Here is a 57,671-nt window from a genome sequence, read left to right on the forward strand (position 1 = left end):
TCTACGGCTACAGCATTTTGTGCGCCGGGCATTTGCGAAACTGCGCCAGTGTCAGCGCTGTCCAAACGTCTTTCCAAACGCTCCTGCCGCCAGTCTGTGCGCTCGATTTCTTTTTGATCAAGCTTGAACACCGAAGCCGGTTCTGACTTAGCCACGCTCTGCTCTGTTTCTTTTCCCGCTTCTGTCGTTGCCGCAGCAGCTTGTACAGCATCGCCGTTGGACATATCGATAAAGCAGAGCGGAGGGAAAAGTACGCACCACCAGTTTTGCCCTTTTGCCTCGCCGATCTGCACGCGGAGCGCTTCGTAGTTGCCAGCGGGATAGACGTACGAGCCGTACAGCTTCGTCGGAAACGGAACCTGACCGAAATCGACTACCGCTTTATAGGAAAAGCCGCGTTCACGAATCGTTTTGTCCACTACTTCCTGAAGGACAGGCAACTGGGATGCCACCATGTCCTGTGCTTGCTCAAACGATTTGATATCTTCCGCCCACGTGTTCATTTGCGCAATCAGCGCATCGCGCACTTCCCGCTTCAGCCACTGGTCAGCAACCGAGTCGCTGTTGGCAATAATGCGCAGACGAATCGATTCTTGAGGGATCGGACCATTATCCAGAACATTGGCCGACGTAAGCTGTCCCTCCCAGCACATCATCAACATGAACAGGCTAAATGCGATCAACAACATCCGTTTCATTTTAACCGTCTCCCTCTCGACTGATTCTTCCAAACCTTTTCTCTGTATAGCCTCAGTATGGACAGGGAGTCCCGGTTTCAAACGGTCGAATCACAAACATTCATACAATTTTAGCAAAACGGCGAGAGGAGCTTGCCGTTACCGCCTGACACCGATAACAACCCGCTCGATTCCCGCCAAATCCGGCACGATCCGCACCTCATCTATTACCCCTGATTCCCGCATCAAGGCAGCCACATCTTTTGCCTGATAAATCCCTACCTCGAAGGCGACAACCGCTTTGTCCTGAAGCAGTTCAGGCAGCGCCTCGCACAGTCGGCGATAGCAATCCAATCCGTCATCGCCCCCGTCCAGCGCCAAACGCGGCTCATGCAAGCGGACTTCTTCGTCCAGCTCGTCCACATCCCGACTCGGTATATACGGCGGATTGGAGACGAGGATGTCCACCTTTTCGCCAGCTGCCAGAAGCGGTTGCACCAAATCCCCTTGCAAAAAGCGCACGGCAGCTCCCAGGCGTTCCGCGTTTTCTGTAGCAACTGCGGTAGCATCAGGGGATAAATCTACTGTCGTCACTTGCCAATCCGGCTTTTCCAGCGCGAGCGTGATGCAGATGGCGCCACTGCCTGTCCCGATATCGGCAACAGTCAAACCCTCTTGCTCTGACCAAACAGTTGTGGCGGCCGCCAACACTTGCTCGACGAGTATCTCCGTCTCGGGACGAGGGATAAGAACGCCAGGACGAACGGCAAAAGAGCGCCCGTAAAACTCTTGCTCACCAAACATGTACTGCAATGGCTCATGCGCACTTCTGCGCTGGCACAACTCATCCAGCTGCGCAAGCGTCTCTTTGGCAATCGGCTCCATCATCGAAATCAAATACTTCGTGCGATCCCAGCCCAAACAGTGGCGAATCATCAGTTCCGCTTCGAATACAGGGTCTTTTGCCCCTTTTTCCCGCAAAAAGGAAGAAGCCCGTGTCAGGGCTTCTCGAATCGTCGTGACATCAGACCAATCAAGCTGAGTGTGCATGGCTCTTCAAAAGCTCCGTTTGTTCATGCAAAATCAGGTTGTCGATCACTTCATCCAGTTCGCCTTCCAGCACCGATTCCAAACGGTGCAAAGTCAGACCGATGCGGTGGTCGGTCACGCGGCTTTGTGGATAGTTGTACGTGCGGATGCGCTCGCTGCGATCCCCGGTTCCCACCAGGCTTTTGCGCGTAGCGTCAGCTTCCGCATTTTGTTGCTGCATATAAAAGTCGTACAAGCGCGCGCGCAAAACGCGAAGCGCCTTGTCTTTATTGGAGTGCTGCGATTTTTCATCCTGACAGGAAACCATGATCCCCGTCGGAATGTGCGTAACGCGAACAGCCGATTTGGTCGTGTTGACGCTCTGGCCGCCAGCGCCGCTGGAGCAGAACGTATCGATGCGGATGTCTTTTTCGTGTACTTCCACTTCCACATCTTCCGCCTCAGGCAATACCAGTACAGTAGCGGTAGAAGTGTGAATACGTCCGCCGGATTCTGTCGCCGGAATGCGTTGCACGCGGTGTGCGCCGCTTTCGAACTTCATTTTGCTGTATGCGCCGCGACCGGACAGCGAAAAGACGATTTCCTTGTAGCCGCCGATGTCTGTCGGGCTTGCTTCCAGCACTTCGATTTTAAAGCCGTGACGTTCAGCAAAGCGTGTGTACATGCGGAACAAAACAGCCGCAAACAGAGCTGCCTCATCGCCGCCTGCTGCGCCGCGCACTTCCACGATCACGTTTTTCTCGTCATTTGGATCTTTTGGCAGCAGGAGAATTTTCAGGCGTTCTTCCAGCTGTTCCTTGCGGGCAGACAATTCGCTGATTTCAAGCTTGACCATTTCGCGCATTTCATCGTCCAGCTTTTCTTCCAGCATGGCTTTGGCATCATCCATTTGACTCACAACTGATTTATATTCACGGTAGGTCGTCACTGTCTCTTCCAACGAAGACTGTTCCTTGGACAGTTCACGCAAGCGTTTTGTATCGCTGATGACGTCGGGGTCACATAGGAGATTCGTTACCTCTTCAAAACGCTCTTCAACTGCGGATAAGCGTGTAAACATTGTACTTCACCCCATCGCAAAGAATACTAAAAATCGATTATAACAGATAAATTATAGGAGGAAAGCGAAAATAAGTCAAAGCGCATTATTTGGCTGGAAATTTCTGCTTTTTGCGATGCAAAACAGGCCCGGCGATGCCGAGCCTTGCCATACCAGTTCCAGTCACACGATCAACGGTGAAAGCCCTCATTGGAGGTGACGTGGAAGTCATAGCGCGGGATTTTTTGCTGCAAAAGCGCAATAACTTGCTGCTCCACCGATCGCGCCTGACTCGCCGTAATGTTATGCACAAGGTCAAGAGTAACATATGCATTGCCGCCATTCAGTGTGATACGGGCGTTCTCGACGCCTTTTACCGACTTCGCCATCATTTCCATGTTGTTCATGTCGATTTGCGTATTGCGCACGTTGGACTGGCCGATGATCAAGTTCGGGTTTTGATTGCGCCCCATCAAAGTGTCACGATCGGCGGCAGGCGGCGCAGGATGGTGCAAAACTTCCCCGCTCCGCTCCCCTTTGATCGAAGCAGGGTACTGACCGTCCATCGCTTGCGTGTTGGAACCTTTTTCTTGAGTAGTATTGCGGCCGCCGCACCCGACAGTCAAGGCAGAAGAGAGGACGAGAATGCCCAGCACTGTCAGTGAGCTTTTCCCAAAAGACGTGATTCGCACGAAAAAGCCACCTCCTGTTTTGCTTAGTCTGCGCAGTGCCTTTTCGGCTCATGCACAGCGAAAAACAAGGGTGGCTTTTCCTGTTCGGCTTCTAGCGAGCTGCCGGAGGGTTGTAATAATGCTTGCGACAGACGCTGCTGTACGTGTCGTTGCCAGCGATCTCAATCGTCTCTCCGGAGTATACAGGTTGTCCATTTTTGAATTTGAGGATATGCGTCGCTTTTTTGTTGCAGTAAACGCACACCGTTTTGATCTCTTCCACCTTGTCCGCTTCACACAACAACGCGGCACTTCCCGGGAAAAGCTCGTTCTTGAAGTTTTTCAGCAAGCCGTAGACGATAACGGGGATTCCGAGCTGATCGACAATCGCCACCAGCTGGTCCACATGATGGCGGCTGATGAACTGCGCCTCGTCTACCAGTACACAGTGCGGTTTTACCGTTTCGGCCGCGACAATCTCATACAAATTGGTTTCCTCGCCAATCGGAATCGCTTCTCTGCTGATCCCTACCCGCGATGCCACTTTCCCCACGCCGTACCGATCATCGACCGCTGGCGTGAACACCACTACTTTTTTGCCGGATTGCTCGTAGTTGTGAGCGACCGTCAGCAACTGAATAGATTTGGAGGCATTCATTGCCCCGTAACGAAAATATAATTGTGCCACGTCTCTATCTCCCTTTTGCCTAGAACTGATTCATTTTCGCGTCCTGGCGTAGCTGTCTTTCGCCTCTTGAAACAACGACATCGCCAGCTTCCGTCTGCTCGCATGATCGACGCAAGGAACAGGATAATCTAGGCCGAGCCTGCATCCCGCCTGCTCCTGCACATGCTCAGGCATCTCCCAAGGCTTATGGATATATTGTAGAGGGACTTCGCTTAGAACGGGAAGATATTTTTTGACAAAAGTCCCGTCCGGATCGAATTTCTCGCCTTGCGCAACCGGATTGAAAATGCGAAAGTACGGCTGCGGGTCCGTCCCGGTAGAAGCGCTCCATTGCCAGCCGCCGATATTGGCCGCCTCGTCGAAGTCGACAAGCTGCTTCGCAAAATAGCGCATCCCCCACCGCCAATCCACCAGCAAATCCTTGGTCAAAAAAGAAGCCGCAATCATGCGCAGCCGATTGTGCATCCAGCCTGTTTCGTTCAGTTGCTTCATCGCTGCATCGACGATCGGATAGCCCGTCTCCCCGTTGCACCAAGCCGAAAACAGCGCTTCGTCATTTTCCCAGGCGACCGCTTCAAACTGCGGCAAATACGCGTGATCGGTCGTGTGCGGGTGATGATACAGCACTTGCTGATAAAACTCTCTCCAGACAAGCTCCGTGACAAACGCTTCCACGGAGGCGACCTCTTCTCCCCTGGCTTCCTCCATGGCCTCCAGCGCCTGGTGATACACCGTCCGAATCGACAACGTGCCTGTGTTCAAGGCAAAAGACAAGTGCGAAGTCGCATCCAGTCCGGGGAAATCGCGCCGTTCTTTATATCGATGCACAGCTTCGTGCATAAATTGCTGCAATCGCTCGCGAGCTGTCCGCTCTCCAAACAGAGCCGTCGCCCATTCACTGCCAACGGGACGTTTGCGCCCAAAAGCTTCGACCAAAGGAGCCGATTCCCCTGGCAAATCGGCCAGTCCCTCATACATTCGCCATGATGTCGGCTGCGGAAAAGGGCGGTCTTTCGGAAGGGTGAGCCACACCCGTTTATAAGGGGTAAACACCGCATACGGCGTCCGCTGCCTGGTTAAAATGTCGCCTGGCTCATGCATGAGCAAATCTTTGCAAGCATGAACGCGCATGCCTTGCCGCTCCAAAGCTTCCGTTACATTCGCATCGCGTTTTCGCGCTTCGGGAGTGTATGCGCGATTGTAAAAGACTTTGTCTGCCCCCGTCTCGCGAGCGACCTGACAAAGCACGTCAGCCGGATTCCCCCGGCGAATCAGGAGCCTCCCGCCAGCTTCTTGCAAGCTGCCCGCCAGGTTGTCCACAGCCGATAAAAACGCATGCGATCGCTTGTCTGCAACCGCGTCAGGCTGGCAAAAGGCATCGTCCATAATGAACAACGGGACAACCGGTTCGCCCGTAAGCGCTGCCGTATGTAAAGCCGCGTGGTCGTGCAAACGCAGATCGCGCCGAAACCAGATGATGGCTGTCATCGATTGCCCCCCTTGCTTTCCGCGATAATTTTGTTCCAGAAAAAGACAAAACCAGGCAGATTGCTCTACCTGGTTGCTCCAATCCCGTCTGATTAGGACAGATTGTATTTGCGTTTGAAACGGTCTACACGGCCGCCAGCATCCACGAATTTTTGTTTTCCAGTGAAGAAAGGATGGCAGTTGGAGCAGATCTCCACTTTCAACGCTTGTTTCACGGAACCGGATTCAAATTCGTTACCGCATGCACATGTAACAGTTACTACGTTGTACTTAGGATGAATACCTTGTTTCATCTCACTACACCTCTTTCCGCCCTGAATCGTTTGCCGAAACAGAGTTATATAAACACATAAAAGATAGTAGCATGCTGTCAGCTGAAATGCAACAGGTTGACCGATCAGGCCATGTTTTTCCTGCGGCGCAGTTCTGCCGGCGGAATGTGCGTAAACGATCCGATTACGACATCCGGCAGTTCTTCCTGATAAATCTCAATCGCCTGCTTCATTCCGAAGACTTCGCCCCGCGCTTTTGGAATCATCGCCAGGTAGCTTTCCGGATCGATGTTCAGGTTGCGCATTTGAATCAGCTTGATTCCCGTCCGGCGAATGAAGTTGATCATCGCTTCCATCTCTTCTTCGCGGTCGAACACGCCCGGGAAGCACAAGTAGTTGATCGAGGTGTACACGCCCTTGGAAGCAGCGTATTCGGCCGATCGGGCTACATTTTCCAGCGTGTAGTTGCGCGGACGATAGTAAGCGTTGTAATGCTCGTCAATCGCACTGATAATGCTGACACGCATCAAGTCCAGTCCGGCGTCCACAATCCCTTTGATGTGATCGGTCAAGCCCGCATTGGTATTGATGTTGATGAAGCCCATGTCTGTCGTCTCCCGCACACGACGCATGGCTGGCACGATAATTCCTGCCATGGTGGACGGCTCGCCCTCGCAGCCTTGACCGAAGCTGATGATGCTTTCCGGTGTTTGCAGGTGGTGCAGCATCACTTCGACCAGCTCGTCCTCTGTCGGCTTGAAGTTCATCCGTGTCTGTGGAGACGGGAAGCCGCTGTCGTCAGGTTGCTCGGAAATACAGCCGTAGCAACCCGCATTACAGGTGTAGGAGACAGGCAGACTGCCTTCCCAGCGGTTGAAAAAGTTATTGGAGGCGGTCAAGCACTCGTACTCCAGCGCACAGTGAGACAGGTGATTCAAAATCCTGTTTTGCGGAAACAGCTCCAACGTCTTTTCCACACGCTGTCTCAGCTCATCCATCGGGAAATTGAGCGGGTCCCATTTGTAAATATCGTCACTCGCTCTGCCTGCCACCCAAAAACGATTGTCTTTCCACACCACTGCCGAATAGCCGAACAGCGGCAGCTTGCTCTCCCGGTTTGTTTTCACATAGCCAGGCAGCAAAAGACGGGTAATTCCTTGTGGAACAAGCGCTCCAACCGCTGTACAGCCGTCGAGCTTGATCATTTCGCCCGTATCGGGGTCCATCCCGATCGGCACCGTATCTGGCAAACTGACCAACGTCGCTCCTTCCGGCAGCGGAATCAGTTCTTCTTCCAGAATTTCTGTCAATATATCGCCGTTGCGCGCCACCGAGAACAATCCCGGGTGGTCGTAAACATTGCCGTTTTCATCTGCGTATACTAAATACATGGGAAAATCGCCTCGCTTCTTTGCTTTGCCCATTGTAACGCATTGAAAAAGCAATGTAAATTGTGAAGGGTTACCTGCCGAGATACGGGAGCGGGTTGATCGGCACATCGTCCTGTCTGACTTCAAAGTGCAGGTGATACCCGGTCGAATCGCCCGTCTGACCCATGTAGCCGAGGACGTCGCCCGCTTCTACGCTTTGGCCGGACGTGACCAAAATCGTGCGCATATGGGCGTAAAAAGTTTGCAAACCGTCTCCGTGGTCCAGTACGACCATCCGCCCGTACCCGGATCGATTGGCGCCCGCCTCGACCACCTTCCCTGCTTTCGCTGCCAAAATCGGCGTTTTGGCCTCCTGCTCGTTCCACAAATCCACACCTTTGTGCACCTTGCCCCAGCGTGTTCCGAAGCCGCTTGTAATCGTCGCTCCCTCTACAGGCCAATCCATTCGGCCGCGAATCCGCGCTACTACTTGCCTGCTTGCCGCCTGGGTGGTGTTCCGCTTTTGCTGCAGCTCTTCTGCCTGCATCGGCGGTCCTCCAGCAACAGGAATGTACACAACCTGTCCCACATACAGGTTGTCCGACAGCCATTTTAACAGCGGATTGCGATCCAGCAACAATTCCTTGCTGACTCCATACCTTCTTGCTATGTAATCGATCGTCTCTCCTTGCTTCACCATATGGGTCACTTCATCTTTGGCAATAACCAGCTTCATCCCGACCGAAAGCAGACCCGGATTGCTGATTTGATTCGTCTCTACCAGCTTTTTCAGCGTAAGGCCATACCGCTCGGCAATTCCAGACAGAGTGTCTCCTTCGCGGACAGAGTACACCATCGCATTGCTTTTAGCCGAAGGCGCTTGCTTGGTCAAACCTGCGTAAGGATTGAACGCTTGAAACAGCGCTTGCTCCACGACAACCTTTTTCGCTTCAACCTGGCTCTCAATGGGCGCAGGAACATGCACATACTCCACAGATTCTCTCCTCCTTTTTCCTCCAACTCTCTTACGGTATGCAAAACAGGCAAAAAAAATGACGGCGAGTCATGAACTCACCGTCGTGCCAGCAGCTTTTCCCCGTCCTTGTTGCTTCGTTTCCAGGGTCTGCAAAAATTCTTCGTTTGTTTTCGTGTCCGCAAGCTTCTTGATGAACGAGTCGACAAATTCGTTCGTTTCGTTCATGTTCTTGCGGATCATCCACAGCTTATCCAGCTCTTCTTTGGTCAGCAGCAGTTCCTCGCGACGCGTTCCCGAACGGCGAATGTCGATCGCCGGGAAAATGCGGCGTTCAGCCAGCTTGCGATCCAGATGAAGCTCCATGTTGCCCGTTCCTTTGAACTCCTCATAGATCACATCGTCCATGCGCGAGCCTGTCTCGACCAAAGCTGTAGCCAAAATCGTCAGGCTGCCGCCCTCTTCGATATTGCGTGCCGAACCGAAAAAGCGCTTGGGACGGTGGAACGCAGCCGGATCGATACCGCCGGACAATGTACGGCCGCTTGGCGGAATCACCAAGTTGTAGGCGCGTGCGAGCCGGGTAATGGAATCCAGCAGGATCACAACATCTTTTTTGTGTTCGACCAAACGTTTTGCCCGCTCCAGCACAAGCTCTGCCACTTTGATGTGATTTTCCGGCAGCTCGTCAAAAGTCGAAGCTACCACTTCTCCCTTGACGGAACGCTGCATATCGGTTACCTCTTCCGGACGCTCGTCGATGAGCAAAACAAACAGATGAATATCCGGCCGGCTTTCCGTGATACTGTTGGCAATCTCTTTCAGCAGCATGGTTTTACCCGCTTTCGGCGGGGCGACGATCAATCCACGCTGTCCGAGTCCAACAGGGGCAAGAAGATCCATCAGGCGGGTGGAAACTCGCTCGGGCGCAGTTTCCAGCACTAGCTTGGTTTGAGGATACAGCGGTGTTAAAGCGGGGAAATGCAGACGCTCCGAAGCAGTCTCAGGGTCTTCTCCGTTCACTGCCTCTACTTGCAACAACCCAAAGTAACGCTCGTTTTCTTTTGGCGGCCTCGCCTTGCCCGACACCACATCCCCCATGCGCAGATCAAAACGGCGAATCTGCGACTGGGAGATGTAGATGTCTTCCGAGCTTGGGAGATAGTTGATCGGACGGAGGAAGCCGTAGCCCTCCGGCAAGATTTCCAGCACGCCCTCCATAAACATCAGGCCATCCCGCTCTGCCCGTGCCCGAAGTATCGCGAAGATCAATTCCTTCTTCTTCAGTTGGGAGTAATACGGGATGTGGTACTCTTTGGCCAGTTTATAGAGATCGGTCAGTTTCTTCTCTTCTAGTTCAGAAAGTAACATACATCCACCACTCTTTATTTACTCTTGAAAGTTCATCTGTCTAAACTCGTTTCTTACAAGCCGAGCGAAGGCTTGCGTTCCAGGCGGTGGTTCCCTTCGATGAAGCGTACCGTTCCCGTTTTTGCACGCATAACAACAGAATGCGTCGTGGCACGGGTTCCTTGAAAACGAACCCCTTTCAGCAATTCGCCATCTGTTACGCCAGTTGCTGCAAAAATGGCGTCGTCACCCTTGACCAAATCATCCATGAATAATACTTGGTGCGGGTTGGTCAGCCCCATTTTGACACAACGTTGAATTTCTTCTTCGCTTTGCGGCAGCAGCTTGCCCTGGATTTCTCCTCCGAGGCATTTCAAGGCAACCGCAGCCAGCACGCCCTCTGGCGCTCCGCCAGAACCGAACAAAATGTCTACACCCGTATCAGGGAATGCCGTATTGATCGCCGCAGCCACATCGCCGTCCGAAATGAGGCGGATACGCGCGCCAGCCTCGCGAATTTCGTGAATGATGCGGGAATGGCGGTCACGGTCGAGGACAATCGCGACCAGGTCGCTGATATCTTTGCCTTGTGCCGCGGCTACTGCTTTCAGGTTGTCGCGGATCGGAGCGTTGATGTCTACTTTCCCGACCGCTTTTGGCCCTACTGCCATTTTCTCCATATACATGTCAGGAGCATGCAGCAAATTTCCGCGATCGGCAATGGCAATGACAGAAATCGCGCCCCATGTCCCTTTTGCGAGAATATTGGTTCCTTCCAACGGGTCGACAGCCACATCTACCGCTGGCGCTACTCCTTGACCGAGGCGCTCGCCGATATAAAGCATCGGAGCTTCGTCCATTTCGCCTTCCCCGATTACAACTACGCCATCCATCGGAACTTTTTCAAATTCCTTGCGCATGGCAGTCGTTGCCGCATCGTCAGCCTCATCTTTTCGTCCTAACCCCATCCAACTGGCGGAAGCCAAAGCAGCCGCTTCGGTTACACGCACCAGTTCCAGTGTCAAACTGCGCTCCATTCTGGAAGACTCCTCTCCTGATGATTGGTTAACGTTGTGGGCTTTCCGTGTGCTGCAAGCCTACCCGAATCACGTCGGCACCGAGCGTTTGCAGCTTGCCCACCAAATTTTCATAACCACGGTCGATATGCTCAAGACCTTCCAGCTCGGTCGTGCCGCTCGTTGCCAACCCGGCGATAAACAGCGCCGCTCCTGCCCGCAGATCAGAAGCCACGACTTTCGCTCCGTTCAGCTTGCTGCCGCCTTCGATCACAGCCGAGCGTCCTTCTACCTTCAGTGTCGCCCCCATGCGCCGCAATTCATCCACATGGCGAAAACGCGAGCTGTAAATATTGTCTGTGACGATGCTCGATCCTTTGGCAAGAGTCAGAAGCGTCGTGATCGGCTGCTGCAAGTCTGTAGGAAAACCCGGATACGGACTTGTCTTCACATCGATAGAACGGTAAGAATCCCGGCCCATCACCTGAATGCAATCGTCCATTTCCATCACTTGTGCGCCAATCTCACGCAACTTGGCGGTCAGCGACTCCAGATGCTTCGGAATCACGTTTTCCACCAGCACGTTGCCATTCGTAGCCGCTGCCGCGATCATGTACGTACCGGCTTCAATCCGGTCCGGAATAATCGTATGACGGCAACCCCGCAGACGCTCCACGCCCTGGACGCGTATGACGTCCGTACCCGCGCCTTTGATGTTTGCTCCCATATTGTTGAGCAGAGTCGCCACATCGACGATCTCCGGCTCACGGGCAGCGTTTTCAATAATGGTCACGCCATCTGCCTTGGAGGCAGCAAGCATGATGTTGATCGTAGCTCCTACGCTGACGAGATCAAGGTATATTCTCGCACCTTGCAGACGACCGCGCTTGGCCCGGATGGTCATCACGCCGTTTTTGTTCTCGACCTCGGCGCCCATCGCTTCAAAGCCTTTGATATGCAAATCGACAGGTCTTGGCCCCAAATCGCATCCGCCAGGCAATCCTACCTGTGCCTCTCCGAATTTGGCAAGCAAGGCTCCCCACAAATAGTAAGAGGCGCGCAGCTTTTTGATTCTGCCGTTAGGCATGAGCATCAGCTTCATCAAGCGCCCGTCGATTTCCATCCAGTCTTCTTCGAACAGCACGTCAGCTCCCATTTCCCGCAGGAGCTCGTGATAGATATCTACATCCTGAATACGGGGCAGATTTTCAATAACAACAGGTCCATCCGCCAACAATGCGGCAGGAATCAGTGCGACTGCGCTGTTTTTTGCTCCGCTGATGGTCACCGTTCCCGCTAGCGGTTTTCCACCATTGATGATCAGCTTATCCATGCATCGCTCTCCTCAGGTGTAATCGGGAAAGAAGCACCTTCCCCAATGAGAAAGGTGCTTGAACTTTCGGTACGTGTCCTTATTTTTGCATGCTTGCCCAGTCAGCGAGGAACTTCTCCAAACCGCTGTCTGTCAATGGGTGAGCAATCAGTTGCTTGAATACTTTTGCCGGAATGGTAGCGAAGTGCGAACCACGGCGAGCGGCTTCTGTCACATGAACAGGGTGACGAACAGATGCTGCGATGATTTCCGTATCGATGCCATGCACAGAGAAAATCTCTGCGATGTCTTCGATCAGCTGCATGCCGTCTTGACCGATATCGTCCAGACGTCCCAGGAACGGAGACACGAAGCTTGCACCAGCGCGAGCAGCAAGCAGCGCTTGGTTAGCGGAAAACACCAGCGTTACGTTCGTTCTGATCTTGCGCTTGGCAAAATACTTGGTTGCCTTCAGACCTTCAGCCGTCATCGGCAGCTTGATCACGATGTTTTTGGAGAGAGAAGCCAGCTTTTCGCCTTCTTCAATCATCCCTTTGGCATCGGTGCTGATGACTTCCGCACTGATCGGTCCATCTACGATATCGATGATCTCTTTGAGGGTTTCGACAAAGTCACGGCCTTCTTTTGCAACAAGAGAAGGGTTCGTCGTTACTCCAGCCAAAACGCCCCATTCGTGAATCTCGCGAATTTCATCTACATTTGCCGTATCAATCAAAAAACGCATGATTATCCTCCTAGTTACGCGCGGTTGCTACTTCCGAACAGGCGCATTTTTCCTTTTACGACTTCCTTGATCGCATCGCGAGCAGGACCCAGGTATTTGCGCGGATCGATTTCGTTAGGTTTCGCAGCCAACGCTTTGCGAACCGTTTCGGTGCATGCGACTTGGCTTTCTGTATTTACGTTGATTTTTCCTACGCCCAGTCTGATCGATTCCACAATCGCATCGTCTGGTACGCCGGAACCACCGTGCAGCACGATTGGCGCTCCGATGTTGCTTGCTACTTTTTCGATAATGTCGTAGCGAATTTTTGGCACGCCTTTGTACATGCCGTGAGCTGTTCCCACTGCAATGGCTACGTAGTCTACTTTTGTTTCTTCCCAGAAGCGGATCGCTTCTTCCGGATTCGCCAGAGTAGCGTCTTCCTCGTCAACAGACAGGTCGTCCTCTACCCCGCCGATGGTACCGAGTTCACCTTCTACAGAAACGCCTACAGCGTGAGCAGCCTCAACAACCTGTTTGGTCAAGCGAAGGTTATCTTCAAACGAATGGTGGGAACCATCGAACATAACCGAAGAAAATCCTGCGCGAATGCACTTCATGACAATGTCAAAGTTGCTGCCGTGATCCAGGTGCAGCGCAACAGGTACTCCTGCGCGTTCTGCCGCCACTTTTGCAATGGCTACCGTGTAATCAAGACCCATGTATTTAAGCGCTCCCTCGGAAACACCAAAAATCACAGGCGATTTTTCTTCCATCGCAGCTTCCGTAATCGCTTGAGTAAACTCGAGATTGTTCAGGTTAAATTGTCCGACGGCGTATTTATGCAATTTGACGTCTTCGGTAAAAGCGGTCATAGGTACCAGTGGCATTTGGGAAATCCTCCTCTGCTAACTTCAATCACGTGGCTTATTATATCACAGACAGGCGTATGTTAACAGGTACGCTTGTCCCCACGAAGACTTGTCCAAAGCACTAGCAGGCAAGCTGCTGCTGAACAGCCATTCGCAATTCGTCGATATCAAACGGTTTGGTGAAATGGGTAAGCGCTCCCAGTTGCGTCGCTTCCTTGATCATGTCCAGTTCGCCATAAGCGGTCATCATGATTACCTTGATTTCCTGATTGATCTTCTTGATATGCTTCAAAATCTCAATCCCGTCCATGCCTGGAATCTTCATGTCGAGAATGACCAGATCAGGCGATTCTTTTTCCACAATCTCCAGGGCCATCTTCCCGTTTGCAGCCTGGAATGTTTTGTATCCCTCTTTGCCCAGTACCTCGTACAACAAAATGCGAATCCCATACTGGTCATCGACAACCAGTACCTTTTTATCATGTTTGTCGAACACGGTTACTCCCCCCTGACGAATCCATTTCCTTAATTAATTATGGTTTCGCCTAAAATCAGGAAACTCCTGCCCGTTTTGCGCTTCGTCTATTGAAAATTTCCCGCAGTGTCCATTTCGAGTATAATTAGGAATACCATTTTTGCACTACGCAAGGAGCCGAAAAACAAGATGGATGCGCTCTGGTTGATTTGCCTGTTAACGTTTGTTATCCATACGACAGAGACACTTTCCTACGCCATTCGCTTCGCAGGCGTACAAACAGGGAGAATCGCGGTCGCCCTGTCGCTTGTCGGCATTACGCTGCTTCTCTCCCGCACCTCCAACCTGATCCAAGGTCCGTTCACTGGCGGATTGATGGATCAGGCTGCCATGCTGCACACCGATCCGAGCTGGCAGCTGCATTTGATTATCGTCGCCTCCTCGGTAGGGACGCTGGCAGCCATCGTGCTGTTTCCTACGTTTGTCCAAATTTCCAAGCGGGTGATTTCCCATCTGGAATTGGCCGGCTCGATCCCGCAAATGCTGCGCACAGCCGTCACGGTAGACAGCATCCGCCGCGTCCGGCACCACGTGCGAATCCCGAGTTGGCAAGGCATCTCCCGCTTTCGCATCAAAGGCATCCCCAAACGCCTTTTGCTGCTCAACTGCCTGGGGACAGCCATCTATACCAGCAGCGTGCTCTCCGTGCTGTATGCAACCCTTTTGACGCCTGACTACAAAGCAACCGTACTGATGTCTTCCGGCATGATCAACGGCTTTGCGACGATCTTCATGACCATTCTGGTCGACCCGCAGGTTGCCCTTTTGACCGAGAAGGCTATGCAGGGAAAAGCGACGCAGGAGTCCATTCGCGACATGTATTTGTGGCTGATGATTTCCCGCTTTTTCGGAACCGTTCTGGCGCAGCTTCTGCTTGTTCCCGCCGCTTATTGGGTAGCCTGGCTATCGCCGCTCTTTCATTGAAAACAGAAAAGACGCGCCGACGATTGATTTCGCCGGGGCGTCTTTTTTATGCAAACATTTATCGATTCAGGTTCAGGGAAGCTTTGACGAAGTCGCGGAACAATGGCTGCGGACGGTTCGGACGGGAAGTGAACTCCGGATGGAACTGGGTAGCCACATACCAAGGATGGTCTGGAACTTCCACGATTTCCACCAGGCGGCCATCCGGCGACGTACCTGCAAAGCGCAGGCCCAATTGAGCCAGTTGCTCGCGATATTCGTTGTTGACTTCATAACGGTGACGGTGGCGCTCATACACCAGTGTGCTGCCGTAAGCAGCTTCAGTCAGCGTGCCTTCTTCCACTTTGGAAGGTCCGATGCCAAGACGCATGGTTCCGCCTTTGTCCTCGATTTCCTTTTGTTCTGGCAAAAGGTCGATAACTGGATAAGCTGTTTCCGGGTTGATCTCGGAGCTGTTGGCACCATCCATGCCTGCCACGTGACGGGCAAACTCGATAACCGCGATTTGCATACCGAGGCAAATTCCGAGGAACGGCACCTTGTTTTCGCGAGCGTAACGGGTAGCGATGATTTTTCCTTCGATGCCGCGATCGCCGAAGCCGCCTGGCACCAGCACGCCGTTCACATCGCCCAGCATCTCGGCTACGTTTTCAGGCGTAACTTCTTCTGCGTGCACCCATTTGATTTCCACTTTGGAATCATTCGCATAACCGCCGTGGTACAGCGCTTCTGCTACAGACAAATAAGCGTCGTGCAGCTCTACGTATTTCCCGACGATCGCAATAGTGGTGGTCTTGGACAAGTTTTTGATTTTGCCAACCAGCGATTTCCACTCCGTCATGTCTGCTTCCTGGCAAGCCAGACCGAGATGGCGGCACACGTAGTCATCCAGACCTTGGGCTTGCAGTTGCAGCGGAACATCGTACAGTGTCTCGGCGTCTACGCACTCCACAACCGCATTTTTGTCGATGTCACAGAACAGCGCCAGCTTGTCCTTCATTTCTTGTGTCATAGGCTGTTCGGTACGAGTTACGATAACGGTTGGCTGGATGCCCAGGCTGCGCAATTCCTTCACGCTGTGTTGGGTTGGCTTTGTTTTCATTTCGCCAGCGGCCTTGATGTAAGGAACAAGAGTCACGTGAATGTACATGACGTTTTCACGGCCAATGTCGCTCTTGATTTGACGAATCGCTTCCAGGAACGGCAAGCTCTCGATATCCCCTACAGTTCCACCGATCTCGGTAATGACCACATCGGCTCCTGTTTCACGGCCAGCGCGGAAAATGCGGTCTTTGATCTCGTTGGTGATGTGCGGAATCACTTGAACTGTTCCACCCAGATAGTCTCCACGACGTTCTTTGGCGATGACGGTTGAGTAGATTTTTCCAGTCGTTACGTTGGAGTTCGCGCTCAGGTTGATGTCGATAAAGCGCTCATAGTGTCCCAGGTCCAGGTCGGTTTCCGCTCCATCATCCGTTACGAACACTTCACCATGTTGATACGGGCTCATTGTCCCTGGGTCAACGTTGATGTACGGATCGCACTTCTGGATCGTTACCTTCAAGCCCCTATTTTTCAGGAGTCGGCCCAGAGAAGCCGCTGTAATTCCTTTTCCCAACGAGGATACGACCCCGCCTGTCACAAAAATATACTTCGTCATCGTTAACGTCCCCTCTTTCCCTAACCCTTTAGTAGTAGTAAAAAACGTATGAAGACGGCTCCCAAAAAAAGAAAAACAAAAGCGAGTCCTATCCCTTCATGCAATGGGGTAGGGGCACTTTTGTTTTATAGTTTCCCTTATTTAATCCTTCTTCATGTGAAGCCCAAGGAGTATTTTATCTGTCCCTCAAGCGGAAGTCAAGGACTTATCACTTATCCTCTTCATCTTCCAACTCTTCGTCAGCTTCCTCTTCTTCAAGCTCCTCGTCGAACAGCTCGTCTTCCTCTTCTTCGAGCTCCTCTTCGTCGATTTCAGCATCGATCTCTTCATCCTCGATCTCTGCATCCTCATCAACAAATTCTTCTTCGTCTTCGAAAATGACAACATCGTCGTCTTCGTAATCCTCAACCACTTCGTCTTCGGTGTCGTAATCGTCGAAGTCGTCCTCGAGGATAATTTTTTTCTTTTTGGTTCCGCCGCCTTCTTGCGTCTCTTCAACTGTGTCAGTCGGGTACCAGCGCTTCAATCCCCACACGTTGTCGCCAAGGCATACAAAACGGCCGTCAATGTTAATTTCTGTGTATACTTGCGCGATGATTGCCATGAGTTGTTCGTTTGTCATGTTACGAACGGTAACCAGTTCATCCATCAGCTCGCGGAAGTTGTAAGTGCGGTTGGTTTCACGCAAAATTTCATACGCAATATCAACCAACGCCATCTCGCTCAGTTTCTCGGGATCAATATGAGCAAACAATTGACTCACCCAGGGCACGTCCTTTCCATTAGAAAACTATTGGGTTCAATACCGACCTCGCCCTTTTCTGGTGGACGCAGGCTTTGCATAGGCAATACATAAATGAAGTCCATTTCCTTTTTCGCATGTCGTTCAACATACGAAGGCTAACATACAGTATTCCTTATTTTAGCCGAAAATGCAAGGCTTTCAAACAAGGTGTAACCATTTTCATGTAAGATCAAATAGATAAAGAAAGGAGTGAAGCGAATGGAATGGGCACAGGAGTTTCTTTCATGTACGACAGACAAGTTTTTCGATGTGAAAAAACTCGGGGAAAAGACGATCGAACAGCTCTCCCTGGAGCAGCTTCAGCAAGCACCTTCCAGCGAGTCCAACAGCATTGCAATCATCGTCAAACATCTGTCAGGCAACATGGTAGCCAGATGGACCGATCTGTTCGGAAGCGATGGCGAAAAACCCGGCCGCAATCGCGACCAGGAATTTGAAGGCGGCTTCGCTACGAAAGAGGACCTGATCGCCTGTTGGGAGACAGGCTGGCAAGTTCTGTTTGCCGCTCTGGCCGCGCTTTCGCATGACGACCTGATGAAAACAGTCACGATCCGAAACGAGCCTCACTCCGTCATGAAAGCCATCCAGCGTCAGCTCTCTCACTACTCCTACCACGTCGGACAAATCGTTTACCTCGGGAAACAGTTGCAAAACGAGCATTGGGTGAGTTTGAGTATTCCCCGCGGGAGATCGGTTGAGTATAACCAAGAAGTTTTTCGGCGGCATTCTAGTGAGGGGTAGAGCTGTTGCGATAATTTTATAACAGTCCCCTCAAGATTCGCTAAAACAATGAAGCATTCCATGCATTAAGCTCAACTATATCGCTAAACCAAAACGAACCTTGGAAAAGATTCTAGAGGTTCGTTTTGCACATTTATAGACGCTTCGTCACCGCCGATATCAAGAGACGACCCTTATGATTAGTTCCCTCAGGAACATCCACACCCCCTTTCCATCGTCGTCAATTACGATATTAGAAAACACGCCGACATTAATTGTAAATATTTTCCTTGTATTTTCGATAATCATATTGTTATTTTACAAAAAATGGTTTATGGTTAAATAGATTCCAAAATATGGGAGGGTATATAATGTTTAGAAAGAAAACATTTGTCACACTTTTGACTACCGTTCTATCACTAACCGCCTTCTCCTCTGTCAGCTTCGCTGAAGGGAATGTAAGATACTATTCTGATTCCGAGATTCAAAAAATTGCTCAAGAGCAAACAAATAACGAATGGCAAAGTAATTTTGGCAAATCTTCCAAAAACATTGCTCCTAGATCAGACTCGATGTATAAAGAATGGCCAGTGAGTTACGTCCCTAGCTATACTGAAAACAAGAGGGACGCATTTGAAATTGCTGAATTTTCCTTTGACACCCGAGATGAAGCTGGTTCTACAACAGAATTAACGGTTTCCTATAATGAATCGTCAACGGTGCAATGGACAATTTCAGGAGGACTTTCTGCTAAAGCAGAGTTTAACGTTATAGCGGTTGAGGTGGAAGCAAGCGTTAATGGAAGCGTAGCCAGAGCTTCCTCTACATCTGAGGGGATCGGCGCTAGCAAAAAATACAATTTGTATACTGGCAGAACTGGCTCTATTAAAATTTATGCCCACGGTGTTCGAACAGGCGGGGCTGTAAAATACAAGTGGCAAGACGTTTCCGGTAATTCCGGATTTAAAACTAGAACAGTAAATGCAAGATTGCCTTACAGTGAATACGACACTGGTAAGATTCATTTCGGAAAAGTAACGTATGATTGAAAAATAAAAAACAAGAGTAGAAGTTCAGCTTCTACTCTTGTTTTGCATGTCAGCAAAGAACTTCGTTATTGCAGAATCATTTACTTTCTCTGAAAGGAATCGTTGTATGAAAATGAACAGCATTGTTATCAAATGTGTTCTGGCAGTTGCCGGACTACTGTTACTGTGGCAGATTGGTATTCTCACGCTCGGAAAAGAACCAGAAAAGCAGTTGTCATATGAACAGTTTGTCAGCAGAGTTAACGGTGCCATGGATCATTTGTCCCAAACGTATAAAACAATCAAGCCTACTGCTCAACACTACACCATTTATCCGGGAAATCCAGAAATGAAATGGTCGAAAAACAAGGTAGACGCGATTGATGACGACTTATCGAAAGCCTTAACAAAAGAAATATTTATAGAAGATGGGGATATCCTGACAAAAGTCGGCTTTTATTACCATCCGTGGGTATCGGAGAAGCATTATGCCAGCGTAAACAGGATCGACAGCACAACCGGCAAAAGGCTGGGGTCTGAAATGACTTTCCCTTCTGTTTACAGCAACAGCTTTACAGCCAATGGTCTATTTATTCAGGTGACAACGTTTCGAGTATTACCTACCTTACCCCAACATGCCAAACTATCCGATAAAGAGATGGAAACAAAGATGATCACCAGAAATGGCGAAATTACCTCTACCCTTCAAAAATACATTCTCGATTACATGGAATCCCCCCCTTAAACAACCAAAACAAGGACCGCCTCTGTACAAAGGTGGCCCTTGTTTCGTTTTTGCGCTCCAAACTTGCCGCTACATGTTTCTCCGATACTGACCGCCGACTTCATACAAAGCGGCGCTGATCTGTCCGAGCGAAGCGACCTTCACCGTTTCCATCAGTTCGGCGAAGATGTTTTCGCCCGCCATCGCTACTTCCTGCAAACGGCGCAACGCCTGTGGAGCTACATCGCGATGGCGCTCCTGGAACGCTCTCAGGTTGATGATTTGCTGTTCTTTTTCTTCCTCGGTCGCCCGCGCCAGTTCGATCTCGTAGTCGTCCTCGGAAGCGTTCGGATTGATGAAAGTATTCACGCCAATAATCGGCAGCTCGCCTGTGTGCTTTTTCATCTCGTAATACATCGATTCATCCTGGATTTTGCCGCGCTGGTACTGCGTCTCCATCGCTCCCAGCACGCCGCCGCGAGAACTGATCCGTTCAAATTCCTGCATCACGGACTCTTCGACCAGATCCGTCAGCTCCTCAATAATAAACGCGCCTTGCAACGGGTTTTCATTTTTCGCGAGGCCCATTTCCTTGTTGATGATCATCTGGATCGCCATAGCCCGGCGTACAGAGTTCTCTGTCGGGGTCGTAATCGCCTCGTCGTAGGCATTGGTATGCAGCGAATTGCAGTTGTCGTAAATCGCAATCAGCGCTTGCAGCGTCGTTCTGATATCGTTGAAATCCATCTCCTGCGCGTGCAAGGAGCGTCCGGATGTTTGAATGTGATATTTCAGCTTTTGGCTGCGTTCATTCCCGCCGTAGCGGTTTTTCATCACGGTTGCCCAGATGCGGCGAGCGACCCGGCCGATGACCGTATACTCGGGGTCCAGTCCATTGGAAAAGAAGAACGACAGATTCGGCGCAAAGTCATCAATGTGCATGCCTCTGCTCAAGTAATACTCCACATACGTAAACCCGTTCGCCAGCGTAAACGCCAGCTGGGTAATCGGATTCGCCCCCGCCTCCGCGATATGGTAGCCGGAAATCGACACGGAGTAGTAGTTGCGCACCTTTTGATCGATGAAATACTGCTGGATGTCGCCCATCATTCGCAGCGCAAATTCAGTCGAGAAGATACATGTGTTTTGTCCCTGATCTTCTTTCAAAATATCCGCTTGGACCGTGCCGCGAACCGTCGACAGCGTATACGCCTTGATTTGTTTGGCTTCTTCCTCGGTAGGCTGGCGCCCTTCCTTTTGGACAAACTTCTCGATCTGCTGCTCGATGGCCGTATTCATGAACATCGCCAAAATCATCGGAGCAGGACCGTTGATCGTCATCGAAACCGATGTGCTCGGCGCACACAAGTCGAAGCCGGCATACAGCTTTTTCATGTCGTCGAGCGTGCAGATGCTCACGCCGCTCGTTCCGATTTTCCCGTAAATATCAGGGCGATAATCCGGGTCTTCCCCATACAAGGTCACCGAGTCAAAAGCCGTACTCAGCCGCTTCGCTTCGTCGTTTTGGGACAAGAAGTGAAAACGGCGGTTCGTGCGCTCAGGCGTGCCTTCGCCCGCAAATTGCCGCTTTGGATCTTCTCCCTCGCGTTTGAACGGAAATACCCCAGCTGTATAAGGGAACTCGCCTGGTACGTTTTCCTTCAGCGACCATTTCAAAATCTCGCCCCAGTCATGGAAGTCCGGCACGGCTACTTTCGAAATGCGCGTACCTGACAGCGATTCGCTGAACAGCTTCGTGACGATTTCCTTGTCGCGAATGCGAGTGACAAACTGGTCCTGTCTGTACGCTTCCTTGAGCTTGGGCCAGTTGTCGAGCACTTTGCGGCATTCGGGATGCAGCTTTTCCTCGAACAGCTTGATTTGCTTGTCGAGTACCGCGATCAATTCGGTTGCTGCTTCGTCCTTGGCTGCAAGCAGCGTTTCCTTGGCGCCGTGCAGCTGATACAGCTTGCGGGCGATAGCGGACTGCTCATCGGTGTACGCCTGGTATTGGCGGACCGTATTCGCAATCTCTTGCAAATAGTTGATTCTTTCTGTCGGAATCAACGAAGTTTTGTGAATTTTTACAGGAGTAGTATCCAAATTCTCAACAGACCAGTCCACATTCGTCTTTTGCACAATTTTATGCATCAGAGCAGCAAACAGCACATTTGTGCCCGGATCGTTGAACTGGCTGGCAATCGTACCGTAAACCGGGACTTGCTCGTCAGGCAAATCGAATAGCTGATGATTGCGACGATACTGCTTCCGCACTTCCCGCAAAGCATCTTCCGAGCCTTTGCGTTCGAACTTGTTGATCGCGATCACGTCCGCAAAATCGAGCATGTCGATCTTTTCCAACTGCGATGGCGCACCAAATTCACTGGTCATGACGTACATGGAAACATCGCACACTTCCGTCACCTGCGCATCGCCCTGACCGATCCCGCTCGTCTCCACGATGATCAAGTCAAATTGTGCGGCACGCGTTACTTGAATGGCGTCTTTCAACGCCGCCGACAGCTCCATGCCTGACTTTCGCGTCGCCAAACTGCGCATGTAGACGCGTGGCGTGTTGTTGGCATTCATCCGTATCCGGTCGCCCAACAACGCTCCACCCGATTTTTGCTTGGATGGATCGACAGACAGAATCGCGACTGTTTTTTCCGGATACGTACGGATAAAGCGGCGAACAAGCTCATCGGTCAGCGAGCTTTTCCCGGCTCCACCTGTACCTGTGATCCCGAGCACCGGAATCGACTCTGGGGCTTCCAGCACGCTTGCTTGCAGCGGTTCCTTCCACTCTGGCTGATCCACCGCATACTCCGCGACAGAGATCAGTCGGGCGACAGCCTTGTGATTCTGCTCGCGCAAGCCCTTTACTTCGTCTTCCAACTGTTTGACGGTCGGAAAATCGCTGTTTCTGATCATGTCGTTGATCATGCCTTGCAAGCCCAAACGCCTGCCGTCATCCGGCGAGTAAATTTTACAGACGCCGTATTCCTCCAGCTCGCGAATCTCGCGTGGAACGATTACTCCACCGCCGCCCCCGAAGACACGGATATGCTCCGCTCCCCGCTCGCGCAAAAGATCAATCACGTATTTGAAATATTCCACATGGCCGCCCTGATAAGAGCTGATGGCAATGCCCTGCACATCCTCCTGGATGGCAGCAGTCACGATGTCATCGACCGAGCGATTGTGACCAAGATGGATCACTTCCACTCCCGATGACTGCAAAATACGGCGCATGATATTGATCGAGGCGTCGTGACCGTCATACAAGCTGGCAGCGGTCACAAAACGCACCTTGTTTTGCGGACGATACACTTCGGTTTCCATCGTTCCACTCTCCCCGAGATTCAAGTAAATGACTTAGTCGGAGACACTGATTTCACGAAGCAACAGCGTAATCTGCTTTTCGGTGAACTCCTCCAACGTATAGTGCTTGTGCAGAGCCCAGCGACGGAACACCCACATTTCGCCCAGCACCATGATATTGTCAGCCATCAGCTTGACATGCTTCTCATCAATGCGCAGCGAACCGTCGGCAATCCCTTTTTGCAGGATCTCCACAAAAATTTGGGCAATCTCTTCTTCACGTCCGAGAACGTAACGAAGCGTTTCTTTCGGCAGCGACTTCGACTCCTGATAAATGAGCAGGACGCGGTCGCTCATCTGATCCATCACGCGGATCAAGCTTTTGAGTGCGAGCTTCAAAATTTTCAAGCCTGTGCCGTTAAAATTGATCGCTTCGCGCAAACGCGTCTCCATCTCGGCATGAATCGCATCGCAAACGAGATAAAGCACGTCTTCCTTCGATTCGATGTACTCGTACAAGGTGCCGATACTGAACCCGGAAGCCCGGGCGATCTCCCTCGTCGTCGTTTTGTGAAAACCTTTATTAATGAAGAGATGAACGGCAGCTTCAATAATCTGCTCCCGGCGTTTTTCAATCAACTTCGGGTCCTTTACCAAGGACGGTATGGTTTTTCTTCTTTCGGACACAACAAATCCACCCTTCCAACCGACTGAGCGTTTAGTCAGACACTTTCAGGAAAAGAAAGGCGCAAACGCTCATTGACGATCTTTTCGCAAACAATTATACGCGAGTAAGAGCGCAAAGCCAAACCTTTCTTTTCCACAGGCCTTATCAAAAAATCTTTTTGCGTTCAGCTAGTTGGAACAATCGTGGTTGTCGGTAATGATTTCTCTATTCTTTTAGCAGGTAGTTGCTGATTACCACGCGCTGGATTTCATTGGTGCCCTCATAAATTTGCGTGATTTTCGCATCCCTCATGAAGCGCTCGACAGGGTACTCACGGGTGTAGCCGTACCCGCCAAATACTTGCACCGCTTCGGTCGTAACCTCCATCGCGATATCGCCCGCGAATACTTTGGACATGGCAGATGCTTTTCCGTAAGGCAGGCCCTGGTCTTCCAGCCATGCAGCCTGATACGTGAGCAAGCGAGCGGCTTCGATTTTGGTTGCCATGTCAGCCAGCTTGAACTGGATGGCTTGCAAGGACGCGATCGGCTTCCCGAACTGGTTGCGTTCTTTGGCATAAGCAAGCGCGTGCTCGAAAGCTCCCTGCGCGATGCCAACCGCTTGGGCAGCGATTCCGTTTCGTCCGCCGTCCAGCGTCATCATGGCGATTTTGAAGCCTTGGCCTTCCTCGCCGAGTCTATTCTCTACAGGAACTCGTACATCTTCAAAATTCACAGCCAAAGTTGGCGAGGAACGAATGCCCAGCTTTTTCTCCTTTTTGCCCATCGTGAAGCCGGCCATGCCTTTTTCCACGATGAAGGCGGTAACTCCCTTGTGTTTCAGCTCAGGGCTGGTTACGGCAAAAACGATGTAAATCTCTGCTTCACCCGCATTGGTGATGAAAATTTTGCTGCCGTTCAAAATGTAGTGGTCGCCATCGCGCACAGCAGTTGTACGCATTCCTGCGGAGTCGGAGCCTGAGCCTGGCTCAGTCAAACAGTAAGCTCCCATTTTTTTGCCTTCTGCCAATGGACGCAAAAACTTTTGTTTCTGCTCTTCTGTGCCAAACTTGTAAATCGGCCAGCTTGCCAGCGATACTTGTGCGGACAAAGTCACGCCGATCGACGAATCCACACGGGAGAGTTCTTCGACTGCTATGACGTAGCTCAAGTAGTCCGCGCCAGCGCCTCCGTATTCTTCCGGCCAAGGGATGCCCGTCAAGCCAAGCTCTGCCATCTGTTCAAAAATGGATCTGTCGAAGCGCTCTTCCTCATCGCGCTCGGCTGCTGTCGGAGCCACCTGGTTTTCTGCGAAATCGCGGATCATTTTACGCATCATGTCATGTTCTTCCGTGAGCTGGAAATTCATTTTTTTCACTCCCCCATGTGTTTTCGCCTGTTTTAGTCAGCCCAGTAACCGGGCGGCACAAAAGGCTTTTATTTAGTCAGCAAGCAAATGCTTGGCGATTACGATTCGTTGAATTTCATTGGTACCCTCATAAATCTGCGTAACTTTGGCATCCCGGAACAGACGCTCAACCGGATATTCTCTGGTGTAGCCGTACCCGCCAAACACTTGTACCGCTTCTGTCGCCAGCTCCATCGCCGTATCCGTAGCGAACCGTTTTGCCATCGACGCTTCCATGCCGCAGGCGATTCCCTGGCTGCGCAGTGATGCTGCGCGATACACCAACAGTCTCGCTGCTTCCGCTTTTGTCGCCATGTCCGCGAGCTTGAACCCGATAGCTTGTTGCTTGGCGATCGGTTGTCCGAATTGCTTGCGTTCTTTTGCGTACTCTGTCGCGTAATGGACAGCAGCCTCGGCGATCCCCAACGCTTGCGCAGCGATTCCGATTCTGCCCGTGTCCAGGTTCGCCATCGCTATGCAGAAGCCGTCTCCCTCTTGCCCCAACAGGTTGGCAGCAGGTACGCGAGCGTTGTCAAACACCAGCTCAGTCGTGTAGGAGCCGTGCAGCCCCATTTTCTTTTCCTTTTTGCCGACGATAAAGCCCGGCGTATCTTTCTCCACGATGAAAGCGGAAATTCCTTTGCTTCCCTTGCTGGCATCCGTGACCGCAAAAGTGATGTACGTATCCGCTTCGCCGCCGTTTGTAATGAACACTTTGTTGCCGTTCAGGATGTATTCATCCCCGCTTCGCACCGCTGTCGTTCTGATGCTGCTGGCATCGGACCCGGCATGCGGCTCGGTCAGGGCAAAAGCGCCGAGATATTCGCCACGAGCCAGCTTTGCCACGTACTTGCGCTTCTGCTCCTCCGTTCCGAAGTAAAGAATCGGATTCGTTCCTACAGAGGTGTGCACGGACAAAATGACTCCCACTGTCGCGCTCACTTTGGAAATCTCGTGAATCGCCAAAATGTAGGAGACAAAATCGGCTCCGGCGCCTCCCCATTCTTCAGCGATCGGTATTCCCATCAGCCCCATCTCGCCCATCTTTTTGAGAATCTGGCGGGGAAACTCATCCTTTTCCTCCATAACCGGAACAAACGGCGCAATTTCTTTTTGCGCAAAGTCGCGTACCATGCGGCGCATCATCTCTTGCTCATCGTTCAATCGAAAATCCATGTCCGTCCTACCTTTCTGCCGAATCCTTCAGTTAGTTGTACACGTAGAATCCTCGACCGGATTTTTTGCCTAGCCATCCCGCTTTTACGTATTTGCGAAGCAGCGGGCAAGGACGATATTTGGAATCGCCGAAGCCTTCGTGCAGCACCTCCATGATGTAGAGGCACGTATCAAGACCGATAAAGTCAGCCAACTGGAGCGGACCCATCGGATGGTTCATGCCCAGCTTCATCACTTCGTCGATCGCTTCTGGCGTTGCCACGCCCTCATACACGCAATAGATCGCTTCGTTGAGCATCGGCATCAGCACCCGATTGGACACGAAGCCCGGGAAATCATTTACGCTTACTGGCACCTTGCCCATTTGCTTCGACAAATCTTCGGTCAGCTGGTATACCTCGTCTGCTGTTTGCAAACCGCGAATAATTTCGACCAGCTTCATCACAGGTACAGGATTCATGAAATGCATCCCGATCACTTTTTCCGGCCGCTTCGTCACTGCGGCAATTTCGGTGATGGGAAGAGAGGACGTGTTGCTCGCCAAAATCGCATGCGGCGGACATACCTCATCCAGTTTGGAAAAGATCGCTGTTTTCACCGCCATATTTTCGGTGACAGCTTCTATAACAAAATCAGCATTCGCCGCGTCTGCCAAATCGGTCGACAGGACGAGCCGGGATAAGATCGCCTGTTTGTCGTCTTCGCTCAGCTTGCCTTTTTCCACGTTGCGCGACAAGTTTTTCGTGATCGTCGCCAGACCGCGCTCCACAAACGGCTGCTGCACGTCGTTCAAATAAACGCGAAAGCCTGCCTGTGCTGCTACCTGGGCAATGCCGCTGCCCATCTGTCCTGCTCCGATGACCATTATCGTTTGTACGTTCATGTAAAAGGCCCCCTACTCCACTTTAATCAGGATAGCGTCTCCCTGTGCGGCACCGCTGCAAATCGCCGCAATCCCTAGTCCGCCACCGCGTCTTTTCAACTCGTATGCGAGGTGCATGATAATTCGCGCTCCACTCGCTCCAATCGGGTGACCGAGCGCGATCGCTCCCCCGTTTACATTTACTTTCTCGTCGTCCCAACCGACGATTTTGCCGCTGGTCAAGGTCACGGCTGCAAACGCTTCGTTCACTTCAAACAAAGCGATTTCGTCCAGCGAAACCCCTGTTTTTTCGAGCAGCTTGTTGATGGCCAGCCCTGGTGTCGTTGCAATGTAAGGCGCTTCTGCTCCTACGTGCGCATGTCCGAGAATCGTAGCGAGCGGCTTGATGCCCAGCTCCTCGGCCTTGGCATCGGACATCAGCACCATCGCTGCTGCTCCGTCATTAATGCCAGGCGCGTTGCCTGCCGTAATCGTTCCGTCCTTTTTGTAGACTGGCGGCAGTTTCGCCAGACCTTCCCTGGTCGTATCCGGGCGTGGTCCTTCGTCTTTTGTCACTTGCAGCGGCTCCCCTTTTTTCTGAGGAATGGAGACGGCTACGATCTCCTCGTCAAAAAGTCCGTTCTCGACCGCTCTCGCCGTTCTCTGCTGGCTGCGCAGCGCCCAATCGTCCTGCGCTTCACGCGATATTCCGTACTCTTCAGCCACGTTGCTGCCGTGAACAGCCATCGGCACTTGATTAAACGGACAAGTGAGGCCATCGTACATCATGAGATCGCGCACAGTCGCATCTCCCATTCTCATGCCATCACGCGCCGCCGGAAGCGCATAAGGCGCATTGCTCATGCTCTCCATGCCGCCAGCAACGATAATCTCCCCGTCGCCTGCGCGAATGATCTGGTCGCCCATCGTGACAGCCCGCATCCCTGAGGCGCACACCTTGTTGATCGTCTCGCTCGCCACGTCCCATGGCAGTCCGGCCTTGCGCGCTACCTGCCGGGAAGGAACCTGTCCTGCTCCCGCCTGAATGACCATGCCCATGATCACTTCGTCGACTTGATCGCCGGAAATACCAGAGCGCTCCAAAGCTTCCTTGATCACGATTGCACCGAGGTCTACCGCAGACAACGCTTTCAGGGAACCGCCAAACTTGCCAAACGGGGTACGTGCCGCCCCAACTATCACCGTTTTCATCGCATGCCCTCCATTCTTATGACCGAGCGTTCGTTCATTTTCTGCTATCTTCATTTTGCCGTCTTCAACCCGATTAGTCAATGAATTATTAGAAAAGTTGGGCTATGTTAAAGCTTCTGACGCCCGTGTTTGCTACCCTTATCCCGACGAAAAAAGAACAGCCTGACTTCTTTTCCTAATCAGGCTGTTCGGAGCTCCCAAAAGAACACTTCTCGTCTTCGTCGCTTGTCAGATCGCGTCCGCCAAAATCTCCGCCACATCGCGCGTTTTGACGTCGTCTTCTTTTTCCTTGGTTTTGATTCCGTCGTTCATCATGGTCAGGCAGTACGGGCAGGCGCTGGCAATCGCGGTCGGGTTGACCTCCAATGCTTGCTCGGTACGCGCCACGTTGACACGCGAGCCTTCATGCTCCTCCATCCACATCAGGCCGCCGCCTGCTCCACAGCACATGCTGTCACAGCCGCTGCGCTTCATTTCCACCACTTCGACGCCAGGGATTGCTTCCAAGATGACACGCGGCTTGTCGTAAATCTCGTTGTAGCGACCCAAATAGCAGGAATCGTGATACGTAATCCGCTCCTTGACTGCCTTCGTCGGTTTCAAGCGGCCTTCGTTCACCCACTGGGCGAGCAACTCGGAATGGTGGTACACTTCCGCGGTCAATCCAAACTCCGGATATTCGTTTTTGAACGTGTTGTACGCGTGCGGGTCGCAGGTGACGATCTTCTTCACTTCGTAGCCTTCGAACAACGCGATGTTTTCCTGTGCCAGCTGCTGGAACAAAAATTCGTTTCCGATGCGGCGCGCCGTATCTCCCGAGTTCTTTTCCTCATTCCCCAGGATGGCGAACTTGACGCCTGCTTCGTGCATGAGCTTCACAAAAGCATGCGAGATTTTTTGGCTGCGCAGATCAAACGAGCCCATGGAGCCGACCCAGAACAAATATTCAAATTCCTCGACCTGCTTGACGGTCGGCACCTCGTATTGACCATTCAGACCTTCAATCCATTTCATCCGGTCCTTGCGGTTGATTCCCCAAGGGTTGCCCTGGCGCTCGATATTGTTCAGGGCACGTTGCGCTTCGGCTGGCATGCTTCCCTCGGTCATCACGAGATAGCGGCGCATGTCGATGATTTTATCCACGTGCTCGTTCATCACCGGACATTGGTCTTCACAGTTGCGACAGGTTGTACAAGCCCACAGCTCCTGCTCGGTAATGACATCGCCAATCAGGTTTTTCTCGTAAATGGACGTCGCGCCCTCGGCTGTGGCTGCCACTTCCGAAGCTTGCACAGCGATCTGGTTGGCAGTCGTTTGCGAAAAAGCAAAGCTTGGCATCCACGGCGTACGGGATGTCACAGCGGCTCCCTTTTCCGTCAGATGGTCGCGCATTTTCGTAATCAAGTCCATCGGCGAGAGCATTTTTCCAGTTCCCGCTGCCGGGCACATATTCGTACAGCGCCCGCACTCTACACAGGCGTACAAGTCGATCAGCTGTGTTTGCGTGAAGTCTTCGATCTTGCCCACGCCGAATACTTCCTGTGTCTCGTCCTCGAAGTTGATGCTCGACAGCTTTCCTGGCGGATCGAGCTTTTTGAACCAGACGTTAACCGGAGCAAACAGCAAGTGAGCGTGTTTGGACTGCGGCACGTAGACGGCAAAGCCCAACAAAATGATCAGATGCGCCCACCAGAAAATATAAAAGAGAACCGCTCCGCCCGTACTTCCTACTCCGATGGCGGAAAAGGCCATTGCCAAGACGGAGGAGATCGGAGCAAAGCCAGATGCTTCATGCCCGAGCCAAATTTGCTCAAAAGCCAGGGAGAGCAATACAGTCGCCATCAGAGAGGAGATCAGCAGCAGGACAATCCCTGACTTGAAGCCGCGCTTCAGCCGTTTCAACTTCTCGATATAGCGACGGTAAAAAGCGTATCCGACAGCAGCCAAAATCAGAAAAGTGGTGATTTCCTGCATGAGCGAAAAGTATTTGTGAGCGCTGCCAAAAGGTAGCTCGAAGCCCGTCGATAGCCCTTTGATCACCAGCTCGATCGCGCCGAATTGCAGCGTGATGAATCCGTAGAACATCACGACGTGCATAATCCCGCTTTTCTTGTCCTTCAACAGCTTCTTGTGGAAAATGACGTTGTCCAGCATCAGGTTGATGCGTGCGCCAAAGTCATTTTTCACATCCGGCTTTTTGCCCAGCTTGATGAACAAATATCTGCTGTACACAACATGTCCGGCCAGATACAGCCCGTAAGCGAGCACCAGGAAAAAAGCGATCAGATTGATAAGTGCCAGCATGTTTCTACTCCCCCACTTTCACGAGTTGTCTTTACTTTCTATCTTATCAGAATCAAAAAGAAAAATGAATGACTATTCAGTCTGTAAGTTTGATTTTTTCAAACAATGCAATAATACCGACTGAACGTTCGCTCATATTACTGTAATCCGATCTTATCACAGAAGCGGGAAATGAACCATCCTGCAAATAAAATTGGCAATATTCTCACCCTCATGCTCACGAAAAAGAAACAGCTGCCCGTTCAATCAGGCAGCTGCTAACACTTTGTTTTTCACGTTTATTTGCCGGACGCTTCTTTTGCTTCTGCAGGCGTCTGTTCTTTTTTCGCTTTTTGCTCCAGACGCACGTCTGCCAGCGACTTGACTTTGGTGGCCTTGATGCGCTTGTTGCGCGGCAGATCGGTCGGCTCCAGGTTGTCGACTTCATCCTGCATGAGGGCCGCGATACCGACAGCTTTGCCTTTTGCCGCTGTGCAGTATTCGCAATTTTCCTCGTCATGCTCATGGTAGGTCTTAGGCTCCGGATACGATGTGATTACGCCTTCGAAGTTGCGCAGCACCACTTTATCGGACGCTTGCGAAATAATGTAGTTCGGGCTGACCGGGATTTTTCCGCCACCGTGCGGAGCGTCCACCACAAAGGTAGGGACAGCATAGCCGGAGGTATGGCCGCGCAGGTGCTCAATGATTTCAATCCCTTTGCTGACAGGAGCGCGGAAGTGACCGATTCCTTCAGACAGGTCGCACTGATAGATGTAGTACGGACGGACGCGAATTTTGACCAGGTCTTGCACCAGCTTTTTCATCGTGTTGGCACAGTCGTTGATTCCCGCGAGAATCACAGCCTGGTTGCCCAGCGGAACGCCCGCATTTGCCAGCATTTCGCAAGCTTGCTTCGCTTCCGGTGTAATTTCTTTTGGATGGTTGAAGTGCGTATTCAGCCATACCGGATGATACTTTTTCAGGATGTTGCACAGGTTTTCCGTAATGCGCTGCGGGAATACGACTGGCGCGCGGGTTCCGATACGGATGATTTCTACGTGCGGAATGTCGCGCAAGCTGCTGATGATGTATTCCAGAACGCGGTCGTTGATCAACAGGCCGTCTCCGCCAGAGAGAAGCACGTCACGCACTTCCGGTCTGCTGCGGATGTAATCGATACAGGCGTCGAGCTGTTTCTTCGGCACGCCCATGCCGATCTGGCCGGAGAAGCGGCGACGCGTGCAATAGCGGCAATACATGGAGCACTGGTTCGTCACAAGGAAGAGCACACGGTCTGGATAACGGTGAGTCAAACCGGGAACAGGAGAATCGGTATCCTCATGCAACGGGTCTTCCATGTCGTACTTTGTGCGAACCATTTCGGAAGACAGCGGAACGGATTGCATGCGCACCGGATCTTTTGGATCATCGACGTCCATCAATGAAGCGTAGTACGGCGTAATATTCAAAGGAATGGTTTGCGTGGAAATACGCACGCCCTCTTCCTCTTCCGGCGTCAGGTTGATTACTTGCTTCAAATCATCTACCGTTTTAATGGTGTGGGTCAGCTGCCACATCCAGTCATTCCATTTTTCTTCCGGAACATCCTTCCAAAGTTCAATCGAACGCCAGTCACGTCTTGTCGCTACTGTCATCTGTGTCACATCTCCTCTCGTCTGTAGTGAACCATCATGCGTTTCACTCGACCAAGTAAAGATGCAAGGGTCGTGCCAATCAAATCAAAAAATTTAGAAAATAGGAAATAGAGCGTTTTGTAAGCGTTTCTTTCCCTTTAAACCAATGAAAGCGCTGCCGAAATTTCGGCATTCAACAGGGCGGGATCATTCGTTGCGAAAGCTTGTATTGCAGCGTTTGCCTTGGGATGCCCAAAAGCTTCGCTGCCCGCAGTACATTGCCATCCGTCTGTTTCAGCGCGTCCCCGATGATCCGCTCTTCCAATTCCCGCAGAATCTCGGGCAGCGTACAGCCTTCCCTGTCCGCAAGCAACGAGATTGGGATTGGCTCAGGCGTTGAAGGGCTTTGCAGCATATCCGGCTGCACTCGCTCCAGCATATGCGCTGGCAAATGCTCCATCATGATCATGTCATCCTCCACCATGTTCATCGCTGCCTCTACCACATGCTCCAGTTCCCTGACGTTCCCCGGCCAGTCGTAACGCGCGAAAAGCTGGGCCACTTCCGGGCTGATGCCGCGCACGTTCATGCCGAACACCCGGTTGAACTTGGCCAAAAAATGCTCGACCAGCAAGTCGACATCTTCTCTGCGCTCGCGCAACGGCGGCAAGGAAAAGGAGACGACGTTGATCCGGTAATACAGGTCGGTTCGCATCAAACCTCGCTCGACAAGCAGTTGCGGAGCTTCGTTGACAGCAGCGATCACCCGCACATCCACTTTGACCGACTGACTGCCGCCGATCCGCCTGATTTGCCCATCCTGCAGCACGCGCAGCATTTTTGCCTGCAAATCGAGCGGCATGCTGTTCAGTTCATCCAAAAACAGCGTTCCGCCATCCGCCAGCTCAAACAGTCCCGGCCGATCGTCTGCCCCTGTGAAGCTGCCTTTCACCGTGCCAAACAGCAGGCTTTCCAGCAATGACGCTGGCAGCGCCGCACAGTTTTGCGCGATAAACGGCTTGCTGCTGCGCAGTGACGCGTGGTGAATCGATTGCACAAACAGCTCCTTGCCAGTTCCCGTCTCGCCGTAAATCAGCACGGGTGAAGTCGTGCGCGCGGCCTTTTTCGCCCGCTCCTTCAAGTGATTCATCTGCTCGCTCTTGGTCAAAATGTCTTCGAAGTGGAAAGCAACCTCATCCGCCCCCCGTTTGGCGCGCTTTGGCTTGCTGATTTTCGCCTGCAAGTCAACCAACCGCTCCGACAGCTCTTTCAGCTTGCCGATATCTTTTGCGACCTCAACCGCTCCGACCAGCCTTTTGCCTACTCGGACCGGGAGCGTCGTGTTGATCGTCTCTACGCGCATTCCTTTCCAGTTTTTGTACGTCTGTGTCTGATCGTAGATGGCTTCTCCGTTCTCAATGACACGCAGCAGCGTGCTCGAATGCCGATCGAGCGAAGGAAACACCTCCAATAAAGGCTTCCCCAGCACCTCTTCTGGCGTCAACCCGTCCAGTCTTGCCGCGACGTGGTTGTAGAAAATCGTGATTCCTTCCGCATCGACCACATGAATCCCTTCATCAATGGCCCCCAGTATTGCCTGCAACATTTCTACCGTATCAGACAACGGCATGCTGGCCTCCACCCCTTTCAACCTTGCTGCCAAAAAACCATCACTATGCCGAAAATTCGGCAAAATCAACATCATCCTATCGATTTCGCGCTACTTGTACCGAGAGCATGACGGTGTAAAGCAAATGTCCACATATCCATATGCAAAATGCTGTCCACGTTATCGGAACTTTGCTCAAGAGACTAAACGGTAAGAAGGCGACTGCAAATCCAAGCATCCAGTACAGCAAATAACGGGTCCTTTTGCCGCGATCTTCACGAGGGTAAAAATACATCAGAAAAAAAGCAATGATCACACTGATCAAAAGATGGAGCAAAAGCTCCGCGATTGACGGCAAGTTTTCCATGCCCGGGACATAACTGACGTCGATCAGTACAGGAAACGTACTGGTGTCGAACAAGCCGTCTCCCAGCGCGAGAAAAGCTGCCAAACCCAGACCGGCAATAAGGCCATTCACGAGTACGAACATGCTTGAACCCTCCTTCCAACTCCTGCCGCGAGTTCCTTCTATTGTACGTGCAAAAAACCGCCCTTGCAAAGAGCGGCTTATTTTCCTAACTCCATTTTCAGTTCGTGCTCGCCAGCGTACTGCTCGTTCATCCACGTTTGGTAAAAAATTTCCACCTGTACCGGGGCGTCTTCCTCATAGCGGATACGCAGCTTGCTCGTATGTGTCTCCATGGCGAACGGCCCGTACGGACTCTGGTAAGTGGAATGCGTGCTTGCCCCTTTTTCAAAGTGCTGTCTCGTCGAAACGCCACCCTGGCGCACCAGCGTAACAGCGCTGTCCGTCAGTTTGAGGGTTGTACTGACTTCTCCCGCGCCTTCCAGCTGTTCTTTATATGTCAAATACCAGGCAGATGCTTTTTGCACAAGCTTTCCTTTGTACTCATGCGTCGTTTCATCCCATTCTCCGTCGACGCGATGTCTGGCTGACAGCTTCAGTTGTACTTCTTCCATGACGCTCTCCACACTCCACGATTTCTGCTTGCTTGTCGGACAATCATCCATTCATTTTACGATCATCCTTCTTGAGTTGCAACCGCTGCCTGGTCCTTTGCGTCCGCCAAAAGGAAGCGCATGGTCGCGGCAACACCAACCGCCGCGAGCAAAAGCAATCCCGCCAGGACAAGGTAGCCCATGCCTGCTCCTGTGTAGTCAATCATGACTGTAAACACGCCGATCAGCACCAAACGCATCATCATGCCGAGCGAGTTGAAAAAGCTCATTACCCGCCCCATAAACTGTTTCGGGATCACGGTCATGTAGAGAGATTGGCGGATGAGGCGAACAGAGGCATTGCTCCAGCCGTAAAACATATAGGCTCCGATCAAAGCCCAGCCGTACGGCAAGGCCACCATGACGACGATCATGACAGCGAACAGCAACGTGTTTGCCACCATCGCAGCCAGCTGCCCCATTTTGCGTACGACCACAGAGACGAGTATACCTGCCGCTACCGCTCCCAAAGCATAGGCCATCTCCCCGAACGAGAAGACCGAGACATCTGCTTGCAAAGTTTGGCTGACGTAAACAGGCTTCAGCAAATTGCTCGCCATCACAGCGATAAATGGCATCAAGGCACATATACCGAAGACGAGAAAGCCCTTTTTCTCCTTGATGTAGCTCCAGCTTTGCCCGAACTGGCTGATCCACGATACGCCCTGGCTCAGCTTGGCCTCGCCTTCCAATGTAAACGTATATTTCATCGTGGAAAGCAGACAAAATGCAAACAGGTACGTCAGAGCATTGAACAAAACGACAGTGGAAAGTCCGAATTTGCCCAGCAACAGCCCGGAAAACGCACCTGCGAGAACGGACGCCGTCTGTCCCTCGATTTCCAGCAAACTGTTGATGTCGTTGTAATGTTTCGGTTTGAACGTCTCCTGAACCAAGGCCGATTGGGCCGGATAATGAATCTGGTACATGAAGGTCGTAACCAGGTAAATCGTGATCAGCATCCATTCCTGATACTCTCCGAAAAAGCCCCAGACAGCCAAAACTCCCAACACGCCAAAACCGATCAAGTTTTCAACGAGCAGCATTTTTTTGCGGGAATAACGATCAATCAGCGTCCCGATATAAGGCCCGATAAAAAACATCAACACAGCCGAGACGAACATGGTCGAACCCAACAGCTGGGCCGAACCTGTGGTTTCCACTAGATACCAGGCAATCCCGATCATCGTCATGCCTTGACCGAAGCCGGAAAAAAGATTGGAGAAAAACAGCTTGCGAAACTCAGCATGCGCAAAAACTTCTCTCATGGATAACAACTCCCTCGATAATGCTTCGGCAACTTTTTATTCTCTATGCCAATTTTATCTAATTTTATAAACTTAGTAAATAAAAATGTTTTTAAAGTGCAAATGAATGTCCTGCTCCTGCTCCTGCTCAGGGAGTGTCTTACACGTTACGTTACGCGACGCTCGAAAATTTTCTGCATCCATTCAGGTTCAGATAAGAAAAGGTGCGAGCAACGCCATACAAAAGCCTCCGGTACTTTGTGAGTTCCGGAGGCTTGTCGTTGTATCGATTATTTTACAAAGCTGAGCAGCAACTCGCGCACGATTTTGGATGCCACGATTTGCGTCATCTCGCTGTGGTCGTACACAGGAGCCACTTCCACCAGATCGCAGCCAATCACATTAGCGCCATTTTGCGCCATGAAGTGAATCGTGTCCAGCAGCTCGCGGGAAGTGATGCCGCCTGCTTCTGTTGTACCTGTGCCAGGTGCGTGCGCAGGGTCGAGAACATCGATGTCGATGCTCAGATAGATCGGACGGTTGCCGATCGTCGGCAGCACTTGCTTCACAGGCTCCAGAACATCGTACTTGTACAGGTGCATGTTTTCTTTTGCCCACTCAAACTCTTCTCTCATTCCGCTGCGAATCCCGAACGAGTAGACGTTTTTGCCGCCAATCAGGTTGCACACCTTTTTGATTGGCGTGGAGTGGGAATACTGGTATCCTTCGTAGTTGTCGCGCAGGTCGGTATGCGCGTCAAAGTGGAATACCACCATGTCCTTGTACTTTTCGTATACAGCTTGGAATACCGGCCAGGAAACGAGATGCTCGCCGCCCAGTCCCAGAGGGAATTTGCCGTCTTCCAACACTTTTGCCACGAAGGTGCGAATCGCATCAAGGCTGCCTTCCACGTTGCCAAAAGGAAGCGGAATATCGCCAGCATCAAAATACTTGATGTCTTCGAGCAGTCTGTCCAAATACGGGCTGTACTCTTCGAGACCGATCGATACTTCGCGAATGCGGGCAGGGCCGAAACGGGAACCTGGGCGGAAGCTGACCGTCCAGTCCATCGGCATGCCGTAAATGACTGCTTGGCTTTCTTCATAGCTTCCGTGGCTGCGGATGAAGACATTGCCGGAATATGCTTCGTCAAAACGCATAAAGGTTGTCCTCCTCCGATTAGTCGCGGGTCAGCTCAGCCACAAAGTTAGGCAGTTTGAAAGCAGCGTGGTGAACTTCCGCATTGTAGTATTTGGTGCCCAGATCTTTGATTTTTGCAGGATCTACTTCCAGCGGATCATGTTGTTTGGAAGCGATGGTGAAGCTCCACAGACCGGATGGATAAGTAGGGATGCTGCAAGTGTACAGACGGGTTACCGGGAAGATCGATTTCAGGTCTTTGAACACGCGCTTGATCAGATCGCGGTTGAACCATGGAGATTCTGTTTGCGCAACCATGATGCCGTCTGGTTTCAACGCATCGTGAATGCCTTGGTAGAAGCCTTTTTCAAACAGACCTACCGCTGGGCCAACTGGCTCTGTAGAGTCAACCATGATCACATCGTATTCGCCTTTGTGGTCATGAATATGTTTGATGCCATCGATTACTTGCACATCGACACGCGGGTTGCCTGTCAGTGCGCTCGCAATTTCCGGGAAATATTTTTTGCAGGATTCAATTACGCCACCGTCGATTTCAGCCAGAACTGCTTTTTCCACAGCTGCATGCTTCACGATCTCACGGATTGCCCCACCGTCGCCGCCACCGACAACCAGAACCTTTTTCGGGTTTGGATGCGTATTGAGAGCGATGTGAGAAATCATTTCGTGGTATACAAACTCATCGACATCGGTGGTCATAACCATGCCATCGAGTACTAACATGCGACCAAACTGCTTGGTAGTAATGACATCGATTTGTTGAAACTCGGATTTCTCACTGTATAGGGTATCAGTAATTTTCGTTGTTATCCCGTGATTTTCCGTTTGTTTTTCGGTGTACCACAATTCCATATTCATGGTTATGTAACCTCCTTCAATTAACCGCATGAAAATACAATATAACAAGAAAATTATAGTAGCTGCCAATCAAAAAGCAAGTTTTTTTTCTGGACAGGCCAAAAACCCGTCCTCGCGCTCGTTTTTCATGCGACAGGCAAGTTTATCCAGTACACAGCTGACCCATACTAGAAGTATCATTTGTGTCCCTTAGTATGTCCCGTTTTTTGTGGAAACGTCGCGCTGTTTTTTTATGTCAGAGGACGTGGCTGCTTTTGCTGCTCAGAGCGGATTTTGCGAAAAAACTCGGCAAGGGTTATGGCGGTGGAGGTGTCGTTTTCGCTTGTCAAACAGCTATTTCGTTTCTGTGAAAAGACGCGGCGGGGGCTTGACGGCAGATGTGACGCTTTCGCTTGTCACACAACCGTCCCCGTTTCTGCGAAAAACGTCTTTTGGGACGTAAAACGCTTGCGACCAACGCTTTTCTCCCCCAAAGAGCGGGGAAACTGTCACGACTATTTTGTTCGTTCAAACAATAGAAAGGAGGAGAGGCAAAATGGAAGTCATTCGTGACCCTTCCCTGTTGCGTTATCTTCGCTGGGCCAAGAAATTTGTAAAATTTTCCATACTCAGCCTTTTATGCTTATCTTTTGCCATCTTGCTCTTGATCTTGTACTTGCGTTCGCAACCGCTTCCTGAAACATTCGTCAAGCAGACGACAACGATTTACGCAGCTACCGGAGACGTGCTGGACACGATGCACCGGGGGGAAAATCGCATTTCCGTGCCCATTCAGGAAATATCGCCTGCCCTCATCAACGCAACGATCGCGATCGAGGATCGTTCATTTCGGGAGCATTACGGCTTTGACTGGAAACGGCTGGCCATGGCTGCCTACGTCGATGTGATCAACATGGACATGCGCCAGGGAGCCAGTACGATTACCCAACAACTGGCACGAAATCTGTATTTAAGCCTGGATAAAACATGGGAGCGAAAAATCAAGGAAGCCTTGCTCGCGATTCAACTGGAGCTGAATTACAGCAAAGATGAAATTTTGGAAATGTACATGAACCAGATTTACTATGGTCATTCTGCCTACGGAGTTCAGGCTGCCGCCCAAACGTATTTCGGCAAGGACGCCAAAAACTTGTCTCTGGCGGAAAGCGCCATGCTGGCCGGGATTCCCAAAGGACCGACCTATTACTCTCCTTTCGTTGATTTTGAGCGGGCAAAATCGCGGCAGAAGCTGATTCTCGAAGCTATGGAGCGCGATGGCACGCTCACGGCAAAAGAAGTAGAAACGGCTTATGCGGAACCAATCAAACTAAAGGAGCGCGCTACGGAAAACGTAACCGAACAAGCGCCTTACTTCCGTGATTACATCGCAAGTCTGGTCAAAAACAAGTACGGCATCGATGAAGAAAAATTCATCCATGGCGGTTTGAAAATCCACACCACGCTTGATCCGGTGATGCAAAAAAAGGCAGAGGAAATCATCGCATCCACACTGCCGAAAGACAATCCGAATTTGCAGGTCGCATTGGTCGCCATGGACCCTGCTACCGGGTACATCAAAGCGATGGTGGGCGGACGCGACTATAAAACAAGCCAGTACAATCGCGTGCTGGGCAAAAGACAGCCCGGCTCCTCCTTCAAGCCGATCATGTATTTGGCGGCCTTGCAAAACGGCTACACGCCGCTGACGATGATGAAAAGCGAGCCGACGGTCTTCACCTATGACCATAACAAACAATATATCCCGAGCAATTTCGGCGGACGATATGCGAACGCGATGATCAACATGCGCGATGCGATCAAGACTTCTGACAACATTTACGCGGTCAAAACGATTGATTTTCTCAGCCCGCAAAAAGTCGTCGAGCAGGCGAAAAGCTTGGGGATCAGCAGTCCTTTGCAAGCTGTTCCTTCTCTCGCCCTCGGCACTTCCCCCGTCTCACCTCTGGAGTTGAATGCAGCCTACGCGGCCATCGTCAACAAAGGAGAAGCGGTTGAGCCAATCGCGATTACATCGATTGAAGACAGCGAAGGAAACGTTTTGGTGCAAGAAACTACGCAGAAAACACGGGTGGCCGATCCTGTCGCCTCTGCTCTGTTGGTGAATATGATGCAAGGCGTGTTTGAACGCGGCGGAACCGGATTCCGCGTCGCCAATGAATTGAATCGGCCAGTTGCCGGAAAGACGGGGTCGACCGACTATGACGCTTGGCTAAGCGGTTTTACCCCTCAGTTAGTCTCCACGGTGTGGGTAGGCTACGACAAAAATCAAAAGGTGGACGATGTAAAGGAAGGGTATTTGTCCAAAAAAGTGTGGGCGAGCTTTATGGAGAGCGCACTGAAAGGCCAGCCTCCCGCCCTCTTCGATATGCCCGCCGGAGTGGTTTCCGTCTACATCGATCCAGCGTCAGGAAAGTTGGCTACCGAACATTGCCCGACTCCACAGCTGTTTTACTTTGCCAGTGGCACGGAGCCACAAGATTACTGCACAGATCATCTGCCTCCCAACCAAACACCTACGCCGCTGCCTGCGCCCGACTCTTCGACGTTCTGGCAACGGATGGGCAGCTGGTGGAAGCCGGATCAATAACCGATAACGAAAAAAGGACGCGCTCGCAAAGAGTACGTCCTTTTTTTGTTTCATCATTTCAATGCCTGGCTCATCACTTTAATGATTGGCTGTCTCCGCCGCCTACGATGCCATCTCCGTCGGTGAAGACATGGTCGTTGACGATACTAATCATCCCGGCCTGATCGAGCTGTTCCAATACTTCAAACAAGCTTTCCCGCTTGCCTGCCGGGAGCTTGCGGATAAAGTTGTTGATTTCAGCAGGTTCCACATGCGTCCGAAAATGAACCCCGCCGTGTTTCACAAAATGATCCTGGGATTGCTCCTGTTCACGCGGATCTTCATTCATGAGTACCGCCCCTTCCGTCAGACAGTTTGGGTCGAGCCTCTTTAGTGTGCCGCTATCAGCGCAAACCATGACCAGTAAAAAAATCTTCTATCGGCAATCACCGGATCATCATGTTCACAATTTGCCTGAACGCAAACAGGGAAAGAGTGACGGCTCTTTCCCTGTTTGTTGACCCAGTGTACATGTACACAGATATGGAAATAAGTTTACCTGACTTCAATTCTGGTAACAATTGATTTCACAATTTGTTCACAGACCGTTCACGATTTCCAGCTTTAGGACAAATTTTGTTTTAATTCCTCCGTGGAATTATCGAACATGGCTGCATTATTTTCGATCAGCAATTTTTTCAAAGCAGCTTTTTCTTTGTCGCCAAGCTCGGTCAACATGATCCGGCGCTTCATGGAATAGTCCATACGATTCACATGATCCGCCAAAATTTTGTAGCCACGGCGCGCTTCCCGATCGATTTCCATGTAACAAGCAGTCGCCCCTGCGTAATACGGGCCATTTTCATTGCGGTCAACGGTTACCCACACCACCCAGTACGGCTTGCCGTTCGGTACTTCTTCTTTGTTCATCGTCCATTTGATGCCTTTTTCAATCGAGCTTTTTGCATGCAGCGCCCCCATGTCGATGTAGGCTTCATCTCCATCGATGATGACGGACGATACAGCCCCCAGATCGAGTACCCCTTGGCCGAATCCGCCATGAACGTCCGTTTTGCCGCTCATGATGGTAAAGCCGCCTTTTTTGTTATCGAAAATATCCATTTACACGCCCTCCAGACACATATTCTCCTTTCTTTATTCTACTCGGAAACCTACAGTGACGCAATTTGCCCATGTGCCCGGTTATTTTTTTGCTTCGCGCTTCACTGCTTCTTCGTCAAGCGACTCCCCGTCCTCGGTCGGCTTTTTACGATATCGCTTCATGAGCTTGTCGAACAGCCACATGATCAAAGTCAGCAGCAACGCAGAGTGAATCGCCATCGCTGCCTTGATGATCAGGAGCGATCCCAGCATCGTATCGGAAGGCACGGCAATCATGTAGTACAAAAAACAGCCAAGAAACGCTGCGCCGAACGTCAACCATCCCCGAAATCCGTAAACCGCCCGCAGGTAGCCTGTTACAAGCAACCCGATAATCGGTCCGCCCAACTCAATCGAGTACATAAACGGGCCGAGGAGCAGCCAGATAAACAGATTGTCCATATTTTCGTCCTTCCTGCCTTAGGTGCTTTGGGCGCTCTATTGGAAGTCTTGATCAAGCGTTTTTATGGATTCACAAATCCAGACTTCCGCCTATTTATTCATTCATCTATTCATGTATCCCATTTTCAGCTTTCCTCCGGCGCTTCGTTTAAGCCATTTCCGTCCAGGCGATACCGCCTGCCGCTTTCCCCATCTTCTTGTGAATCCTCGGACGAAAAGCACTTGATGAAAAGCTTCGTCTCTAGTTCGTTTGAAGCTGGCGTTGGAGGTTCAAATTCCAGTTCTTCTTGATCGAGCACATGGATTACGACGATGTTGCCATGGTATTCAATCGACAAATCTTCCACCACTTCTTTTGCATTCGCATCGAGCTTGATCGACTTTCCATTTTTCAGCAATGTCAACTCTGGAAAGGTCCCGTCTTCCTTGGAAATAATGTAGTACAAATACTTGGCGCTTTTGCCCCCGAGCTGGTTGCGTAGACCAGGCTGAACTTCCTCGTTGCCCTTCAGCAATTGCGTCACTTGTTTCATGACTTCCGGATTGGCAGGCAGCTTGGCATGTTCGCCAGCTACATAGTACCTTTTTTTCATATCCTTTTGAGCATAGTTCGCGCTGATGTACGGAACGGTGCCATCTCCAAGACCATTGTCGTAATAAGGGACCCATTCATTGTGGTACGCATCAAAGTAGTAGCCGAGAAACGTAGTTTGACCCGTACCAACAATCGCATACTGGGGTACATTGATCGTCTTTTTGTCCCACTTTTCATGGAGTGCTCCTCCCTGCTTGACCAGCGGAGTGTAGTCGAGACGAATTTTTTTATCTTGCAAAAAGTCTTGATAGCTGTAAGGTTCATTGCGATTTTTCTTCAAGAAACCTACCGTTTCAAAGTACTTTTTGGAAGGCAGCAGTTCATAAACAGCCGGTGCGTATTCCGAGATGATTTTTCCTGTCTCTTCATCCAGCCATGGGATGGAAAAGTTGTACCCGTATTTGATTGCCTGATACGCTCGCGGAGAGCCGAGAAATGGCGTTCCCATGTAGACGATGCGCTTGACTTTTGACTGGTACGACACATTTGAGAGCAACGTTTCCCTCGTAAGCAAACCACCCATGCTGTGCGCGACCAGCTGAACTTGCCTCGCCCCCGATCGTTCCAGCGCGGTATCTATTTTTTGTTTGAGGAAAGCTGCGTTTTTCGTGCTGCTGTATCGCCAGTCATACGGCATCGCAAAGATAGTCTTGTGCTTTTTGTAGCCAGCTCGCTCCAATTCTTTGACCATGCTGTAATACTGTTCGGTCATGTCACGCACAGGGCTCAGCGGAGAGTAAGAGAGATACTCAATGGCGCTGAATCCTTCATCGTCAGGTTCCGGATAGATGGATACTCCCGTCTGCCGTGGGCGCACTTCTACGCTGTTTGTTGTCGTCGGCTCCAACGACAGCAAGCGCCGATGTCTGGGGTCATTGATTCCGACCAAACTGTCTCCAAGACCAAGCCATATTTCCGAAGCTTGACCGCCCTCCTCGGCCATGAGGCGTGACCCGCCAATTCCCGGAATCAATATGACCGGAATGGTCTTTGCTGCTATCTCCAGCTTGTAAGAATTAGGCGTGAAACCGGATCGCTTGCTCGCCATGACTTTAATGATGTAGTTGCCCGGATCGACGTTCATGATGATTTGTTCGTTGGCATTCCTCGGCTTCTCTGATCGGGACAGTACCTTCCCCTGCTCGTCCTGTACATACAAGTCGATGTCCATCCCGGCCGGAATTTCTTTGAGATCAATGGTAAAAGTCGAGGCAAGCGAGAACGAGTAGCGATAATAATCGACGTCCGTACTGGCGTGCAAATTTCCGTCCACAGAAGCTGTAAAATTGGCTGGCAGCTCGTAAGCTTCTTCGAGCGTATTGTTCGGCTCGTACTCGTCCACTTTTGCTTCTGTCTGATCAGCCAGAAAATCCACCCGCAGTCGATAGTAAAAATCTTTATGGTGAGACTCCATATGTCCTTTTACCATGACATAGTACCACTGGTCTTTTTCCAGGCCGATTCCTTCCACACTTTCATCGTGCTCTCCCGCAAGTTCAGAACGCCCCAGCTCGTTATGCTCATTGTCAAATACGTATACGTGATAGTCCTGGCCCGGAGGAACCTCACGCAAGGAAACATTCATTCGTCCATGCTTCGTGCCTTTTACTTTCCAGTAATCGACGTCGCCTGCTGTGCCAATTTTCCCCCTGCCATCCTTGGCGTCAAACAGCCAATCCGCTTTTTCCTTGGTATTGTTAGGCTCCAGTTCAAAAATCACTTCTCTGCTGCGCAATTCGGCTTCTTGTGGCTTGTCGCTTTGGGCAAAATCTTTGTAAAACGCTTGTGCCAGCTCATCCAGTGACCTATCAGAAACGTCTGTGTCCGGCTCCTCTATCTCTGACTCATCCGGTTCTCCAGTCTGGTGCATCTCAGCTTCTTCTGACGCGGGGATTAACTCCAGCAGGTCTTTCCCGTCCTCAACGTACCTGTCCCAAGATGCACGCCTCAACCCCAACACAGCCTCATAAGATACATCTAGATCAGCCAAATCCAGTTGCCAGCTTGCCAACAACTCTTCGTCGTCCCGATCTGTCAGACTGATGATCAGCGGGCGATTGCCAGCAGGCTTAACAACAGCGGAAATGCGATCATCGTTGCGGAAGGCCCGGCTTTTTCGCTCCCCTTCCTGAACGACAGCCAGCTCGACCTGCTCTGAAGCTGCTGACAATTGCGCCTGAAAGTGTATCTCTCCCTCTTCCACCCAAGCCCACGCCGTTTCAACGAATAAACGATGCTCTTTTGCCCACCCGGTTCCGCCAGCATTCACCCAGCATATCGCAAGCATAATCAACAAATAGAACAGGCGCTTGGCCGTTGTCATCATCGTGATCCCCCTTGTCTTCTTTCTACTTCAAACAGTAAAAAAAGACAGATAAGGGCTGCAAATATATTTACTGAGTGCTGTGGTTGCGGATACCTTGGCGTTCCCAAGCGTTGGCAATGATTCGGAAAGGCACCCGGTAATCTGCATGCTCATGACCTTGTCCTGTCGTTTTGTTCCAGTAGGAAAAACCTTTGTTCACACCAAACCGGAACTGAACCTGGTAGTAAACCTCATAAGAAGCCCCTTTTTCAAATCCGTACTGCTTGTCTCCCATCAAAGGAGTATCTACCCCTGTCTCACGCTGCCCCAACTTGGCAACCGCATAGGAAGGACCACCCCATCGCTGGCTGGAAATAGCGCGCAAATCGAGCAAAGACTGCAATGACGTCTGCCTCCGTCCAGTCTCAGATATCCACGCCTTGGCCGAGGCGATGAGGGGAAACTGTCCGCTGACCGGGTGACGATGTCGATCCTGCAGCTCCACGCGCGCCAAGATCCGCTCTCCAGCGTAAAAATCGAGAGGTGTACTGTCCGGATAGCGGTCACGCCCGTGGTACTCAGCCCATTCGGCTGTATGAAGGACAGAGCTTGTCGCATTCGGTTCAAACACTTCAAAAAGCCGCTCTCCGCCTTTGACCGTGATCGTATAACGGCCTGTCATGGTGCTGCCGGCTTGTTGTGCCTCGCACGTCTCGTTGTCATCCTCGTCTTTGGTGCACACGTCATAGCTCAAGGCAAAGTCAATTTTGTAGTTCATCGTGATGACAAAACCGTTAATTTCCGCTTTGTATTTCTGATTTTGCAATACTTGTCTCCATGTCGTTTGAGTCGGAACGATCGTCCCTGTATAAACAAACTCCCCACCCATGGAAGTGCTGGCAACCTGCCATTGTTCAGGTACGCCGGGTCCCGTTACTTGCAAGTCCAACGTGGCTGGTGTGTAGACAGCCAAACTTTTTGCATCGGCGATCCAGCCCGGATTTGCTGTCACTTTGACGTTCTTGATCTCCTCTCCACTGACCGACTGTTCAAGCTGTTGCGCGTAATCCGTTATTTTTTGATTGATTTGCTGCTGTGTCTTTTGATAGCCTTCATTGATTTTCGTTTGATCAATCACGACGCGAATTTTGGCTGGCTCTCTCTCCCATACGCCATCTGCATGCACCGGAAGCTTTTGCAATTGGCGTCCATCGCTGTCGTAAATCTCCAGTCCAATCTCCCCGCCTTCGTAATCCTCTCCGCCTCCCGGGGGCTGCGGAATGTTTCCGCCGACGATTTTTACAGGCCATTTTGCCCGGTTGTCTGCCCAGTTCATTTCATTTTCCGGCTGATTTTGGGCCGGGTTCAAATGGGCAATAAAATCCTCGGATTTTTGCGGGTATTGCGTTGGAACCTTGATCGTACGCACCTCGCCCGGCTTAAATCCGTCTACATCGAGCATCGTTTCTTTCGCCGAGCTGTCCCATCTCACTGCCAGCTTTGTATCATGCTTGAGTTTGCCTGCATTTTTAATTTGAAACGTAATGACGCCTGTTGTCCCAGCTGCTTGCGGCTGTTTGGGAGCAATCGCGAAACTCTCTTTGAGAATGAGCAAATTTTCCTTGTCAGTCGTATCCGCTCCTTCAATCTCAATGAAAATATAACCGTCACACGTCTCGTTGGACTCGCCATAAAACGCCACCATGTACAAACCTGGCAACACTTCGTCTGTCACATCATCATCCGGGAGACGTATCCAGTGACTTTCAACCGGAAGCTTATCAGAAGGCAAGCTCCGGCCGTCCCGCGAAAACTTCCACTCCAAAGAAACCGGGTCCAGCCATTGCGTATTCATTTTCGTGTCCTCGGATGTAAACAACATCAGATCGTACCGCTTGTCAGGAAAATCAGACGCTTGAAGCCGAATGGTTTCCCCACGCTGTATCGGTCTTGTCCATGCCTCTTGACCAGAGAGCGTTTCCATACTGATCAGCATTTTGTAACATCTGCCATAGCCTTGAACAGTAAAGACAAATTCGCGGATGCATCCGGTTTCGGAAATGAAAACCAGTTTGATTTGCTCTCCCACTTCGATGTCTTCGGGCAACACAACGGCTTGCTGCTCACTCGCCCCTAGTTTTTGGCCGAGCGGCTTTTTCTCATTGTTTCTCTCCACATACCAGGTTCCCGAGCTGCTGGCAGCCACTCGCATGTGAGTCTGGTATCCTTCTGGCGTCAGCGTAAAGTTTTCCTTGTAAAACGGAATGAATTTGAAATCAGAAAAGCTCTCCCCGCCCGGCGGGAACTGCGAAGGTTGCTCCCCGTATCTTTTGAAACGTATTCGTTCCTGTTCTGCGATTGAGCAGCTGATGTCGCGAATTTTGATCGTAATTTGCCAGTCGCACTCCGGCCTGTCTCTCCAGAGTACCTGATTATAGTTCAGTTTCACGCGGTATGTTTTTCCCTTGTCCAAAGTCACACCCTCGCCAACCTCATCTGTATAGGGAAGCTGAAATGTATCGGAATTATAAGTAACCCATCCTGCGCGGTCACCCTTGTCTCGCCTGGGCAATGTCTCAACAGTCCCGTCAGGCTTTGTCACATCCCATAAAATGGACGCCGGGTTGACTTCTCCGGCTGCGTCCCGATAAGTGGACTTGAACCTGATCTCCTCTCCCGGAGACAATTCAATGGTTGCACCGCTTGACAGCGCTTTGCCGTTCACCATAACGATTGGGCATTGATCGACTCCCTGGCCCCCTCTTTTGACGGCAATGCTTTTTTCCCAACATTCTGTTTTGTCTTCGCTCGTATAGGCAATTTTGAATGTGCCAGATTCAGGCGCTTCCGTGATGCCAACTTTGCGATTGTCGCCACTTCCCGTTTGCATAGCGACACCATTTTTCGTAAACGAACCAGGCTTTTTCGCCGTGGCGATAATCGTGGCATACTTCTCGACAGTGATAGTCTCTCCCTGATCGGCTACCCCCAGCAACTCTCTGACTGTCTTCTCTTCTTCAATGCGCAAGTCCATCGTCGTGCGTTTGCAGCCGGAGGGCTCCGGATCAACGGGAGGCTTCGGGTCGATCGGCGATGCGTCTCCTACTGTGAATTGGTACGTGTAAGGAGTCGATACGTTGATGCTGGGCGAGCCTTGGCGGGAGCGGTGATGCCTGTCGGTTATCGTCAGTGTTACCTCGTAGAGACCCGCTTCCACTGGCTTGTATTGGTAGCTGTTTGTCCATACAAATGGCTTCGGGGTGCTAGTTTCGCTTACAACAGGCACGTACCCGCTCTGATCGCGAATTTCTTCGTTGGTCACAAAGGAGTGGTAGCCTCGCCCGGTAGTTTTGTTGACAACGGACAAACTCCAAACAAGAATGCCACGGTCATAGTAAGAATAGTCCGTGGCATTCGCCGAAATGGTCACCTGTTCGTTGACCTCGTATTTGGTTTTGTTAGTGCTGACTTGTCCAGTCGGTTGAGGGGTGGTGCGGAAATGGCCTACGGATATGTAGCCATTCCCGTTTGGTTCGAGATTGTCTCCAATGGTGTAGCCAGCTCCGCCGGAGGCTGTGGCTAGTTCGGCTAGGTTGTAGGCTTGGTAGGGTTGAAAGGTGGGCACTTCATTACTAAATACCGTTTTACTATAGATATTTGCATTCCCACCTAAAATAAAGCTAGGATTCCCTTTTAATTGACCAATCCAGTATGCCGCCTCATTCCCGTCTACGTAATACCATCCTCTATCAGCTTTTTTATCTGTATCGGCAAAACCTAATACTTTTGCTTCATCTCTAACATTATCGATTTCAACTCTTGAAATAGTTGCCCCTAATCGTCCTACTATATTTGAAATGGAAAGAATGTCAAACCTTCCTTTTGGCGCAAGCTCTTTATTTGCATCAACAGTCGCTAGATTAATTTCATGCAAGTTTGGAGAAGCACTCACGAAATTACTTCCTGATGTTATAACACTGAACAAAAGGATGATTGAAAAAACAGATAAAGTAAACCTTTTACTTTTCCTCCGATTTCTTCTCATTCACTTTTCCCTCGCGGCGTATGAAACATTTGATCATTCTTGTATCTTTCTAATTTTGGCAACTTAGTATATAGGTAAATTCCTGCGTCAGTAGAATCTCTCGTATTAATAATTGTGAATGACAATGAATCAACTTGATTTAATGGAACTACAAAATTTTCACCATTTAAAAAAATAGCCCTTGAATTTTGTTTCGTAACAAATAATGCCCTTGTCATAAAATCCCCATCCCCTTTCGGCACCTTCCCCACAATATTGCCATTAACAATCTTCAAACTCCTATGAAACTCCTCAGCATACTTCGCCCCCTGCTCCAGTTGCCACTTATCCGTCCACAAATACCGCAAAATCTCCGCCGCATCCCCCCGCAATAGGGGCAAGTCCTCCCTGAACTTGGGCTGCCCGCTTGGTGCCGCCTTCATCCAGCCCCAAGTAATCAATGCACCAGTATTGGACAAATTCGGATTTTTCTCCCCCCGAAACGGCTTCCACGCATTAAACACCAGCAACGCCGCCTCTTCCTTCGTCAACAGCTTGTTCGGATTGACGGGCACATTCGCCAAAATTCCTGCCTTTTGTGCGCGCTCGTAGATGTCTTTGGCCCAATGGTCCGCAGGAAGGGCTGGTACAGACTCTTTTTCGCTTACTTGCCGGATCGCTACCAAGCTGGCTACAAATTGCGACTGGGTCACGGTTTGCTCAGGGTGAAATTTGCCGTCGGGATACTTCCAGAGGTAGCCTTTTTGCAGGCCGTGCGAAATGGCATCTTTGGCGGGATGATTGGCATAATCAGAGGCAGGTGCGGATTTTGCTGCTGCTTCCGCTACATGTAGACGAAGAACTTCGCTTTCGCTGCCACCGTTTTGCACCACCGCGATCCCCACTAACAACAGACTTGTCCACAACGTTTTTCCAATCAGTTTCACGCCTATCCCCTCCCTATTACCAGACATTTTACCTATTTTATCCATTTATCGAAAGATCCCGCTCCAGGTTTCTTTGCAAAAAGCTTCGCAGCAACGCCTCCGGCACGTCCCCCTCCAGTTTGTCGATGACCCGCTCCCCGTCTACGATAAAAACCGTGGGCGTCGCCTGCGCTCCCAAACGCATGGCTTCATCCAGCTCCCGGTCCCTCTGGATGTCCAGTCGTGCCACCCATTCCTGTGGATAATCTTTTGCCACCTTTTCAAACGTGGGCGTAAACGTTGTGCAATATCCACAACTGTTGCTGAAAACGTAGACGATCTTCGCCTCCTTCGTACCTAGCCCACCACTCCATAAAATCAACGCGCCAAGCAAAATAACGCTACCGAGCACACTCCACCACCATCCGTGCCGAACTCTCTTCATTTTCTTCGCTCCTTCCACACGGGCTAAATTGAAAACGGACTGGCTATGTTTTTGTCAAAGAACGATGCCCGTATTATGCGGCGTCATTGTGAGACAAAAAAAGCCGACCCGCTTTGTGGTCGACTTGACAGACAGTTCCCTGATTTAAAAACCCGCGAAAAAAGACAAAAAAAATGACGTACCACAACTGTTGGAAGTTCGTACGCCGTGCTGGTTCGTTTATGCAAAACATTTTACATCAGTTCAATTCCGTGCCGTCTCCGTGCATCAAAGAACGCAGTTCCTCGATAAAAGCCTGTCCCTTCCGGATTTCTTCCTCGGAATAGCGCTGTTTGCTCTTAAAAGTAAAAATTTTGCCCTTCATTTCTTCGTAGGGCAAATGGTTGAAGTACAAGATAGTGGATACCAGTTCAAGAAAACGGGAGTTCTCTTCGTTCATGCGCAAGATGGCTCGCTCTCCCAAGCCAAAGTCGACCTCGTGAAACCGGAGGAAATCTCGCCCCGTTTCGTTAAGCGAGTAGCGGTACATGTGAATGGCGCCCTTGCTCTCCACCTGCTCATCCAGAAGCCCCATGTTGCACAACTCATCTACCCTGAGTGTCAGCTCTTCCGAATACGGACCGTACATGTGAAACTCGTAGCGCTCATCGAAATCCATCTCCAGATGTTTTCCTATGTACACCATTTTCTGCAATTTTTTTCGCCCGCTCACTTCGCCGACAATTTCGATCAGACGAATGATCTTGGCGTGACGATTAAGCATCCTCCATCACTCCCAGACGTTCTCGAATCTTCCGGGATAGCTCCCCCGGCAAAGCCATGACTTTATCCAATGGAAAGTACAATTTGTAGTCAAATCGGCGCTTTCCGCTAATGGCCTGTACAATCTCAGACTTCTGCGACAGTTCTACCAGCTCGCCGGAAGGCATCTGGAGCATGATCGGAATCCGCTCCTCTTCTTCTCCGGCACGGTAAAAATCATACGGAAGATCGGAGGTCGTGTCTACCTCCAAATAATACATCGGGTCGATCCCTGCCTCAATGAACTGTTCTTTCAGTTCTGCCAGCAAGCGAAAATCTCTTGGATTATATTCGACGTATTTGAAGAGATTCCTGTCCAAAAAACGGGCGCACAAATCTTTCAAAATAGTGTCTTCTTCCTTGCGCCAAAGCTGCATGTAGAACAAAATCACCGATTCATCCAGCGCCAAATAATCGGCCACCTCCACCTTTTCCGTCAAAAAAGGAAGCAGCATGACAGGCTCCTGGGAAAACTTGTACCCTGTGGCAAACAGCCATTTGGCCCGCTGGAAAATTTTGCAAAGCACAACTTCCGCGCTGCGCGTCACCGGATGGAAATATACTTGCCAATACATTTGGTAGCGCGACATGATGTAGTCCTCAACCGCGTGCATGCCGCTGAACTTGAAAACAATGCCGTCCTCCTGCGGTCGCATGACTCGCAAAATGCGCTCGATCTCAAAGTTTCCGTAATTCACACCCGTGTAGTAGGCATCTCGCAGCAAATAGTCCATGCGGTCTGCGTCCAGCTGGCTGGAAATGAGGCTGACAATCAGCTTGTTGTCGTACGTTTTGTTGATCACTTCTGCCAGCTTTTTCGGGAACTCCTCATCGAAACGGCGCAAAATCCGGTTGATTTGCGTATCGCCGAGCAAGATTGCCCGCGTCCAGTCCTCGTGGTGGTACTTGAACACCTTTTCAAAGGAATGCGAAAACGGACCATGTCCGACATCGTGGAGCAAAGCAGCACACAAGCAGAGCAGCTTTTCCTCGTACGTCAGTTGAATCCGGCCTTCAAACGTCTCCAAAATTCGCCGCATCAGCTCGTACACGCCAAGCGAATGGTTAAACCGGCTGTGCTCTCCACCGTGAAAGGTAAAAAAGCTGGTGCCCAGTTGCTTGACCCGGCGCAGACGTTGAAATTCTGGCGAGTTGATCAAGTCCCATATGAATTTGTCCCGCACATGGACATAGCGGTGGACAGGGTCTTTGAATACCTTTTCTTCATGAAGCAGCTGGGGCTGTTGCATCCTGGACACTCCCTTCCTGTTTGCGTTCTCTCTCTATATTTCTCTGCGTACAGTATCGTCTCACTCTATCATATCACACGTCTGGACGTGTTTCTTGTCACAAGCAAACTCTTAAAAGAATCTGAAGAATGTGCCTTTAGTATAGACCAATCATTGGATAAATAGGAGGATTAAAGAAAATAATCTTGAACAATGTGAGGGTCGCAACATGATGAAAAACGCTTTTCGCTTGATGTCCGCCAATCCGTTACCTGGCAGTTTGCTGCTGATTGTACTTTTGCTGCCGTTGATCGTCTCCTGGGGGCAATTCATCGAGTCAGGCTTTTGGCAAGAAACCGTATCCGTAACGCTCCTGTTCTGGCCAAAATCAGCGTGGAAGCTGGCTGTTCCACTCCCTGGCTGGTTTATTTTTGCTGTCTTTACGCTCGTATACACGCTGAGCATGATTCGTCTGGCACAAAAACGCAGCCTGGTCGAAGCGTTTCTGTTCATTCTGGCCGGATTTTTGCTGGCAAAAGCGGGCGGTGCGACATTTCAGGCAATCAGCGGTTGGTCGAAACTACAGCCAATCGGCTCACAGGAGCTGGCAGGCAAAGCAAACCTGCTCGTGTTTGCCACCTGGCACAATCCTCTGTGGGAAGAGCTGGTCTTTCGCGGCATCCCGTTGCTGTTGCTCGCCCTCCTCTATTCCCGAAAAGAGTGGCCCGGGTATGCCAAATGGCTTTACCTCATCGTTCCGTCGCTCCTGTTCGCTTGTTATCACGTGCCCGGGCATGGACTCGGCACCCTGTTTGAATCTTTTCTGATCGGAGTCCTTTGGGCCTTTGCCGCCTTGCGCTGGGGGTTAGGCGCGCCGATCGTCCTGCACATTTTTGCAGATGCCATGCTAGTCCCGACGTTGCCACTGATGAAAAACATGCCGTTGCATGAAATTCCCTGGCTAGTAGAGTACGGCTGGCTGTTCCAGTCGCTTTCCGCTCTTTGCGCACTCTTGCTGGCCGTGTCGATTCCAATGCTTTTGTTCAGCGGTTGGCGCAGAGCGAAAAGGACACAGGCATCTGAGCTATAACCGATGCCCTCCTGCCCCGCTTGCTTTTGCTTTTGCACGCTTCATAAAAAAAGCAGCGGCACGCTCTTCGCCCAATCGCGCGAGAGACTGCCGCTGCTGTTATTTCCTTACATCATTTCTGCCTCCGGACCGTACAAGTCCGGACGTTTTGCCGCTTTTTTCGCCTGCTTTTTCAATTTGCGCTGAGTCAATACCGTGTAGAAGGACGGCACGACAATCAGTGTCAAAAGCGTTGAGAACAACAGGCCGGAAATGATCGTCACCGCGAGCGGCTTGAACAGGACGTCACCGGAAATAGCCAGTGGCATGAGGCCAGCTACGGCGGTAAACGAGGTCAACAAAATCGGTCTCAATCGTGCCTCGCCTGCTGAAATGACCGCTTGCTTCAACTCTACCCCCGCGTGGCGCGCCTCTTCGATGAACTCGATGAACACGATGCCGTTGCGCACGACGATTCCCGACAGCGAAATCACGCCCATCATCGTCATGAAGCCGAGCGGCGTTTGCGTCACGAACAATCCAATCAGACTGCCTGCGACCGCCAAGTAGACGGTACTCATCACCAGCACCGGAATCGTCAGCGAGTAAAACTGCATCGCAATCAAAATCAGGATCAGGAATACTACGATAATGGAGAGTTTGCCCATATCGATAAAGATGTCCGTCTGCTCGGAAGTTTCTCCGCCGATGTCGATGCGATAGCCTTCTGGCAAAGACATGCTGTTGAGCAAAGGCTGGATTTCCGTCATCACTTCTGTAGCCGTGCGATTTTTCACATCGGCCGAGATCGTAACGCTGCGCGACAAATCGCGGTGCGGGATCGCCTGTGTGCTGAACGTAGGCTTAACTTCTGCAAGCTGCGACAGCGGAATCAGCTCGCCGCGCGCATTGGCGATGCTGAGTCGTTGGAACAACAGCGCCGGGTCTTCGTTGCCTTTTTGCAGGAACATCTTGATGTCGACAAGCTCATCGCCCGTGTCAAACTCGCTGACGGTAATGCCTTCGCTGACCAGTCGCAGCGTCGTGGACAAATCGGTGTAATTGACCAATTTTTGCTCCATTAGCTCTTTGTTGACGACAAATTCGAGCGTGTAGCGCTCTACGCCGAAATTATCCTGCACGTCAAAAGTTCCGGAAATCCCCGCGACCTTGTCTTTGATTTGCGCAGACAGGGAACGGAGCGTTTCAATATCTTCGCCGTAGACGCGGATGACTACCGGCTTGCCGACAGGCGGCCCCGCCTCTAACTGCTTAGGCAAGACAGTCGCTTCCGGGTACAGCTTCTTGAACTCTTCTGTCCAAGGCTCCAATATGGTTTCAACTTTCGTTTCTTTCTCATTGAAATGCACGACGAGCTGACCGACAGTGATACCGCTTCCCGCATCGGTATCTCCACCAAACATCTTCGGTGCGCTGCTCCCGGCATAGGAAGCGACAGATTCAATGCCATGCTGCTTCATAGCCCAATCGGATACGCCGCGCACGACTCGGTCCGTCTCTTCCAGACTGCTTCCCACTGGCATGCGAATATCGACCAAAAATTGCGGACGGTCATCGTTCGGGAACAACTGGACAGGCGTAAGCGGAACCAAACCGTAAGCAGCCGTCCCGATCAAAACGCCAATCATCCCGGCCATAAGCGGACGCTTGAGAATTTTGGGCATCAGCTTGCCGGCGTACCAGCCTGTCAGCTGTGTCAGTTGCTTGCCCAACAGTCCAGCCGGTTTGCGGTATCCTTCGACACCTGATTTTCGCCGCGTCTCGTACCACTGACGGAAAATCGGGATAATGGTCAAAGACATCACCATGGACGCGAGCATCGTCAATGAAATAATCGCGGGTACAGGGCGAATGAATTGACCTGCGTTCCCATTCAAAAACATCAGCGGAGCAAAGGAAGCAATCGTCGCCAAAGTCGCCGTTACGATGGAAATGGACACTTCCTTGGCGCCGTTGACCGCTGCTGCCAGCGGCTTTTCGCCCAACACGGACAGGCGGCGTTCGATGTTGTCATTGACCACCACAGCATCATCCACCAAAATCCCGAGCACGATGATGAGCGAGACAATCGAAATCATGTTCATCGTAATTCCCAGCGACGGCAGGAACAAAAGCCCTACTGCCAGCGAGATCGGGATCGCCAATGCCACGACGAACGAAGTGATCAGATTCAGTCCCAATGTGCAGACCAGCAAGACGGCAATCACGGCGATAATCATTTCCCGGGTAAGATCGCTGAACAGCTCATCTACGCGCTCATTTTGGCTGTAGATCGAATGTCTTTCCGCCCCAGCCGGAAGTGATTTGTCCAAAGTCAGCATCATTTCGTCCACGCGCTTTTGCAGCGATGGCACGTCGCTTCCTGTCTCCGCGTTGATGCTTACGGAGATAGATGGCTTGCCATTGTAGTAAGACGTCGTTTTGACCGTCTCTGTCGTCATTTTTGCCTGGCCGATGTCCTTCAAATAAATCGGAAAGCCTTCCGGTGTTCGGGCAATCAATACTTTGTTCAGCTCATCGACATTTGCATTTTCGGCCAGTTTCAACTGATACGTACGTTTGTCTGTGGTCAAATCGCCGAGCGGAATTTTTTCATTTTCCTGTTTGACGGCCATCATTACCTGGCCCCACGTAATCCCGAACTGGCTGAGCTTTTGCGTATCGACCTCGATGTGAACCTCTTGCTTCGGCAAGCCTTCCACCTGGACATCTGCCACGTTCGGAATGGTCCGCAGTTGTTCTTTCCACGATTTGAACATGTCACGCATGCTGTACAGTTGCTCCTGCGTATCCGCTGTAACGGCAAACGTCTGGACAAATGTGCGATTCAAGTCGTCGTTGATGATCGGCTGTTTGGCGTCCGCCGGAAGATCCGCCTCAGCGTCCTTTACCTTTTTGCGCAGCTCATCCCATTTTTGCTTCGGGTCAACGTCGCTTTTCGCTTCCACGATGATAAAAGAAACGCCAAGCGAAGAAGTCGAGGATACGTAGTTCAAGCCTTGAAGCTCGTTGATTTTTTCTTCCAGCTTTTTGGTAACGGTCTGCTCCACCTTTTCCGGCGAAGCTCCCGGGTAAATCGTCGTCACTGTAGCAAGATTGACGATAATATCAGGTGACTCTTGCTTGGGAAGCTGGAAAAAGCTGAGGAAGCCAACCAGCACCACCATAATGAAAAACAGCAGGGTGATCTTGCGCTTCGCAACGATGTACTTGATCACGGCTGCTTCCCTCCTGTCGCCTCAATCGGGTCTCCGTCAAACAAACGGTCGACACCTTTGACGATCAGTTGGTCCCCCTCTTTCAGCCCGCTCTTGATTTCCAGTTTGTCGCTTGCAATCTGTCCGATTTCCACTTTTGTTTTCAGTGCCTTCCCAGCAGCATCGACAAACACATGGGCGTCGTCTTTTCCTCTGCTGATGACTGACTCTACCGGAACATAGATGCCGACCTGTCCTTTGATCGTCTTGGTCGCCTTCACCACTTGCCCGGCAAACCAGTCATGCGCAGGGTTGGCAATTTGCACTTCTACACCGATTGTTCCCGTGCTCTGATTCGTAGCGGGGAAAATTTTCGTGACTTTGCCATCCCGTTTCTGGTCGTACAAGTCCAGCGAAACGACCTCGCCTTCCTTCCAGGTAGCTATCTCGCGGTCTGGTACGGGCAGCACGACTTTTAACGTATCGATATTGCCCACTTTATAAACCGGGGTGCCGGAGCCGACCAGGTTTCCGGCGGAAGTGAACTTGGCGATGATCGTTCCATTGATCGG

General features: G+C 51.1%; 48 protein-coding genes (2 of these 48 only partly in view). 6 read left to right on the forward strand and 42 right to left on the reverse strand.

Annotated elements, in window-relative coordinates; translation table 11 throughout:
- The 15 genes from spoIIR to DEP07_RS16145 all read right to left on the reverse strand — a co-directional run.
- On the reverse strand, positions 1 to 698 hold the 5' portion of the coding sequence (gene spoIIR / locus DEP07_RS16075) for a stage II sporulation protein R (RefSeq protein ID WP_287102713.1). 145 nt of this gene lie to the left of the window's left edge; the window shows 698 of its 843 coding nt (coding positions 1–698); its start codon is at positions 696 to 698; its stop codon lies off the left edge, out of view.
- Positions 699 to 836: 138 nt separating this feature from the next.
- A complete protein-coding gene (gene prmC / locus DEP07_RS16080) occupies positions 837 to 1,727 on the reverse strand; it encodes a peptide chain release factor N(5)-glutamine methyltransferase (protein ID WP_173596361.1) in 891 nt (296 codons plus the stop codon).
- On the reverse strand, positions 1,711 to 2,787 hold the full coding sequence (gene prfA, locus DEP07_RS16085; RefSeq protein WP_063228973.1) for a peptide chain release factor 1: 1,077 nt from the start codon (positions 2,785 to 2,787) through the stop codon (positions 1,711 to 1,713). The genes prmC and prfA overlap by 17 nt, the downstream gene beginning before the upstream one ends.
- Before the next feature lie 170 nt (positions 2,788 to 2,957).
- A complete protein-coding gene (locus DEP07_RS16090; protein WP_173599034.1) occupies positions 2,958 to 3,458 on the reverse strand; it encodes a sporulation protein in 501 nt (166 codons plus the stop codon).
- 91 nt (positions 3,459 to 3,549) lie between these two features.
- Positions 3,550 to 4,125, reverse strand: coding sequence for a thymidine kinase (locus DEP07_RS16095; protein ID WP_122962577.1), 576 nt, complete (start codon positions 4,123 to 4,125; stop codon positions 3,550 to 3,552).
- A 30-nt stretch (positions 4,126 to 4,155) separates the two neighbouring features.
- On the reverse strand, positions 4,156 to 5,613 hold the full coding sequence (locus DEP07_RS16100) for a cryptochrome/photolyase family protein (RefSeq protein WP_287102714.1): 1,458 nt from the start codon (positions 5,611 to 5,613) through the stop codon (positions 4,156 to 4,158).
- A gap of 92 nt (positions 5,614 to 5,705) precedes the next feature.
- Positions 5,706 to 5,906, reverse strand: coding sequence for a 50S ribosomal protein L31 (gene rpmE, locus DEP07_RS16105; protein ID WP_005827805.1), 201 nt, complete (start codon positions 5,904 to 5,906; stop codon positions 5,706 to 5,708).
- A 104-nt stretch (positions 5,907 to 6,010) separates the two neighbouring features.
- Positions 6,011 to 7,276, reverse strand: coding sequence for a radical SAM protein (locus DEP07_RS16110; RefSeq protein WP_122962575.1), 1,266 nt, complete (start codon positions 7,274 to 7,276; stop codon positions 6,011 to 6,013).
- Positions 7,277 to 7,346: 70 nt separating this feature from the next.
- Positions 7,347 to 8,249, reverse strand: coding sequence for a LysM peptidoglycan-binding domain-containing M23 family metallopeptidase (locus tag DEP07_RS16115; RefSeq protein WP_122962574.1), 903 nt, complete (start codon positions 8,247 to 8,249; stop codon positions 7,347 to 7,349).
- Between the two features lie 69 nt (positions 8,250 to 8,318).
- The gene (gene rho / locus DEP07_RS16120) at positions 8,319 to 9,599 is read right to left on the reverse strand and encodes a transcription termination factor Rho (RefSeq protein ID WP_063228969.1); all 1,281 of its coding nucleotides are present in this window, start codon (positions 9,597 to 9,599) and stop codon (positions 8,319 to 8,321) included.
- A gap of 53 nt (positions 9,600 to 9,652) precedes the next feature.
- The gene (glpX, locus tag DEP07_RS16125; RefSeq protein ID WP_063228968.1) at positions 9,653 to 10,615 is read right to left on the reverse strand and encodes a class II fructose-bisphosphatase; all 963 of its coding nucleotides are present in this window, start codon (positions 10,613 to 10,615) and stop codon (positions 9,653 to 9,655) included.
- 28 nt (positions 10,616 to 10,643) lie between these two features.
- On the reverse strand, positions 10,644 to 11,927 hold the full coding sequence (locus DEP07_RS16130) for a UDP-N-acetylglucosamine 1-carboxyvinyltransferase (RefSeq protein ID WP_122962573.1): 1,284 nt from the start codon (positions 11,925 to 11,927) through the stop codon (positions 10,644 to 10,646).
- 79 nt (positions 11,928 to 12,006) lie between these two features.
- A complete protein-coding gene (gene fsa / locus DEP07_RS16135) occupies positions 12,007 to 12,651 on the reverse strand; it encodes a fructose-6-phosphate aldolase (RefSeq protein WP_122962572.1) in 645 nt (214 codons plus the stop codon).
- Between the two features lie 14 nt (positions 12,652 to 12,665).
- Complete coding sequence (fba, locus tag DEP07_RS16140) at positions 12,666 to 13,520, reverse strand: class II fructose-1,6-bisphosphate aldolase (RefSeq protein ID WP_063228965.1); 855 nt, start codon at positions 13,518 to 13,520, stop codon at positions 12,666 to 12,668.
- Between the two features lie 103 nt (positions 13,521 to 13,623).
- On the reverse strand, positions 13,624 to 13,998 hold the full coding sequence (locus tag DEP07_RS16145) for a response regulator (RefSeq protein WP_023555166.1): 375 nt from the start codon (positions 13,996 to 13,998) through the stop codon (positions 13,624 to 13,626).
- Positions 13,999 to 14,166: 168 nt separating this feature from the next.
- Between DEP07_RS16145 and DEP07_RS16150 the strand changes: the two genes are divergently transcribed.
- Positions 14,167 to 14,961, forward strand: a complete 795-nt coding sequence (locus DEP07_RS16150; RefSeq protein ID WP_063228964.1) for a lipid II flippase Amj family protein — start codon at positions 14,167 to 14,169, stop codon at positions 14,959 to 14,961.
- Between the two features lie 58 nt (positions 14,962 to 15,019).
- On the opposite strand, the gene DEP07_RS16155 is transcribed toward DEP07_RS16150, so the two are convergent.
- Entirely contained in the window at positions 15,020 to 16,621 is a 1,602-nt protein-coding gene (locus DEP07_RS16155) for a CTP synthase (RefSeq protein ID WP_122962571.1), read from the reverse strand.
- 208 nt (positions 16,622 to 16,829) lie between these two features.
- Positions 16,830 to 17,384, reverse strand: coding sequence for a DNA-directed RNA polymerase subunit delta (gene rpoE, locus DEP07_RS16160; protein WP_122962570.1), 555 nt, complete (start codon positions 17,382 to 17,384; stop codon positions 16,830 to 16,832).
- A 240-nt stretch (positions 17,385 to 17,624) separates the two neighbouring features.
- Between rpoE and DEP07_RS16165 the strand changes: the two genes are divergently transcribed.
- The 3 genes from DEP07_RS16165 to DEP07_RS16175 all read left to right on the forward strand — a co-directional run bounded on the left by DEP07_RS16165 (position 17,625) and on the right by DEP07_RS16175 (position 19,919).
- Positions 17,625 to 18,167: a DUF1572 family protein gene (locus tag DEP07_RS16165; protein ID WP_173596358.1), complete on the forward strand. Its 543-nt coding sequence runs from the start codon at positions 17,625 to 17,627 to the stop codon at positions 18,165 to 18,167.
- Between the two features lie 350 nt (positions 18,168 to 18,517).
- On the forward strand, positions 18,518 to 19,195 hold the full coding sequence (locus tag DEP07_RS16170) for a hypothetical protein (RefSeq protein WP_122962568.1): 678 nt from the start codon (positions 18,518 to 18,520) through the stop codon (positions 19,193 to 19,195).
- Positions 19,196 to 19,301: 106 nt separating this feature from the next.
- Entirely contained in the window at positions 19,302 to 19,919 is a 618-nt protein-coding gene (locus DEP07_RS16175) for a hypothetical protein (protein WP_287102716.1), read from the forward strand.
- A gap of 69 nt (positions 19,920 to 19,988) precedes the next feature.
- On the opposite strand, the gene icmF is transcribed toward DEP07_RS16175, so the two are convergent.
- The 14 genes from icmF to speE all read right to left on the reverse strand — a co-directional run bounded on the left by icmF (position 19,989) and on the right by speE (position 38,352).
- Positions 19,989 to 23,240: a fused isobutyryl-CoA mutase/GTPase IcmF gene (icmF, locus tag DEP07_RS16180; protein ID WP_287102717.1), complete on the reverse strand. Its 3,252-nt coding sequence runs from the start codon at positions 23,238 to 23,240 to the stop codon at positions 19,989 to 19,991.
- Between the two features lie 33 nt (positions 23,241 to 23,273).
- Positions 23,274 to 23,906, reverse strand: coding sequence for a TetR/AcrR family transcriptional regulator (locus tag DEP07_RS16185; protein WP_063228957.1), 633 nt, complete (start codon positions 23,904 to 23,906; stop codon positions 23,274 to 23,276).
- A 205-nt stretch (positions 23,907 to 24,111) separates the two neighbouring features.
- On the reverse strand, positions 24,112 to 25,254 hold the full coding sequence (locus DEP07_RS16190; protein ID WP_287102718.1) for an acyl-CoA dehydrogenase: 1,143 nt from the start codon (positions 25,252 to 25,254) through the stop codon (positions 24,112 to 24,114).
- Positions 25,255 to 25,326: 72 nt separating this feature from the next.
- The gene (locus DEP07_RS16195) at positions 25,327 to 26,469 is read right to left on the reverse strand and encodes an acyl-CoA dehydrogenase (protein ID WP_122962565.1); all 1,143 of its coding nucleotides are present in this window, start codon (positions 26,467 to 26,469) and stop codon (positions 25,327 to 25,329) included.
- A gap of 31 nt (positions 26,470 to 26,500) precedes the next feature.
- Positions 26,501 to 27,352, reverse strand: a complete 852-nt coding sequence (locus tag DEP07_RS16200) for a 3-hydroxybutyryl-CoA dehydrogenase (protein ID WP_063228954.1) — start codon at positions 27,350 to 27,352, stop codon at positions 26,501 to 26,503.
- Positions 27,353 to 27,364: 12 nt separating this feature from the next.
- Positions 27,365 to 28,543, reverse strand: a complete 1,179-nt coding sequence (locus DEP07_RS16205) for an acetyl-CoA C-acetyltransferase (RefSeq protein WP_287102720.1) — start codon at positions 28,541 to 28,543, stop codon at positions 27,365 to 27,367.
- 228 nt (positions 28,544 to 28,771) lie between these two features.
- On the reverse strand, positions 28,772 to 30,847 hold the full coding sequence (locus DEP07_RS16210; protein ID WP_274874485.1) for a heterodisulfide reductase-related iron-sulfur binding cluster: 2,076 nt from the start codon (positions 30,845 to 30,847) through the stop codon (positions 28,772 to 28,774).
- 278 nt (positions 30,848 to 31,125) lie between these two features.
- Positions 31,126 to 32,484 carry a lysine 2,3-aminomutase gene (gene ablA / locus DEP07_RS16215; protein WP_122962561.1) on the reverse strand — a complete coding sequence of 453 codons (1,359 nt, stop codon included), beginning with the start codon at positions 32,482 to 32,484 and terminating at the stop codon, positions 31,126 to 31,128.
- Between the two features lie 172 nt (positions 32,485 to 32,656).
- On the reverse strand, positions 32,657 to 34,093 hold the full coding sequence (locus DEP07_RS16220; RefSeq protein WP_122962660.1) for a sigma-54 interaction domain-containing protein: 1,437 nt from the start codon (positions 34,091 to 34,093) through the stop codon (positions 32,657 to 32,659).
- Positions 34,094 to 34,169: 76 nt separating this feature from the next.
- Positions 34,170 to 34,562 carry a hypothetical protein gene (locus DEP07_RS16225; RefSeq protein WP_122962560.1) on the reverse strand — a complete coding sequence of 131 codons (393 nt, stop codon included), beginning with the start codon at positions 34,560 to 34,562 and terminating at the stop codon, positions 34,170 to 34,172.
- Positions 34,563 to 34,639: 77 nt separating this feature from the next.
- The gene (locus tag DEP07_RS16230) at positions 34,640 to 35,104 is read right to left on the reverse strand and encodes a DUF1934 domain-containing protein (protein ID WP_281868911.1); all 465 of its coding nucleotides are present in this window, start codon (positions 35,102 to 35,104) and stop codon (positions 34,640 to 34,642) included.
- Positions 35,105 to 35,115: 11 nt separating this feature from the next.
- A complete protein-coding gene (locus DEP07_RS16235) occupies positions 35,116 to 36,360 on the reverse strand; it encodes an MFS transporter (protein ID WP_122962558.1) in 1,245 nt (414 codons plus the stop codon).
- Positions 36,361 to 36,629: 269 nt separating this feature from the next.
- A complete protein-coding gene (gene speB / locus DEP07_RS16240; protein ID WP_122962557.1) occupies positions 36,630 to 37,499 on the reverse strand; it encodes an agmatinase in 870 nt (289 codons plus the stop codon).
- Between the two features lie 19 nt (positions 37,500 to 37,518).
- Complete coding sequence (speE, locus tag DEP07_RS16245; protein ID WP_063229042.1) at positions 37,519 to 38,352, reverse strand: polyamine aminopropyltransferase; 834 nt, start codon at positions 38,350 to 38,352, stop codon at positions 37,519 to 37,521.
- Positions 38,353 to 38,893: 541 nt separating this feature from the next.
- Between speE and DEP07_RS16250 the strand changes: the two genes are divergently transcribed.
- Positions 38,894 to 40,945, forward strand: a complete 2,052-nt coding sequence (locus DEP07_RS16250; protein ID WP_287102721.1) for a transglycosylase domain-containing protein — start codon at positions 38,894 to 38,896, stop codon at positions 40,943 to 40,945.
- A 73-nt stretch (positions 40,946 to 41,018) separates the two neighbouring features.
- Here the strand turns inward: DEP07_RS16250 and DEP07_RS16255 are convergent, their stop codons facing one another.
- The 9 genes from DEP07_RS16255 to DEP07_RS16295 form a co-directional block, all read right to left on the reverse strand.
- Positions 41,019 to 41,273 (reverse strand): hypothetical protein, encoded by a 255-nt coding sequence (locus DEP07_RS16255; protein WP_122962555.1) that lies wholly within the window; start codon positions 41,271 to 41,273, stop codon positions 41,019 to 41,021.
- Positions 41,274 to 41,548: 275 nt separating this feature from the next.
- Positions 41,549 to 42,046: a YwhD family protein gene (locus DEP07_RS16260; RefSeq protein ID WP_122962554.1), complete on the reverse strand. Its 498-nt coding sequence runs from the start codon at positions 42,044 to 42,046 to the stop codon at positions 41,549 to 41,551.
- Between the two features lie 81 nt (positions 42,047 to 42,127).
- Positions 42,128 to 42,487 carry a hypothetical protein gene (locus DEP07_RS16265; RefSeq protein ID WP_287102722.1) on the reverse strand — a complete coding sequence of 120 codons (360 nt, stop codon included), beginning with the start codon at positions 42,485 to 42,487 and terminating at the stop codon, positions 42,128 to 42,130.
- 125 nt (positions 42,488 to 42,612) lie between these two features.
- Positions 42,613 to 45,408: a lipase/acyltransferase domain-containing protein gene (locus tag DEP07_RS16270; RefSeq protein ID WP_287102723.1), complete on the reverse strand. Its 2,796-nt coding sequence runs from the start codon at positions 45,406 to 45,408 to the stop codon at positions 42,613 to 42,615.
- Positions 45,409 to 45,475: 67 nt separating this feature from the next.
- Entirely contained in the window at positions 45,476 to 49,012 is a 3,537-nt protein-coding gene (locus tag DEP07_RS16275; protein ID WP_287102724.1) for an ABC transporter permease, read from the reverse strand.
- Between the two features lie 416 nt (positions 49,013 to 49,428).
- Positions 49,429 to 50,358, reverse strand: a complete 930-nt coding sequence (locus tag DEP07_RS16280; protein WP_345742697.1) for an S-layer homology domain-containing protein — start codon at positions 50,356 to 50,358, stop codon at positions 49,429 to 49,431.
- A 37-nt stretch (positions 50,359 to 50,395) separates the two neighbouring features.
- Complete coding sequence (locus tag DEP07_RS16285) at positions 50,396 to 50,782, reverse strand: thioredoxin family protein (RefSeq protein WP_173596349.1); 387 nt, start codon at positions 50,780 to 50,782, stop codon at positions 50,396 to 50,398.
- A gap of 238 nt (positions 50,783 to 51,020) precedes the next feature.
- Positions 51,021 to 51,545 carry a YwgA family protein gene (locus DEP07_RS16290; RefSeq protein WP_063228939.1) on the reverse strand — a complete coding sequence of 175 codons (525 nt, stop codon included), beginning with the start codon at positions 51,543 to 51,545 and terminating at the stop codon, positions 51,021 to 51,023.
- On the reverse strand, positions 51,538 to 52,833 hold the full coding sequence (locus DEP07_RS16295; RefSeq protein ID WP_173599043.1) for an HD domain-containing protein: 1,296 nt from the start codon (positions 52,831 to 52,833) through the stop codon (positions 51,538 to 51,540). The genes DEP07_RS16290 and DEP07_RS16295 overlap by 8 nt, the downstream gene beginning before the upstream one ends.
- Positions 52,834 to 53,041: 208 nt before the next feature.
- Between DEP07_RS16295 and DEP07_RS16300 the strand changes: the two genes are divergently transcribed.
- Positions 53,042 to 53,902, forward strand: coding sequence for a CPBP family intramembrane glutamic endopeptidase (locus tag DEP07_RS16300; protein WP_173599044.1), 861 nt, complete (start codon positions 53,042 to 53,044; stop codon positions 53,900 to 53,902).
- Between the two features lie 107 nt (positions 53,903 to 54,009).
- Here the strand turns inward: DEP07_RS16300 and DEP07_RS16305 are convergent, their stop codons facing one another.
- On the reverse strand, positions 54,010 to 57,120 hold the full coding sequence (locus DEP07_RS16305; protein ID WP_217022102.1) for an efflux RND transporter permease subunit: 3,111 nt from the start codon (positions 57,118 to 57,120) through the stop codon (positions 54,010 to 54,012).
- Positions 57,117 to 57,671, reverse strand: partial view of an efflux RND transporter periplasmic adaptor subunit gene (locus DEP07_RS16310; RefSeq protein WP_173596346.1) — the end only. The gene runs 678 nt beyond the window's last position; only the last 555 of its 1,233 coding nucleotides appear in the window; its start codon lies off the right edge, out of view; it ends in the stop codon at positions 57,117 to 57,119. Before DEP07_RS16310 ends, DEP07_RS16305 begins: the two co-directional genes overlap by 4 nt.

Source organism: Brevibacillus sp. (assembly GCF_003521185.1).
GTDB classification, from domain to species: Bacteria; Bacillota; Bacilli; order Brevibacillales; family Brevibacillaceae; genus Brevibacillus; species Brevibacillus parabrevis.

Excerpts from the sequence above, each read along its gene's own strand:
- prmC (WP_173596361.1), bottom strand. The coding sequence starts at position 1,727 with ATGCACACTCAGCTTGATTGGTCTGATGTCACGACGATTCGAGAAGCC.
- prfA (WP_063228973.1), bottom strand. The coding sequence starts at position 2,787 with ATGTTTACACGCTTATCCGCAGTTGAAGAGCGTTTTGAAGAGGTAACG.
- DEP07_RS16100 (WP_287102714.1), bottom strand. The coding sequence starts at position 5,613 with ATGACAGCCATCATCTGGTTTCGGCGCGATCTGCGTTTGCACGACCAC.
- rpmE (WP_005827805.1), bottom strand. The coding sequence starts at position 5,906 with ATGAAACAAGGTATTCATCCTAAGTACAACGTAGTAACTGTTACATGT.
- DEP07_RS16110 (WP_122962575.1), bottom strand. The coding sequence starts at position 7,276 with ATGTATTTAGTATACGCAGATGAAAACGGCAATGTTTACGACCACCCG.
- rho (WP_063228969.1), bottom strand. The coding sequence starts at position 9,599 with ATGTTACTTTCTGAACTAGAAGAGAAGAAACTGACCGATCTCTATAAA.
- glpX (WP_063228968.1), bottom strand. The coding sequence starts at position 10,615 with ATGGAGCGCAGTTTGACACTGGAACTGGTGCGTGTAACCGAAGCGGCT.
- DEP07_RS16130 (WP_122962573.1), bottom strand. The coding sequence starts at position 11,927 with ATGGATAAGCTGATCATCAATGGTGGAAAACCGCTAGCGGGAACGGTG.
- fsa (WP_122962572.1), bottom strand. The coding sequence starts at position 12,651 with ATGCGTTTTTTGATTGATACGGCAAATGTAGATGAAATTCGCGAGATT.
- fba (WP_063228965.1), bottom strand. The coding sequence starts at position 13,520 with ATGCCACTGGTACCTATGACCGCTTTTACCGAAGACGTCAAATTGCAT.
- DEP07_RS16150 (WP_063228964.1), top strand. The coding sequence starts at position 14,167 with ATGGATGCGCTCTGGTTGATTTGCCTGTTAACGTTTGTTATCCATACG.
- DEP07_RS16155 (WP_122962571.1), bottom strand. The coding sequence starts at position 16,621 with ATGACGAAGTATATTTTTGTGACAGGCGGGGTCGTATCCTCGTTGGGA.
- DEP07_RS16165 (WP_173596358.1), top strand. The coding sequence starts at position 17,625 with ATGGAATGGGCACAGGAGTTTCTTTCATGTACGACAGACAAGTTTTTC.
- DEP07_RS16170 (WP_122962568.1), top strand. The coding sequence starts at position 18,518 with ATGTTTAGAAAGAAAACATTTGTCACACTTTTGACTACCGTTCTATCA.
- DEP07_RS16175 (WP_287102716.1), top strand. The coding sequence starts at position 19,302 with ATGAAAATGAACAGCATTGTTATCAAATGTGTTCTGGCAGTTGCCGGA.
- icmF (WP_287102717.1), bottom strand. The coding sequence starts at position 23,240 with ATGGAAACCGAAGTGTATCGTCCGCAAAACAAGGTGCGTTTTGTGACC.
- DEP07_RS16190 (WP_287102718.1), bottom strand. The coding sequence starts at position 25,254 with ATGAATTTCCAGCTCACGGAAGAACATGACATGATGCGTAAAATGATC.
- DEP07_RS16195 (WP_122962565.1), bottom strand. The coding sequence starts at position 26,469 with ATGGATTTTCGATTGAACGATGAGCAAGAGATGATGCGCCGCATGGTA.
- DEP07_RS16200 (WP_063228954.1), bottom strand. The coding sequence starts at position 27,352 with ATGAACGTACAAACGATAATGGTCATCGGAGCAGGACAGATGGGCAGC.
- DEP07_RS16205 (WP_287102720.1), bottom strand. The coding sequence starts at position 28,543 with ATGAAAACGGTGATAGTTGGGGCGGCACGTACCCCGTTTGGCAAGTTT.
- DEP07_RS16210 (WP_274874485.1), bottom strand. The coding sequence starts at position 30,847 with ATGCTGGCACTTATCAATCTGATCGCTTTTTTCCTGGTGCTCGCTTAC.
- ablA (WP_122962561.1), bottom strand. The coding sequence starts at position 32,484 with ATGACAGTAGCGACAAGACGTGACTGGCGTTCGATTGAACTTTGGAAG.
- DEP07_RS16220 (WP_122962660.1), bottom strand. The coding sequence starts at position 34,093 with ATGCCGTTGTCTGATACGGTAGAAATGTTGCAGGCAATACTGGGGGCC.
- DEP07_RS16225 (WP_122962560.1), bottom strand. The coding sequence starts at position 34,562 with ATGTTCGTACTCGTGAATGGCCTTATTGCCGGTCTGGGTTTGGCAGCT.
- DEP07_RS16230 (WP_281868911.1), bottom strand. The coding sequence starts at position 35,104 with ATGGATGATTGTCCGACAAGCAAGCAGAAATCGTGGAGTGTGGAGAGC.
- DEP07_RS16235 (WP_122962558.1), bottom strand. The coding sequence starts at position 36,360 with ATGAGAGAAGTTTTTGCGCATGCTGAGTTTCGCAAGCTGTTTTTCTCC.
- speB (WP_122962557.1), bottom strand. The coding sequence starts at position 37,499 with ATGCGTTTTGACGAAGCATATTCCGGCAATGTCTTCATCCGCAGCCAC.
- speE (WP_063229042.1), bottom strand. The coding sequence starts at position 38,352 with ATGGAATTGTGGTACACCGAAAAACAAACGGAAAATCACGGGATAACA.
- DEP07_RS16250 (WP_287102721.1), top strand. The coding sequence starts at position 38,894 with ATGGAAGTCATTCGTGACCCTTCCCTGTTGCGTTATCTTCGCTGGGCC.
- DEP07_RS16255 (WP_122962555.1), bottom strand. The coding sequence starts at position 41,273 with ATGAATGAAGATCCGCGTGAACAGGAGCAATCCCAGGATCATTTTGTG.
- DEP07_RS16260 (WP_122962554.1), bottom strand. The coding sequence starts at position 42,046 with ATGGATATTTTCGATAACAAAAAAGGCGGCTTTACCATCATGAGCGGC.
- DEP07_RS16265 (WP_287102722.1), bottom strand. The coding sequence starts at position 42,487 with ATGGACAATCTGTTTATCTGGCTGCTCCTCGGCCCGTTTATGTACTCG.
- DEP07_RS16270 (WP_287102723.1), bottom strand. The coding sequence starts at position 45,408 with ATGATGACAACGGCCAAGCGCCTGTTCTATTTGTTGATTATGCTTGCG.
- DEP07_RS16285 (WP_173596349.1), bottom strand. The coding sequence starts at position 50,782 with ATGAAGAGAGTTCGGCACGGATGGTGGTGGAGTGTGCTCGGTAGCGTT.
- DEP07_RS16290 (WP_063228939.1), bottom strand. The coding sequence starts at position 51,545 with ATGCTTAATCGTCACGCCAAGATCATTCGTCTGATCGAAATTGTCGGC.
- DEP07_RS16295 (WP_173599043.1), bottom strand. The coding sequence starts at position 52,833 with ATGCAACAGCCCCAGCTGCTTCATGAAGAAAAGGTATTCAAAGACCCT.
- DEP07_RS16300 (WP_173599044.1), top strand. The coding sequence starts at position 53,042 with ATGATGAAAAACGCTTTTCGCTTGATGTCCGCCAATCCGTTACCTGGC.